The sequence below is a fragment of the Pseudomonas sp. MM211 genome (genome assembly GCF_020386635.1).
Taxonomy (GTDB): domain Bacteria; phylum Pseudomonadota; class Gammaproteobacteria; order Pseudomonadales; family Pseudomonadaceae; genus Aquipseudomonas.
Genome location: NZ_CP081942.1, coordinates 2869011 through 2926681, shown reverse-complemented (window position 1 = coordinate 2926681; position 57671 = coordinate 2869011). Strand labels below are relative to the sequence as shown.

The following is a 57671-nucleotide window of genomic DNA, read 5'->3' as shown; positions in this document are numbered from 1 at the left end:
TCGTGCTCACCCGCAGCATCGTTACTCCGCTGAGCGAAGCGGTGATCGTTGCCGAACGCGTGGCCAGTGGTGATCTGACAAAGGACATTCACGTCAGCGGCCAGGATGAGCCGGCACTGCTGCTCGGCGCGCTGAACAGCATGCAGAACAGCCTGCGCGGCACCATCCAGCAGATCGCCAACTCTTCCGACCAACTGGCCTCGGCGTCCGAGGAGCTGCATGCGGTCACCGAAGACGCCAACCGCGGCCTGCATCAGCAGAGCACCGAGATCGACCAAGCCGCTACCGCCGTCAACGAAATGACCGCAGCGGTCGAAGAAGTGGCGAGAAACGCGGTGAGCACCGCTGCCGCCTCCGAAGCCAGCGACGCTCAGGGTCGCCAGGGACAGAGCCAGGTCAACGAGACGATCAACTCGATCCGCACCCTGGCCGATCAGGTCACCCAAGCGTCCACTCAGGCCGCTGGCCTGGCCAGCCAGACCCAGGACATCAGCAAGGTGCTGGATGTGATCCGTGGCATTGCCGGGCAAACCAACCTGCTGGCACTCAACGCGGCCATCGAAGCGGCCCGTGCGGGTGAGGCTGGGCGCGGTTTCGCGGTGGTTGCCGACGAAGTGCGTTCACTGGCACAGCGCACCCAGAACTCCACCCAGGAGATCGAGGTGATGATCGAGAATATCCAGACCGGCACCCGCAGCACCGTCGAGGCCCTGCTGACCAGCGCCGAGCAGGCGCAGCACACCCTGCAGTCCGCCGGTAATGCCGGCGCCGCGCTGGAACAGATCACCGCATCGATCACCCAGATCAACGAACGCAACCTGATCATCGCCAGTGCCGCCGAAGAGCAAGCCCAGGTCGCCCGGGAAGTGGATCGCAACCTGGTGAACATCCGTGATCTGTCCATGCAGAGCGCAGCAGGGGCCAACCAAACCAGCGCCTCCAGTCAGGAACTGTCGCGCCTGGCCGTTGAGCTCAATTCGATGGTGTCGCGCTTCCGGGTCTGACCCGCACGTACCTGTCGGTGCAGGATGGATATCACTTGCTGCGCACGAAATCCGATACCGACAGATGACAAGCGTGATGCATTCGACGTGCACGTGACGATATTTCTGAAATCATCGTCGCAAGCGTCTGCCATGCGGTTATCACACGAGCGCAATTAAAGAGTAGGCTGCAGAAACAGTCCGAACTTTTTAGCGTTTCGGCGCCCTGTATGAACACTGCACACGAAGTCTGGAATACCCATGATCAAATCCGCCAAACATCGCGCTACCGTCATCTGCCACCAGCACGGCAAGGTTCTGCTGGTGCGTAAGGCAGAAGCGAAATGGACACTGCCGGGCGGCAAGATCGAAGCCAACGAATACCCGGCGCAAGCAGCGCTTCGCGAACTGTTCGAAGAAACCGGGCTGGATAGCCAGGCGCTGGAGTTCCTCGCCCTGCACGAGTTCGACAGCCGCCCGCATCATGTTTTCCGCGTGACGGTGCCAGAAGCCCTGGACGCCAGACCGCAGAACGAGATCGCTGACTGCCGCTGGTTCTCCTCGGTCGACCTGGGCAAGGACGTCAAGAAGCCCTCGCGCAAGCTGCTCGAACTGTATTTTGCCGAGAGCTACCAGCAATAGGCGTGACAGCCTGCGGCGATCACCTGCCTGCCTGAGACGACTTGAGCTGGGACACACCAAACAGCACCAGCGCCAGCCCCGCCAGTTGGTACAGCGAAATCGCCTCGCTCAACACTGCCCACGACACCAGCACCGTCAGCAACGGCCCCAGATTGCCAATCGCTGCTGTCTGGGTCGCGCCGAGGCGTTGAATGGCCAGTGCCATCCAGTAGATCGGCAATACCGTCGATAGCAACGCCATCAGCGCCGCATAGCCCCAGATCGCCAACGGCAGCTCGGCCAACGAGGACGCGTCGGCACTGATGCTGAAATGCACCAACACCATCACCGCCGAGGTGCTGCCAGCCAGCGCGGCGAGGCGCATGGAACCCAGGCGGCCGACCATCAGGCCGGCGCCCAGATAATACAGCGCATAGGTCACGGCACTGGCGAACACCCAGGCTACGCCCTTGATGACCTCCACGCTGAAGCCAACCGTACCGATGTCATGCACGAACGCAACGCCCAACCCCGCATAGCAAATGGCCGATGCCAGCAGCGTACGGCGGGTCGGCCGCTCGCGCAGGGCGATCATCTGGAACAGCAGAACGAGGGTCGGGTAGGTGAAGAGAATCAGTCGTTCGAGTCCGGCACTGATGTACTCCAGGCCATAGAAGTCGAACAGGCTCGACAAGTAATAGCCGACTAGCCCCAGCCACAGCACCCGCAGTGCATCCTGCACCGTGAGCGCGCTGCGCCCTTCCCGGCGGCTCAACCAGCCGAGCAACAGAAACAGCGGCAGTGCCAGGCCCATGCGCATGGCCAGCAGGCTGAGCGCATCGACATTGCCCGCCGCGTAGGACAGTTTCACGAAGATCGCCTTGAGGCTGAAGCCAGCCGCTGCCAGCACGGCGAACAGGCTGCCGTTGGCCAGGCTGCGGGAATAGAGGCTGTACAGTGGGTTCATCAGTCACTCAATCGGCGGCGAGGCCCTGCAGATGGGCGATACGCGCCCACATCACCTGCGGGTTGGAGTACATCGGGAAGTGCCCGCAATCGGGAATCTGCGCCAGCACCACGCCATGGCGCTGGATATGCGCCAGGTACGACAACGAGGCGTTCTGGTCGCCGTACATGAACATTTTCGGCAGCGGCAAGCCGAGGAATTTATCCATCAGTTTCCCCTGATCAGACAGCTCGACCATCGACTCGAAGATCCCCCGCACCGCCCCGGCCCGCACCTTGTGGCGCAGGCTGGCGGCATACAGCGCGCTGGCGTAGGCAGGGGCACGGCGGGTGCGCTCGATGAAGTCGGTGAAGAAACCCTCGGCATCCTCCTGCGGGTAATCGTGAATCTGCCGGCTGAGAAAGCAGTCCTCCGGTGCGATATTGCCCTCGATATCGACGAAGCTCAGCACGCGCTGCGGATACCGATGCGCCAGCATCAACCCCGTCAGCCCGCCCATGGAATGGCCGACCAGATGAAAGCGCTCGATAGCGAAATGTTCGAGCATCGCCACAGCGGTCTGCACCAGCGACGGAATCGACAGTCGCGACAGATACGAACAGGTACTTTCACCGCAGCCCGGTGCATCGTAGGCGAGCACCGCATGCCCATCGAAACGCGGCTGAAGCAGGATGTCGGCGTAGTCCTCCTTGGTGGAACCGAAGCCGTGCAGAAAGACGATGGGCGCTTTTTCACCGCTGCGGTAAAGAGCAGCAACACCCAGGTCGACGCCGTCGATGCTCAAGGGCACCCGGGCCTGGGTAAAGGGCTGGAACGTGGACAAGACAGAACTCCGCTGATGGACGCAGGCGCCACTGTGTCGCGGCGTCAGCCATCTGTAAATTCCGAAACTGGTAAGCCAGTCATAGCCGCAACCTATGGCTGGATTTGCTCCAGCAAGGCGTCCACCAGCGGGTTTCTGCGCACCGTACTCCACACCACCGCGGTGGTGACCACGCTGAGCTTGGGCGTCAGCGGCTTCAAGACCACGTTGTCGGGCACCAGCTTGCGGGTCGATGCGGGAACCAGCGCCAGCCCCTGACCACAACTGACGAAGGCGATCTGCGAAGCCACCGAACGCACCTCGTGCAACACCCGAGGGTTGAGGCCATTGGCCTTGCAGGCACCGATCAGGTGATCGAAGTAGCTCGGGCTTACCTGCCGGGAAGACATCACCAGCGGCTCATCCGCCAGGCTGGCGAAGCTCAGCCGCTGTCGTGCGGCAAGCGGGTGATCGCGAGGTACGGCAACTGCTAGGCGTTCTTCGGTCAGCGGCAGACAACTGATAGTGGCGCCCAGGTTGCCCTCCAAGCGCGCGAAGGCCAGATCGATATCACCGGCTTCGAGGGCGGTAATGGCTTCGGCGCTGTCGATTTCCCTGACGGCCACGGTGATCTGTGGATGGTCGAGCTTGAAGCGCTCGATCAATGGCGGCAGCACGTCGGTCATCGCCGCGGTGATGGCGCCGATGGTCAGCACCCCAGCCTGGCCGGACACCGCTTCGAGCACCGCCAGTTCGAGGCGTTCGAGCTGATCGGCGAATTTGCGCACGGCCGGCAGAATGGCCGCACCCGCCGGCGTCAGCGTGACACCCCGGCGCGAGCGCTCGAACAGCTTGACCTTCAGTGCGTGTTCGAGCGTCTGGATCTGCTCGGTCAACGGCGGCTGGGACATGCCCAGGCGCTTGGCGGCACGGCTGAAGCTCTGCTCCTCGGCGACCGCCTGGAACAGCCAGAGGTGCCTGATCAGGCGAAAGTTGATCATTGCCCTTCCATAGGTAAAACGTATAGATATCTGGTTATCGGCCAATATACCTATGGAAGGAACGTGCAGGTAGCCTCAGACCAACCTGTCGCTCGCGATCATCTCGTGGATGCGGTTGGCCACTGCCTCCATGGTGAAGGGCTTGGTCAGCAGGCGCATGCCGGGGGCCAAATGGCCGTTGCCGATCACCGAGTTCTCTGCATAGCCGGTGATGAACAGCACCTTGAGCGCCGGCCGCTCGACGCGCGCCAGGTCAGCCAATTGCCGGCCGTTCATGCCACCGGGCAGGCCGACATCCGTCACCAAAAGGTCGATGCGCACATCCGATTGCAGGATCTTCAGCCCCGCTGCCCCGTCCCCGGCTTCGAGCGTTGTGTACCCCAGCTCCTCGAGCACCTCGATGACCAGCATACGGATGGCCGGCTCGTCATCGACCACCATGATGGTTTCCCGCGAGTCGGTGCGCGGGCTGCTCGACTGGCTTGTCGGCTCGGTCTCTTCTTCGTCGCTGTCGTAGTAACGCGGCAGGTACAGGCACATGGTGGTGCCCTGGCCGACTTCGGAATAGATGCACACCTGCCCGCCGGACTGGCGCACGAAACCGTACACCATCGACAGCCCGAGGCCGGTGCCCTCGCCCATCGGCTTGGTGGTGAAGAACGGCTCGAAGGCGCGTTCGATCACCTCCTCGCTCATGCCGGTACCGGTGTCGGTGACGCACAGCGACAGGTACTGGCCAGGCGGCACGTTGCGCCCGCGGGAGGCGTACTCGTCGATCCACTTGTTGCCGGTTTCGATGGTCAGGCGACCGCCGTTGGGCATGGCATCACGGGCATTCAGGCATAGATTGAGCAGCGCGTTTTCCAGCTGCGGGCCGTCGATGAAGCTCGACCACAGGCCGGCAGCCAGCGCCACTTCGGTGGTGATGTGCGGCCCCACGCTGCGCCGTATCAGCTCCTCCATGCCAACCACCAGACGATTGACGTTGGTCGGTTTGGGGTCGAGGGTTTGCCGACGCGAGAAGGCCAGCAGCCGATGGGTCAGCGCCGAGGCGCGCCGTGCGGCACTCTGCGCGGCGCTGACGTAGCGATCGACATCGCTCAGGCGGCCCTGGCTAAGGCGCATCTGCAACAGCTCCAGGGAGCCACTGATACTGGTCAGCAGGTTGTTGAAGTCGTGGGCGATGCCGCCAGTCAACTGGCCGAACGCTTCCATCTTCTGCGACTGACGCAGTGCATCTTCCACCACGCTCAGGCGCTCTTGCTCACGCAGGCGATCGGTGATGTCGTAGACGAACTGGTAGGCGCCGATCTGGCGGCCGTCGGTATCGTTCAGGCGGCTGAAATGCATTTCGTAATGGCGGGTACCCTCTGCGGCCTCGAAAGGCACCACCACATCGAATTCTTCACCGGCCAGTGCACGCTCCCAGGGCGCGAGCACGGCAGCCAAGTTCTCGGGTTGATCGGCGAGGTTGTCCTTCATACTGTCGCCGATCTGCGGGCACACGCCGAAGACCTGCTCGAACTCGCGCATGCCCGAGCCGTTGATGGCGATCCAGCGGTAGTCGAAGCCCATGATGAAGATCAGTGCATCGGAGCTATCCACCACCCCGGCCAGCACCCGGCGCGCCTCGTTGGCATCGCGCACGCGCAGCTCCAGGGTTTCGTTGAGCTGACGCAGCGAGGCCTCGGCGTTCTTGCGTTGGGTGATGTCCTGGAACAGCACCGCTACCTGCTTGCGACTGGCCGGGCCGACACGAAAGGCGCTGACTTCAAGGTGACGGCCGGTAGCGACCAGCTCCTGCTCGAAGCGAATCGACTCGCCGGTGTACAGCACGTGGCCATAGCGCGCCACCCAGCTGTCGGCTTCCTCACCGACCATCTCGCGCAGCTTCTGGCCGACCACGTTGCGGATACCCGCGTGTTCGGCATAGGCCGGGTTGGCCTCGATGTGGATGTAGTCGCTGAGCGGGCCATGGGGGCCGTCGAAGAACTCGATGACGCAGAAGCCTTCGTCCATGGTGCTGAACAGAAATTCGTAGCGCTCGCGCTCCTGAGCGAACGCGTTCTCGACCCGGCGCTGCTCGGCGATGTCGATTTCCTGGACGAAGATGCCGTCGACCTGCCCATGGGCATCGAACTGTGGCAGGTAGAGAAAATCCAGTTGATAGCCGTCTTTACCGGGCATCTGGAAATTACGTGCCCGCACCGGGCGACCGCGTCGGTAGGCCTCTTCCATCAGGTCGATAAAGCGTCGCTCGATGCGCCCGGCCAGCACTTCACGTGCCGATTTTCCCGTCACATCGCCCAGGCCCAGCACGCGCTGATAAGCTGGATTGATGTGTTCGAAGGACAGTTGCTCGCCGCGCAGCACGGCCATCGCCGCAGGCGCCTGCTCGAAGATCTTCTGAAACCGGATCTCGCGATCGACAGCCCAGCTCTGGCCTTCGGATGCAGCCAGCCTGGCTTTCAGTTGGGCGTTTTCGTCTTCGAGTGCTTGCAGCCGCTGCCGAAGCGCTTCGGCGTCATCAGATATCACGATAGGAACCGAGCAGGCAGGGAAATGGGAGCCAAGCGAAGCGCCATTGAATCCTGTCTCGCTACTTTTTGCCACTCCTGCAAGCGGTTTCCCGGGCAGGCGCAACGGCGCGACCTATCGGCAATCCGCTCAACCTGCCGCACGCCCGAAAAAGCCTGCATGCTGGGCGAACTCGACGAAGCGTCGGTTGGCCAGCGACAGGTATTCGTTGGCTCGCCAGCACAACCTGAAACTCATGCTCAGCGCTGGTTCGAAGGGCACACCGACGATACCGGGCTCGCCCTGCTGCACCGAGCGCAACAGGGTGGAAATGCCCAGTCCATCGAAGGTCGCCCGGGTCACCAGGGACACGAAGTTGCTTTGCAGGGCGATGCGGTAGGTCACTCCACCCTCAGCGCAAAATGCATCGAGCAGGTGGCGCTGCAGAAAGCTCTGGTCGAACACCACCATATCCACATCCTGCAGACGCCCTGCCGGCAGTCGTGCCTCACCGGCGAGGGGATGCTGTTCGTTCATGCACAGCACCATTTCGTCAGTGCCGAGCAGCACCGATTCCCAGGCGCTGCTCACCCGCCGTGATTCGAGCAGGGCGAGGTCGATCTGCCGCGCCTCGAGCAGCCGACCGATTTCGTCGGCACTGCCTTCGAACACGCTCATGACGATGCCCGGATACGCCTGACGAAAGGCGCTGAGCAGCTCCGGCATGTAATGGATGCCGAACATGGGTGGCACGCCGAGGCGTATCTCGCCGCGCTGCAGGTCGGCCATGTCACCCAGCTCCTGGCGCGCCATATCCAGCTCCAGCAGCGCCTTGGCGACACGTTCCAGAAACACCTGGCCTTCGGCGGTAACGGTGATCTGCCGCGCGGCGCGGTTGAAGAGCACCACACCCAGCTCTTCTTCGAGGCGGGTCACGGCCATGCTCAGTGCTGGCTGGGCGATATGCATCGCCTCGGCCGCTCTGGTGAAGCTGCCCAGCCTGGCAATTTCCACACAGCACTTCAACGCTCTCAGGTTCACGGCACAGACCCATAACAATTTGTGATGCAAAGCATCATAACAATATATTTCTCATGATGACCCGACCCTCCTAGCATGGCCGCCAGTCCATCGGTCAGGAGCTCCCGCCATGCCTATCGCCTTTATCGGTCTCGGACAGATGGGTCGGCCGATGGCCATCAACCTGCTCCACGATCACCCCGGCCTGCTGGTCAGTTCCGCCAGTGGCCGCGCCTACCCCGAGTTGATCGACCTGGGCGCACAAGCCACCGATGATCGGCGGCGCCTGGCGCAATGCGATCTGGTCTTTCTGTCCCTACCCAATGCAACAGTGATCAGGGAACTGCTGTTCGCGGCAGACGGCCTTGTACAGTGGATGCGCCCGGGAAGCATCGTCGTCGACACCAGCACCGTCGATTACCAGCAAACCCTGGCGATCGAAAGCGAGCTGGCGACGCGTGGCATCCACTTCATGGATGCGCCGGTATCCGGCATGCCGTCACGGGCGGCCGACGGCAGCCTGACAATCATGTGCGGCGGCAGCGAGGCTTTGTTCGCGGATGTGCAGCCGTACCTGCAGAGCATGGCCACGACCATCATGCACATGGGCGTAGCGGGTAGCGGGCAACTGACCAAGCTGATCAACCAATTGCTCTACGACATCAATTGCGCGGCGCTGGCGGAAATTCTGCCCATGGCGGTCAAGCTTGGCCTGGATGCCGAGAAGGTCAGCGCCGTGGTCAACAACGGCACCGGGCGTAGCCATGCGTCCAGCTATTTTCTGCCACACATCCTCGCCGGCCGCTTCGACAGCGCCTACCCGCTCGATCACGCCTACAAGGATCTCACCAGTGCAGCACGCCTCAGCGCGGATCTGGGCATTCCGCTGCCGCTGCTCTCGGCTGCCACAGCGATCTACCAGACGGCTTTGCTGCAGGGCCATGGCAGCGACGACAAGGGCGCCATGATCAAGGTCTACGAACGACTGCTGAACGTGGAATTTCGCGCCGCGCCTGCGACCGCGCACGTAGCGCCCACTCTGCCTCATTGACTTTCATTACCCACCAGGAACCCCCATGCAAAACGATGCATTCGACCCCGTTGCTACCGCTGCACTACTGCTGAAAACCTGGCGCGCCGCAACGCTGCTCGACAGCTTGCCCGCAGCACTGCGCCCGCATACGGTGCAGCAGGGCTACGACGCGCAGGACTGCCTGTTCAAGGCAGCGGGCGGTACCCGAGCCGGCTGGAAGCTGGGCGTCGGCAGCCCCGCAGCCATGCGTGCGGCGCAACTGTCGCGGCCTCTGATAGGCCAGCTGGAAGCGGCTCGCTGCCACCCCAGCGGTGCACGGCTGCATCTGCCCATGAACGGGCCACTGACCATCGAATGCGAGATCGCCTTCGTGCTCGCCCGGGATATCGAACCGCTGCCGGGCCGTGGCGTGCAGCCCGATGACATCAGCCATACCTGCCTGACCTTCGAAGTGGTGCGCTCACGCTTCATCGACCGCAAAAGCGTCGGCTGGCCAAGCTTCACGGCGGACAACGTCGGTTTCGAAGCACTGATCATCGGCCCACCCGCCTGCACAGGCCTCAACCTGCAGGTGCTGCGCGAACTCGCGCAAACGACCGTGGTGCACCTGAACGGCGAGCCCAAAGCTCGGACGCTGCACGGCGATGCCGCCACCGATCCGCTGAACTCACTGGCCGCCCTCTACGCCCACGCCGCCGAACGGGGCGAGACGCTGCGCGCAGGCGACATCGTGTCCACCGGCGCGCTGTGCGAACCCTTCGATATCAGCGGTAGCGGCCATGAACTGGCGGCGCGTTACCTAGGCAACGAACTGACGCTGTCATGCTGATCAGCGTTCGCGGCGAATCAGCGCCACCATCGTTTCGATTCCCAACCTGAGAAACTGCCTTGCGGCCTCATCCTCGAGGCGACCTTCCCTGAGTTTGGCGCCTACGCTGCCGATGACGATCTGCGGATAAGGCACCAACAGCGCCTGCATCGCCCAGAGCGATTCGTTGAGCTGCTGCTGGGCACGTACGCCACCGGTGAACGCCGGCGACGCGGTGAAGCAGAGCACCGGCTTTTCCTTTAGGGAGGAGCGACCGTGGGGGCGGGAGAGCCAGTCCAGGGCGTTATTCATCACCCCCGACATGCCATGGTTGTACTCCGGCGAACCGAGCAACACGCCGTCGGCCTGCCGCGCCGCCTCACGCAGCGCGCGGACGGCATCGGGCGTGGCGTCACCATCATGGTCTTCGTTGTACAGCGGGATGTCGTGCAGCGGATGCAGATGCAGGCGTACATCGGCCGGGAGCAGCTCTTCGGCTGCCGTACGCAGGATGATTTCATGGCTGGAGGCGCGGCGCAGGCTGCCGCACAGCCCCAGCAGATGGATAGTCGTCATGGTCGTTGCTCCTGATCACGTTCTATTGCCAATGCCACGCCCTGGCCGCCACCGATACACAGCGTGGCAAGCCCACGACGCAGGTCACGCCGGTGCATTTCGTGTAACAGGGTGACCAGCACCCGGCAGCCGGATGCACCCAGTGGATGGCCCAGGGCGATGGCACCACCGTTGACGTTGACGCGTTGCAGATCCCAGCCCAACTCACGCTGCAAGGCCAGGGCCTGCACCGCGAAGGCTTCGTTGGCTTCGATCAGATCGAGCTGTTCCAGGCTCCAGCCGGCCTTGTGCAGGCACAGGTCGGTGGCGAACACCGGGCCGATGCCCATCACCGTCGGGTCGACACCGGCGCTGGCGAACGCGACGATGCGCGCCATGATTGGCAGCCCCAGGGCACGGGCCTTTTCCTCGCTCATCAGGATCACCGCTGCAGCGCCATCGTTCAGCGGTGATGCATTGCCGGCGGTCACGCTGCCCTCGGCCTGGAACGTAGGACGCAGGCGAGCCAGACTTTCCAGCGAGGCGGTCGACATCGGTTGCTCGTCACTGTCGACCAGCAACCGCGCGCCACGTTTGCCCTTCACCGGAACCGGAACAATCTCCTGGCGAAAGCGCCCATCGCTCTGCGCACGTACAGCCCGCTGCTGTGACTCGAGCGCATAGGCATCCTGCTGCTCACGGGTAATGCCGTACTGCTCCGCCAGGTTCTCGGCGGTAATGCCCATGTGGTAATCGTTGAAGGCATCCCACAAACCGTCGTGGAGCATGCTGTCACGCAACTGGCCGTGGCCCATGCGCAGCCCGCTGCGGGCGTTTTCCAGCAAGTAAGGCGCGTTACTCATGCTCTCCTGGCCACCGGCAATCACTACCTCGGCATCACCACAACGAATCGCCTGGGCCGCCAGCTGTATGGCCTTCAGACCGGAGCCGCAGACCTTGTTGATGGTCATCGCCGGCACGGTGTAAGGCAGCCCGCCGCGAATCGCGCTCTGCCGCGCCGGGTTCTGCCCGGCGCCGGCGGTCAGTACCTGGCCCATGATCACTTCATTGACCTGATCGGCCGCCAGGCCGCTGCGTTCGAGTACCGCGCGGATGACCAGCGCGCCCAGATCGACGGCCGACTCGCTGGCCAGAATCCCCTGAAAACGTCCGATGGGTGTACGCGCTGCTGCCACGATTACGGCGTTGCTCATAACAAGTCTCACAGGCACGGCGAACCGACATCCGCGAGCGAATGGGTCGGCGTGCCGTTGAAAGGGTTTGGGTCAGCGAGCGGGAGGAACCGCGCCCACCATGAAAAATACCGCTTTGGCGACAGCCTGTGAGCGATTGCGCCAGGCGTGTCGCGTGCCCTGCTGAATAACCACATCACCTGGCCGCAGCAGGCGCTGCTCGCCGTCATCAAGCTCCAGCCACAGCTCGCCTTCGAGCAATATGCCGTAGTCGATTGCTGGCGAACGGTGCATGGCCGGATCGTCAACTTCGAAGAGGTCGATCAACCCTGGTAGGTTCTCGATCATTTCCGCTACGGCGCGCTGCGGATCGATGGGCGCTGCCATAACCGTATCCGGCGGCAGGCTGACGAACAGCAACGAAGTGCCGCCTGGCCCCGGAACCAGCGAGCCACCCGCCAGAGTCAGATCGCGGCCTGCGTCACTGCCCGGCTGGGTCGCCCATAACTGCGCGATACCGTAGCCCGGCATGTCCTGAAAATTCTTGGCGCGTGGCGCTGGCCCATCGGCAAGGAATACGGCCTTACCTTGCTCATCGTGCCCGGTGACGATTCTTCTTACCTGCATGCAAAGCCCCTCCCACATCCAACGCGTGAAGAACCGGGTGCGGCGGCAACGCTACACCCGGTCACCGATTCAAGGACAGATGACGTAGTTACCGAAACCACCGTTGCGGTTTTCGATCCCGCTGATGGCCTGGTTGACTTCATCCAGCGAAAATACGCTGTGCTCGAAGAACGACAGATCCAGCGCACCGGACTCCACCATGTCGGCCATGTCCTGCCCCTGCCCGGTGGTGAACCAGGCGGAGCCGCTGAGCTGAATGTCGTTGTCCATCATCCAGTGCAGATCCAGCGGCACCGGCCCGGACACCGCACCGATGTTGATCAGATGGCCGCCGCGGTGCAGGCCTTTGAACGCATCGATCAGGCTTTCAGCCGGAGCGCCTGGGCCGAGCGCATCGATCACTGCATCGAGGCCCTCACCGTGGGTCACCTCATTCACCCACTGCGCGGTGCTGCCCTTGCCCAGGGTATGAATCTGGATACGGCCAGGGGCGGCCAGATCCTTCACGCGCTGGAACAGCGCCTCGTTGCGGGCGGTACCGAGAATGCGCCGCACGCCCATGGCCAGTGCCAGGGCGACCGCGCCAAGACCGAGAGTGCCGCTGATGCCGTTGATGAGAATGGTGCTGCCGGGCCCGACCTTGGCCTTGAGCAAGGCCCGGTAGGCGGTACCCAGATACCCCAGGCGCGCGGCGGTCTCGAAGGCCATGTTGTCTGGCAGCTTGACCAGGCTGTACTGCGGCGCCGGCATGAACTCGCACAGACCGCCGTAGGGATAGTCCTCGAACATCCGTGGGCTGCGGGCAGTGAAGCCGAAATAGCCATTGAAGGTGTAAGCCGTGCAAGCAGTGGTATTACCAGCGCGACAGGCACGGCAGGAACCGCAGTAGCGCGCCGGGTTCACGTACACGCGGTCACCAGGCTTGAAGTCGTAGACCTGCTCGCCGACCGACTCGATGACGCCGGTCGGATCCAGCCCGAACACCGCCGGCAGCTGCGGCAGCGGCAGGTGCGGGAACCAGCTTTTCCAGTTGGTGAGAATATTGTGCAGATTCGGCACGATGCCGCAGGCTTTGACCCGCACCAGCACCTCGGTAGGACGAATGGAGGGAACCGCAAGCTGCTCGATCTCCATCGGTTTGCCGCCCTCGTACATACGCGCGGCCCGCATCATCTTTGTGGTCATGCTGTTTCTCCAACTCTTGTTCTTGTTATTTGCCGACCGCCCGCACCCTGGCACGGGCGGAGAAACCGTTGAATCAGCGCAGCCCGTCTTCACCCTTGACGTCAGCGGCGGCGAGCCCGCCCAGGCGGGCATGGATACGGCCACCGCTGGCCATGGCCAGCGCGAAGGCGATCTCGTTGCGGCGCGGGCCGTCCCATAGCGTCACCTCGGCCACCCCGAAATGGCTACGCACATAAGCGGCATGAATGTGCCCCAGCGGCATCATCAATCGGCAACCCGGGCCGCCAATGGTCTTGGCCGCCGGGACGATGGCCTTGGGTTCGCCAAGCAGTGCGCGCATGGCCCAGCCACCTGCCTCATGCCACACAGCGCCGTGCTCCAGCTCGCCATCTTCACCAACGATGGCGGCCTTGCCATAGGCCTGCACCTTGTCTGCACCGCCTAGCACATCGACCAGGCGTTGCGAAAGATCCGAGCCCAGTGCCCGCAGCTCCTGCATGAACGGCAGCAGATCCTCTTCGTAACGCCCGGCATAGGGGTTTTCGATCACCGCCGTGGCCACTGCGACCCTCAGCGGTTGAGCAGCCACAGGGCCACGCTCATGAAGGACGTCTTCGATATCCAGCTTGAATTTGCGGACTTTCACCAATGCCATCACTCGTTCTCCTACGCCGGGAATATTTTTATTGGCGTGTTTTCATTATGCATCTTGCACTTTATTGTGCAAGAACTTATGTTTTATGCACAAAACAAAAGAGAGGTCACACCATGAAACTCGTTTCCTTCCACCTCAACGGTCGAGCCGGGTATGGCGCCGTCGTTGGCGAACGGGTCGTCGACCTGGGCGCTCACTTCGCCGATATCCCCGATCTGGCCACCTTGCTCGCCTCCCCGACACAGCTGACCAAGGCTCGCGAGCTGACGGCCACCGCCCAGGGTGAGTACGCACTCACCGACGTCACCCTGGCACCGGTCATCCCGGCACCCGGCAAAGTCATCTGCGTGGGCATCAACTATGTCGCCCATGCTGAAGAGGCCGGTCGCAAGGTCGGCAAGCACCCGGTGATCTTCCAGCGCTTCGCCGAAACCCTGCAGGCCCACGGCGCGCCGCTGGTACGCCCGAAGGTGTCTCAGGAATTCGATTTCGAGGCCGAGCTGGCGGTGGTAATCGGCAAAGGCGGCTCACACATCGCCCCGGAAGACGCCATGGATCACGTGGCTGGCTACACCTGCTTCAACGATGCCAGCGTGCGCGACTGGCAGTTCCACACCCACCAATACGGCATGGGCAAAACCTTCCGCTTCACCGGCGCGCTGGGCCCCTGGCTGGTGACCGCAGACGAGATTGCCGACTATCGCGAACTGCAGGTTCGCGGCATTCTCAATGGCGAGCAGTTGCAGGAGGGCAACCTGTCCGAACTGGCGTTCGACATTCCACAGCTCATTTCATACGTCTCCCAGGCACTGGACTGGAACCCCGGCGACATCCTCGCCACCGGGACACCCAGCGGTATCGGCTTCAAGCGCAACCCGCCGATCTTCCTCAAGCCTGGAGACGTATTCGAAGTGATGATCAGCCAGATCGGCACCTTGAGTAATCCGGTCATCGACGAAGCCTGAGCCACCCATCCTCGAATAAGCACAACATTAGGAATACGCACATGGCCACCCTGCCCCGCATCAACTTCACCCACACCGGCACCTTCTGCAGCGACCTGGACAACATGGTCGAGTTCTACTGCAGCAAACTGGGCTTCGTCATCAGCGACAAGGGAGTGGCCTCTACCGGCCATCGCCTGTTCTTCATGACCCAAAATCCGGAGGTGCACCACCAACTGGTGCTGTTCGACGGCAAGCCGACGGATCTGCCGTTCAACCCGATCAACCAGCTGTCCTTCCTGCTCGATAGCCTGGACGATCTCAGGGCCTACTACGCCTTTGCCAAGGCCAACGGCCTAGGCCCGCTTGATCAGGTTGACCATGGCAACGCCTGGTCGATGTACTTCAAGGATCCGGAAGGCAACCCCATCGAGATGTATGTGGACGCACCCTTCTACACCAACCAGCCATGCCGCGAGCCGCTGGATCTGGAGCAGAGCAGCGAGCAGATTCTCGCCACCACCGAAGCCATGTGTCGACGTCGGCCGGGCTTCCAGACCCGCGAACAATGGATCGAGTCGACCCGCCAGCGCATCGCCGAGCAACGCGTCAGCTGGTGAGCAATCCGGTGCGGCCCACAGGGCCGCACGCCATCTCGGGTAACAGCACATGCACAAGAATTTCATCGACGGGGTCTGGTGCGAAGGCCAGACGGTACGTGAAAACCTCAGCCCTTCGGATCTGACGGATCGAGTCGGCCTGTACGCTCAGGCCGACGCTCAGGACACTCGCAATGCCATCGAAGCGGCTGCGGCCGCACAACCGCTATGGTCGGCCGGTGGCTCCCAGCGCCGTGCCGAGGCACTGGACTTGATCGGCCAGGAGATCCTCGCGCGCCGTGAAGAACTCGGCCGCCTGCTGGCCCGCGAGGAAGGCAAGGTGCTGGCTGAAGCCATCGCCGAAGTCGGCCGGGCCGGGCATATCTTCAAATTCTTCGCCGGAGAAGCCCTGCGGGTGTCCGGCGAACATATCGAATCGGTGCGCCCCGGCATCGACGTCGATGTACTGCGCCAGCCGGTTGGTGTGGTGGGCATCATCACGCCGTGGAATTTCCCCATCGCCATACCCGCCTGGAAGATCGCGCCGGCCCTGGCGTACGGCAATGCCGTGGTGTTCAAGCCGGCCGACCTTGTGCCTGGTAGCGCCTGGGCACTGGCCGAGATCATCAGCCGCGCGGGCTTGCCACCTGGCACCTTCAATCTGGTGATGGGTCGCGGCAGCGTGATCGGTGAAGCACTGGCCGAATCCACCCAGGTACGGGCGATCAGCTTCACCGGATCGACTGCCACCGGCCAACGCCTGATGCGCACGGCCGGGCAGCGTTTCGCCAAACTGCAGCTGGAAATGGGCGGCAAGAATCCGCTGGTGGTATTGGCCGACGCCAACCTCGAGCAGGCGGTGGAATGTGCCGTTCAGGGTGCGTACTTCTCTACCGGACAGCGCTGTACCGCGTCCTCGCGGTTTATCGTCGAAAAGGCCATCCATGGACACTTCGTCGAAGCGGTCAGCGAGCGCCTGGCCGGGCTGCGCGTCGGCCATGCCTTGCAAGTGGACAGCCAGATCGGCCCGGTCGCCGACATGAGCCAGCTCAGCCAGAACCTCGACTACGTCGACATCGGCCAGCGCGAAGGCGCCGTGCTGGTTCAGGGTGGCCAGGCGTTGACGCGTGACACCGAGGGCTACTACATGAGCCCGGCGCTGTTCACCGATACCCAGTCGAACATGCGTATCGCCCAGGAAGAAATATTCGGCCCGGTGGCCTGCGTGATCGCCGTCGACGATTACGAGCACGCCCTGGAAATCGCCAACGACACGCCTTTCGGCTTATCGGCGGGCATCTGTACCACGTCGCTGAAGCACGCCACTCATTACAAGCGCCATGTGCAGAGCGGCATGGTGATGGTCAACACGCCGACTGCCGGCGTCGACTATCACGTGCCCTTCGGCGGTACCAAAGCCTCCAGCCACGGCTCGCGGGAACAGGGGCGACACGCCATCGAATTCTTCACCAGCGTGAAAACCGCCTATACCCAGGCCTGAAGCGACAGCTCGGCCCCATGACAACAACAAGATGGAGAGCATTATGGATTACGACCTGATCATCGTCGGCTTGGGTCCGGTAGGCGTCACCGCTGCCAACCTGGCCGGCCAGTGGGGGCTGCGCACGCTGGTGCTCGACAAGAGCGAAAGCGTCTACCAGAACCCCCGCGCCATGGGCATGGATCACGAAGCCATGCGCACCTTCGACAACCTCGGCCTGGCCGACTCGATTGCCGAACACGTGATGCCCTATCGCGCCTCGCATTACCTGAACGCCGAAGCGCAATTGATCAAACACATCGACGCCTCCAAACCGCCGTTCCTGCTCGGCTGGGCGCCCAACTACGTGTTCTCCCAGCCGCCGCTGGAGCGTGCACTGCGCGCCAATCTGGATAGCCTGGACAAGATCGAAGTGCGTCTGGGCCGCGAGGTCATCCAGGTCGACGATCACGACGGCGCGGTCAGCGTCAGCTTCCGCGACGCCAACGGCAGCGTCGAACAGGCCAGTGCGACCTACCTGCTGGCCTGCGACGGCGGCACCAGCCCGATCCGCACCAATCTGCAACTGAACATGGAAGACCTGGCCTTCGACGAACCCTGGTTGGTCGTCGACGTGATGCTCAAGGAGGGCGCCGGCAGCGCGCTGCCGGAAACCAACGTGCAGTACTGCGAAACCGGGCGGCCGAGCACCTTCGTGGTTGGGCCAGGGCGGCATCGGCGCTGGGAGTTCATGATCAACGATGACGAAACGCCCACCGACATCATACGCCCCGAGTCGATTCAGAGGCTGATTTCGCGCTGGCTGCCCGCCGAGGATTATGACATTTGGCGCGCCTCCACCTACCGCTTCCACGCACTGATTCTGGAACGCTGGCGGGTCGGCAATATCTTCTTTCTCGGCGATGCCGCGCACATGACCCCACCCTTTCTCGCCCAGGGCATGTGCCAGGGGCTGCGCGATGCCATGAACCTGATCTGGAAGCTGGCGCTGGTGGAGCGTGGCGTAGCCTCACCCAAGCTGCTTGACAGCTATCAGGTCGAGCGCGCCCCCCATGTAAAGCGCACCACTGAAGTAGCCAAGGAGTTTGGCCAGACCATCTGCGAACGCGATCCGACCAAAGCCGCCGAGCGTGACCGGCTGCTGCTCGCCGCCGTACAGGAAACGCCTGGCGGCACCATTCGCCAATCACTGATACCTGGGCTGAAGGATGGCTTTATCGACTTCCGCAAACCAGCCGGTGAACTGTTCCCACAACCGCGGGTAAGCGCCCACGATGGCCGGGAAGATCTGCTCGATCGCTTTACCGGGCAAAGCTTGCGGCTGGTGATTGCCGAAGCCTTCGGCGCAACCGATGAACTGCTGGCGGCCCTCGATGACGCATTAGCTGGCGCGCCACTGCCGCTGAGCGTGGTGCAACTGAGCGCCCACCCCGAGGCCCGCAACCAGTACCGCGAACACGATGGGCTGCTGAGTGCCTGGCTGCAGCAGCATGGCTGCCAGGTCGTACTGGTGCGCCCGGATCACTACGTCTACGGCGGTGCTGCCAATCTCGAGGAGGGGGTGCAGTTGATCCGCCAGTGCCTGGGTGAACTGCGCGGCTGAATGACAGGAGGCCGGCATGCCGGCCTTCTCATCGATCGTTTGCGATACGGATGACGGACACGAAAACGCCCGCACCGCCATGACGGCGGTGCGGGCGTTTGCCTGTCACTGCAGCGTCGAGTGCTGCTGGCGCAATACGTCGGTGACGTGAGTCAGGGTACCGCCGATGTGATTGCCGAGCAGGCTGACCGATACGTCGATGTCCCGCGACAATACCGCGTCGATCAACTGCTGGTGCTCGTCGCCCTTGTGTCGCTCGACCTTGCGGTGCAGCGCGGAGAAGCGACGATAGCGCTCTGCCTGGTCGAACAGCGAGTCGATCAGACGCAGCAACATGGTCGACGGGCAGGCGGAAAACAGCGCGAAGTGGAACGCCTTGTGGCGCACGGACCAGTCGTCATCGAGGGCCACAGCAATGCTGCCCAGGCGCTTTTCGATCACGTTGAGACGGTGGAAAGCGCCGAGCACGTCGGCCTCCCAGGCGTCATCGCCATGACGAATGGCTTCGGCCAGCGCTTCGCACTCCAGCAACCGGCGCAGCTGGGTGATCTGCTGGAAGTCTTCGACCGACAATCGCGCAACGCGAAACCCCTTGTTCTCGCTGGCTTCGACGATGCCTTCCTGGGCGAGGCGATTGAGCGCTTCGCGAATCGGCGAACTGCTGAGGCCGTAGTTCTGGGAAAGCTCGGCGACTTTTAGTTTCTCACCCGGTGCCAGTTCGCAGCAGATGATGGATTTCTTCATCTGCTGCAGGGCGACCTCGATGAGGGAACCGCCTTGTTGATTTTGCATATCACGGTTATCCATGGATGTTGCACGCTTCTTGATTTTATGCACAAAGATATCTTTGTGCAATTTATATGCGGCTAGTTCAGCTTGAAGTATCCCAGCGCCTGGCGCAATTGCCCGGCCAATTGTTCCAGCTCCTGACAGGCACCGCGCAACCTGTGGCTACGTGCCTGGCCCTGCAATGCGGCTTCACGCACCTGCACCATGCTCTGGCCGACCTCGCTGGCCATGCGATTCTGCGCTTCGGTGGCACTGGCGATCTGCAGGTTCATCTGATGAATGGTCGACACGTCGGTGCTCACACCACTGAGCACCAGGCTGGCCCGAGAAGAATGCTCGCGGGCACGTACCGACTCCTCACCCGCCCGCTCCACATGGCTGAGCACGTTCTTGCTGTCGCGCTGCAGCGAATCGATCATCGTGGCGATCTCCGCGGCCGAGCCTTGGGTACGATTGGCTAGGCTGCGTACCTCGTCGGCGACCACCGAGAAACCACGGCCCATATCACCCGCCCGCGCCGCTTCGATGGCAGCGTTCAGCGCCAGCAGATTGGTCTGCTCCACCAGCCCCTGAATCACTCCCAGCACCCCGCCGATGCTCGTGCTGCGGGCATCCAGCGCACGCATACCCTGCCCGGCCTCGCGCACCAGTTCATCGAGCTGACTTATCTGCTTCACCGTCGCCTCCACATCACCCCGACTGGCTTCGCTGCCCTTACGCGCTGAGCCGGCGGCGCTGGACGCTTCCCCGGTGAGGCTCACCACCTGCCCCAGGGTGATGCCCATGGCCTGCATGGCGCTGAACACCCGTTCGGTTTCCTGAGCCTGCTGTTCAGCGCCCTGGGCCATTTCCTCGGTCACTTGGGCTAGCTCGCGGGACGCCGCGCTGAGGCCAAGAGCACCTTGTTCGATACGACTGACCACGCCGTGCAGGCTCTCGCCCATCCGTCCCATGGCACGCTGCACCAGACCCAGTTCGTCACTGCGCTCGCTGATGTGCACGCCCAGCCGGCCAGCGGCAAACTGCTCGACCAGCGCAGCCGTGTCGCGCAGCGAGTGGATGATCTGGCGGCGAATGAACCAGGCCGTTGCGGCGCCGAGGATCAACACCAACAGCCCCATCACCACCAGCCACGAATAAGCGCCGCCCTTGAGCTGCTGCTGGCGCTCGGAGACCTGCGCGCGCATCGCACTGGAAACGCCCAGCATCTGCTCGGCGATGCGCTCCATCTCACGCTCCGTTTCGCGGCTTGCGGCGGCACTCGCGTGGTAGGCCTCGAAGGCCGTGCGGTAGCGCTCCAGAGAACCGAGTGCCACATCCAGTGCCTCGCGCTGCTGTGCCTGGGCACCGCCGGCCAGCGCCTGGGTGGAGGAACGCAAATCACTGAGCAGCAATATCCACTGGTCATAGTCGTTTTCCACTTCGTCCTGGCTGTACGCCCACTCGGCAGTGCGCAACGCCAGCAACTTGCGCATCAGCGCCGTGGCACTTTCTGCCAGCACCAGGGCGGCGACCATGTCGCTGTCCTGCTGCATCAGCGACTCGGTCAGATCCTGCTCCACGCTTTCGAAGGAAACGCGCACCTCGTCGGCCTCACGGCTCATCGCCTGGCGGGTTTCGCCCAGGCGTTCACGGGCCTGGGTCAGACGCTCGAACTGCTCGAGGTAGTGCTCGCCAGCCTCGAGCAGTGGGCGCTGCGCCTGCTCGTTGCCATCCAGGTACTGGGCGATTGCCTGTATCCGCGTGCGCACCTGATCGCCACTGGCCTCGCTGGCCTCGCTGGCCTCGCTGGCCTCCAGGCGATAGCTCTTCTCGGCGATGCGGCTGTCGAGAATCCCCGTGTGCACGCTGGCGATGCGCTCCAGTTGCGCCTCCCCCTGGAAAACCGCCTGCAGGTTGAAGGCGATGGCCGCCGCGAGCAGCACGCTGAGGCCACACAGCAGGCTGAAGCCCACAGCTAACAAGGTGCCGATGGAAAGCTGCCGAAGCGCCAGAGACATGGATTTCATCTTGTTGTTGTTCCTATGCCATTCGAGAGAGTGCTGATTCGAACAGAGCCATCGTTTTTCCCTTGACTCCATCCAACAGGCGTCCTATTTTTGTGCACAAAGCACATTAAAAAGCAAAATAAATAGATAATGCATAAAAATAAGAGTGCCCGACATGCATAGCCGACCGAGCCTCGATGCTCAGGAAATCACCGCTCTGCTCGATGCCGCCCTTGTCGAAGCCGGGCGCAACGAGTGGTTGGTGTCGATAGCCGTGGTCGATGACGGCGGCCACCTGCTGGCTTTTCGCCGGTTGCCGGGCGCAACGCCCTCATCGGCACAGATCGCCATCGACAAAGCGCGCAGCGCCGCCCTCACCCGACGCCCCACCCGTTTCTTCGCCGACCTGCTCAGCACCGGGCAACCTGGCGCCGCCTTTCTGCACAACGTGATGCCAATGCCCGGCGGCCTGCCCCTACTGCACGAGGGCCAGTGCCTGGGTGGCATCGCTGCTAGCGGCGTTAGAGCCGATTTCGACGAACAGATTGCGACCGCCGGCATTGCCGCGCTCGCGCTTACCGAGCAACGCCACAACTGAGTCAAGGAGCACCACCAGAACTGCCAACCCGAGCATCCGTAGCTACGGATGGAACCGCCTGTAACAACAACAAGAATGCAGAAGAGGTATCCATGAACATCCAGCAACGCCACTCAGCCGTACCGGCATCCCTGCGCAGCGCCAGCGCCCTTGGTATCGCCATGGCCCTGTGCTCGGCCAATGCCCTGGCTTTCCAGTTCGATACTGGTGTCGAAGGCCTTTCCACCAGTTGGGACAACACCGTCAAGTACAGCAACGCCTGGCGCCTCAATGAGCGGGCGGACAACATCACCGCATCCTCACCCAACCCGAACAGAGACGACGGTGATCGCAACTTCAGCACCGGGCTGATCTCCAACCGCTTCGACGTGCTTTCTCAGTTCGACGTCAAATACCGCGATGTCGGCGCACGGATCAGCGGCTCAGCCTGGTACGACACGGTCTACAACGAGAGCAACGACAACAACTCGCCCGGCACCGCCAACCCGGTGAGCGTCGACTACAACGAGTTCACCGACAAAACCCGCGACCTGCATGGCCGCGACGTGGAACTTCTCGATGCCTTCGTCTACGGCGCGCGCGATATCGGCTCGACTCGCCTTTCTCTGCGCCTCGGCCAGTTCAACCAGACTTACGGCGAGAGCCTGTTCTTCGGCGCCAACGGCATCGCTGCCGCACAAGGGCACGTCGATATCGTCAAGCTACAGTCGGTGCCCGGCTCGCAGTTCAAGGAAATCCTCCTGCCCACCGAGCAGTTCTCCTTCAACTGGCAGCTGACCGACACGATCAGCGTTGGCGCCTACTACCAGTTCGAATGGAACAAGACCCGTCTGCCAAGCTCGGGTAGCTATTTCAGCACTGGCGACTTCATTGGCGAGGGTGCAGAGCGGCTGTTCTTTGCCGGCGGGCCGCTACTGCGCGCTGACGACATCGATGCACGGGATTCCGGCCAATTCGGCGGACAGGTGCGCTTTGCCCTGGATGACTGGGAATTCGGCCTGTACGCGGCGCGCTACCACGAAAAGACCCCTATCTGGTACTTCCGCCCAGGCTTCCTTGGCGGCGACGACAGCTTCATCAACGTCTACCCCGAAGACGTCAAGGTATTCGGCGCCAGCTTCAGCACCACCGTGGGTGAAGCCAACGTAGCCGGCGAACTCTCGATGCGCGTCGACACGCCACTGGCACCGACCGGCGGCGTGGTGGTGACCGGCGACATGACCGGCGACAACAACAGTAACCCGCTCTACCCGGTTGGCGACTCCCTGCATGCACAGGTCTCGATGATCAACGTGTACGGCGGCTCGGCCCTCTGGGACGGCGCCTCGCTGGCGGGTGAGGTGGCCTTCAACCGCCGCCTGAAAATCAAGCAGAACGCCCAGAACCTCGACCCCAACACCACACGCGATGCCTATTCGCTGCGTTTCACCTTCGAGCCGCAGTACTTCCAGGTGATGCCAGGCGTAGACGTGCAGGTGCCGATCACGGTCGGTTACACCCCTTACGGCCGCTCTTCGGTAACCCCGCAGGCATTCGCGCCAGAGCACGGTGGCGATTTCACCGTGGCGCTCAAGGCCGACTACCAGAAGCAGTGGTACGCCTCGCTCAGCTACACCAACTTCTTCGGTGATGGCGGCCCGGTCATCGACGGCAACAACAACTACACCTTCGAGCAATCGTTCAAGGACAGAGACTTCGTCGCCTTCTCTATCCAGCGCACTTTCTGATCCACGGAGAACAACAAGATGAAACGACAAGCTCTGCTACTGACTGCCCTGGCCGCCAGCCTGATCGCTGGCCAGACGCTCGCTGCGGTCTCCCCCCAGGAAGCCGAGGCACTGAAGAGTACCCTCACACCGCTGGGCGCCGAACGCGCCGGCAATGCCGATGGCAGCATCCCCGCTTGGACGGGCGGGCTGACCGGCGAAGTCGCCGGTGCCAAGTTCGGCGATGTGCCGGCTGATCCGTTCCCAGGCGAAAAACCACTGGTACGCATCACGGCCACCAACGCCGCCCAGTACGCCGACAAGCTCAGTGAAGGTACCCAGGCGCTGCTGCAGAAGTACCCAAACAGCTTTCATGTCGATGTCTACCCAACCCACCGCAGCGCCGCGGCAGCGCAATGGGTTTATGACAACACGCAAGCCAACGCCACACGCTGCCAGCTGACCGAGAACGGGCTGTCGGTACAGGGCTGCTACGGCGGTATCCCGTTCCCGATTCCAAAGGACGGCAACGAGCTGATCTGGAACTTCCTGCTGCGGGTCGAGGCCGAGTCCATCGAAATGGGTTACCGCAACACCATCGGCAACGCCGACGGCTCGCGCACCCTGGCCAGCCGCGGCGTGGAGAACTGGCAGTATCCGTACTACTACAAAGATGGCAGCGCCGAGAAATGGCCAGGCCAGTACGTACTGCTGCGCTTCCTCACCAACGAACCGCCGTTCAAGGCCGGTGAGTCACTGGTTACCCACGACAGCATCAACGCCGCCAACCCGCGTGATGCCTGGCAATACCTGGTCGGCCAGCGCCGGGTTCGCAAGGCCCCTACCGTGGGTTACGACACGCCGGACTTCGTCGCCTCGGGGGCCAACTATTTCGACGAAGTGCATGGATTCATCGGCCACCCGGATCGCTACCAGTGGAAGCTGATCGGCAAGAAGGAAATGTACATCCCCTACAACCTCAACAACTTCCATTCGCTCAAGCCGGACGAGGTCAACACCAAGGACGTGCTCAACCCCGAGAAGATGCGCTGGGAGCTGCACCGTGTCTGGGAAGTGGAAGCCACGGTCGCCCCAGGCAAACGCCATGCGGTACCGAAACGCCGCTTCTACATCGACGAGGACAGCTGGACCATCGCCCTGGCTGATGGCTACGACGCCCAGGGCAAGTTGTGGCGAGTCAATCAGGCGCTGCCGTTCGTGGTGCCGAGCATCCCGGCGGTAGTGGTCAAGCCGGTGGTCATCTACAACCTGCAGGCCGGCACCTACAGCGTGGTGCAGGGGCTCAACGGCGAGCGTTACTCGGTAGTACCACGCAAGCCGGAGAACTTCTTCACCGGCAACGCAGTAGCGTCGGACTCCGTGCGCTGATCCAACGCAGCAAGGGCGGGCACGCCATGCCCGCCCCTCTTCGAGGTAACCATCGATGCAACGAATCCTACTTGGCGGGCTCACCCTGGCCTTGTGCCTGAGTGTGGCCAGCGCCAACGCGAATGATCAGGCAGTGCCGACCGAACCGCTGCAGCAACCGGCGTTGCACAGCCAGTTGGCCCAGCGTTCGCTGATGCTCGACGTGACCCATGCCGGCGATGCGCTGGTAGCGGTTGGCGAGCGCGGCTTCATTCTTCGTTCCGAAGATGGCGGGCAATCCTGGCAACAGATGGAAGCACCAGTCAGCGTCACGCTGACCCGCGTCACCTTCCCCACTGCCGAACAGGGCTGGGCAGTGGGCCACGCTGGCGTGGTGCTGCACAGCAGTGATGGCGGACGCAGCTGGCGCCTGCAACTGGATGGTCGGCAGGCCGCGCAATTGATCCAGGCGGCGGCGCAGAAGCGCCTTGCAGCCGAGCCTGGCGCGGCCAGCGAACGCCGCGTGGCAGATGCCCGCAACCTGATCGCGGACGGCCCGGACAAACCCTTCCTGGCCGTGCATTTCTTCGACGACCAGCGCGGCATCGTGCTGGGCGCTTACGGCCTGGCATTCGCCACCAGCGATGGCGGCGCGACCTGGCAGCCTATCGACGAGCACCTGGACAACCCCGGAGCGCTGCACCTTTATGACATCCAGGCCAGCGGCGACAAACTGTTCATTGCCGGCGAGCAAGGCCTGCTGCTGCGCTCCGACGATGGTGGCGCCAGCTTCCAGGCCCTGCAGTCACCAGCCAGTGGCACCCTGTTCGGCCTGGTTACCAGCGGCCAGGGCGACCTGCTCGCCTTCGGCCTGCGCGGCAAGAGCTATCTCTCCAAAGACGCCGGCGAAAGCTGGAAAGCCATCGCCAATGCGCAACCCATCACCCTGACCGCCGGTACGCGACTGAGCGACGGCAGTGTGCTGCTGGTCGATGAATCCGGGCGCCTGCTGGCCAGCCAGAACCCACAAGACGGCTTCGTCACCACCACGCTCGACGAGCCGACCTACCTCACCGGCCTGGTCGAAGTGGCCGGTGGCGGGCTGGTGCTGAGCGGCGCCCGCGGCGCGTCGCGCCTCAACCTCGATGCCCTGAACCGGAGCGACCCTCGTGAACAGTAAAGCCACCGCCCCCCAGAATGGCAGCGAGAACGCCACCAGCCTGTTCGACCCGCACTCGGGCGGCCTGCCTGAGCGGCTGCTGTTCAGGTACCGGCAGATCATCATCGTGGTGTGCCTGCTGTTCAGTGCCGCACTGGCCTGGCAGGCACAGGATCTGCGCCTGAGCGCCGCCTTCGAGAAGATGATCCCGGTCGGTCACCCCTACATCGAAAACTACTTCCAGTACCGCGGCCAACTCGGCGAAGGCGGCAACACCCTGCGCATCGCCGTGCGCAGCAACAACGGCAGCATCTATGACGCGGCTTACCTGGAAACCCTGAAACAGCTCAACGACGAGCTGTTCCTGATAACCGGGGTGGATCGCCCCTATATGAAATCGCTGTGGACGCCGGCCACCCGCTGGATCGGCGTGACCGAAGAGGGCTTCGACGGCGGCCCGGTGATTCCCGAAGACTACGACGGCTCGGCGGCGAGCATCGAGCAGGTACGCCAGAACGTCGAACGCTCCGGGGAGATCGGCCGCCTGGTCGCCCCCAACCTGCGCTCCAGCGTGATCATCCTGCCGCTGCAGGACGCCGCCACGGCCGGTTCCGACAATGCCCTGGACTACCGAACCCTGTCCAAACAGCTGGACGACTTGCGTGCCAAGTACAGCAACGAGCAGACCAGTATCGCCATCACCGGCTTCGCCAAGGTGGTCGGCGACCTGATGGATGGCCTGGCACTGATGCAGCTGTTCTTCGCCGGCACCTTACTGATCTGCGCCCTGGTGCTCTACTGGTACACCCGCTGTGTACGCAGCACCCTGCTGGTACTGCTCTGCTCGGTGATCGCCGTGGTGTGGCTGCTCGGCTTGCTGGCGACACTGGGTTACAACCTCGATCCCTACTCGATCCTGGTGCCGTTTCTGATCTTCGCCATCGGCCTGTCCCATGGCGCGCAGAAGATGAACGGCATCATGCAGGACATCGGCCGTGGCGCCGACAAGCTCACCGCGGCGCGGCTGACCTTTCGGCGCCTGTTCCTGACCGGTGCCATGGCGCTGCTGGCCGATGCCGTGGGCTTCGCCGTGCTGATGATCATCAACATCCCGGTGATTCAGGATCTCGCCGTCACCGCCACCATCGGCGTGCTGGTACTGGTGCTCACCAATCTGGTGCTGCTGCCCGTGCTGCTCTCCTACACCGGCGTCAGCAAGACCGCTGCGCGCCGCGAGGCAGTGGCCGAGCAACGCGCGATCAGCGACGAACTGCAGGGACCGTCAGGCACTGTGGGCCTTTCTCGACCGTTTCACCCGCCCCGGGCGCTGGAGCAACGGTGCTCTGATCGTCGCGGCTGTACTGGCCCTGGGCGGCTTCGCGGTCAGCCTGCACCTCAAGGTTGGCGACCTCGACCCGGGAGCCCCTGAGCTGCGTGCCGACTCGCGCTACAACCAGGACAACGCCTTCATGGTCAGCAACTACGCGGCCAGCAGCGACAAGTACGTGGTGATGGTGAAAACGCCGCAGTACTACTGCGCCAACTACGAAACCCTGGTCAAGGTCGATGCCCTGGAAGCGCGGCTGCAGCAACTGCCCGGGGTGGTCTCCACCACTTCCCTGGCAGCGCTCAGCAAACAGGCCGCCGCCGGCATGAACGAAGGCAGCCTGACCTGGTACGAGATTCCCCGTAACCAGGGCCTGCTCAACGCCATCATCACCCGTGCACCACGGGAGCTGTTCAACCAGAACTGCGACCTGCTGACCATCAACGTGTTTCTCGCCGACCACAAGGCCGACACCCTGACCCGAGTGGTCAATACCGTAGAAGCCTTCGCAGCAGCGAACGACAGCGACAGCCTGCAGTTCATGTCCGCGGCCGGTAACGCCGGTATCGAGGCGGCCACCAATATCGTCGTGAAGAAGGCCAACGTGCAGATGCTGCTGATGGTCTACGCGGCGGTCACCCTGCTCTGCTACATCACCTTCCGCTCCTGGCGTGCGGTGGTCTGCACGGTGCTGCCGCTGATGCTCACCTCGATTCTCTGCGAGGCACTGATGGTGGGCCTGGGCATCGGCCTGAAGGTCGCCACGTTGCCGGTGATCGCGCTCGGGGTGGGGATTGGCGTGGACTACTCGCTGTACATCCTCAGCGTCACGCTGGCCAACCTGCGCCAGGGCATCCCCTTGTCACGGGCGTATTACCTGGCGCTGCTGTCCACCGGCAAGGTGGTGGTACTGACGGGCATAACCCTGGGCATCGCCGTGGCCACCTGGGCGTTCTCGCCGATCAAGTTCCAGGCGGATATGGGTATCCTGCTGGCCTTCATGTTCATCTGGAACATGCTCGGCGCGCTGATCCTCACCCCGGCGCTGGCTAGGTTGCTGCTTTCCCGGCAGGCCGTTAAAGCGGCTTGAGCAATACGAGGCCGAACCCGCTCGCTGGCAGGAGCCAGTGAGCGGGTCAATCATGCTTGCAGGCGGGTGGTCAACTGTCGGGAAGCGAGCGACGCACCTTGTCGAGCAGCTCGCTCATCTTGAACGGCTTCGTCAGCAGCTCCATGCCGCTGTCGAGGAACACCTGGCGATTGATGGCGTTCTCGGCATAGCCGGTCATGAACAGAATCGATAATGCAGGGCGCAGCTTGCGCGCCGCTTCGGCCAGTTCGCGACCGTTCATGCGCGGCAGCCCGACGTCGGTCAGCAGCAGGTCGATGACCGCATCGCTCTGCAAATGGGCCAACGCAGTCTCCACGTCTTCGGCTTGAGTGCAGCGGTAACCGGCCTCCTCCAGCACTTCGCAGACGAAGGCCCGCACCGTGGCCACGTCTTCGACGATCAGTACATGCTCGCCAGCGCCGCGCTGCTCAATCTGTTCAGCATCGTTCTCGATGACGACCGGCTCGCTACTGGCAGGCAGCATGATGGTGACTTCCGTACCACGCCGGGTCGCGCTGCGAATGCTTGCGTTGCCGCCGGACTGGCGAGCGAAACCGTAGATGGTCGACAGCCCAAGGCCAGTGCCCTGCCCCACCGGTTTGGTGGTGAAGAAGGGATCGAAGACCTTGTCGATTAGCGCGTGGTCGATACCACTGCCATCGTCGCGTACCGATAGCGCGATGTAGATGCCGTCAGCCAGGTTTGGATCGCCGCTGGAGTGGGCGGTGTAAGTGCTGACCCAAATATTGCCGCCATGAGGCAGCGCATCCCGGGCGTTGATCACCAGGTTGAGCACGGCGTTTTCCAGCTGGCTGGGGTCGACCAGGGCGATGGCCGGTTTGCCGGTCAGTTCCAGGGTCAAGGTGATCTGTTCGCCGATGGTGCGCACCAGCAGCTCTTCCAGCGAGCGCACACGTTCGTTTACGTCGACGGCGCGGTTGTCGAGGGGCTGCTTGCGGGCGAACGCGAGCAACCGATGAGTCAGCGCAGCCGCACTCATCGCCGAGCTCAGCGCAGCCTCGGTATACAGCTGCACACGGTCGAGACGTTGTTCAGCAACCCTTTTCTGAATCAGCTCCAGGCTGGTGATGATGCCGGTGAGCATGTTGTTGAAGTCGTGGGCGATACCACCGGTGAGGTTGCCCAGCGCTTCCATCTTCTGCACCTGCAGCAACTGTGCTTCGGTGCGGGCGCGTTCGGCAACTTCGCGGGCCAGCCTGCTGGTGGCGTCGTCCAGTTGCGCCAGGTGCAGGCGCTCGCGGCGACGGTGCTCGGTGACGTCTTCGACGAACACCAAACTCAGTTCCGGGGTGCGGTACGGTGACACCTGCCACTCGGTTTCCCGGGTTTCGCCCTTTACTTGCATGTTCAACGAGCCTTTCCAGCGCTCACCGGCTTTCAAGCGCAGGCGCAACTCATCGAGCAGCTCACTCTGGTCAGCGGTAAAGCACTCGCTCAACGCCTGGGTATCGTGGTTATCCTGGGTCAGTTGAGCAAAGGCATGGTTGCACTCGTGGATCTTGAAGCTCGAATCGAGCACGGCAATCGGCGCCGAGACGTTGGCGAAAATCTCTCGAAAACGCGCTTCGCTTTCCCGCAACGCGTGTTCGGTATCACGTACCCGCAACAGCGTGCGCAGGGTCGCCAGCAGTACGTCAGGGTCTACAGGGTGCACCAGATAGGCATCGGCACCGGCCTCGAGGCCGGTGATGATGTCGCCTGTCTGGATCGACGCCGCCGACACGTGGATCACCGGCAGCAGCGCCGTACCTGGTTCGGCGCGCAGAATGCGGACGATATCGAAGCCACTCATGTCCGGCAGGTTGACGTCGAGAATCAGCGCGTCCGGCGACTCGTTGCGGATCAGCTCCAGCCCGTCGCTGCCGGTGCCGGCCTCCAGCACCCGATAACCATGCTGCTCAAGGCGCCTGCGCAAGGCATAGCGGGTAGCAACATTGTCATCGACGATCAGCAAGCGCAGATCAGGCTTCATCGGGGGCTTCCTGGGCAATCGCCAACGGGATGATCACGAAGAACACCGACCCGACGCCCGGCTCGCTTTGCACACCGACCTCACCACCGAGCAATGCCGCAAAGCGTTTGCACAGGGAAAGCCCCAGGCCGGTGCCGCGCAGGCGTTTCTGCAGCGGTGAGTCGACCTGAGAGAAGTCTTCAAACAAGGTGCCGTGCAGCTCGGGCGCGATGCCGATACCGGTGTCGCTGACCGCGAAGCGCACCCGGTCGGTGCCCTCCAGGCGAGCGGATACCCGCACTTCGCCGCGGGTGGTGAACTTCAGTGAATTGGCGATGAAGTTACGCAGAATCTGCGCCAGCTTCTTGTCGTCGGTGAACAGCCGCGGCAAGCCCACCGGCTCCTCGAAAATCAGATCCACGGCGCTGGCATCGACGATTGGCCGGAACATGCCGCGTAGCGCCGAGAACAGGTCGAACATATCGAACCAGGCTGGCGAAATGCTGATGCGCCCGGCCTCGATCTTGGCCAGGTCGAGCAGGTCGTCGACCATGTCGCTGAGCTCGCGCGCCGCCGTGCTGACGAATGCCACCTGGCGGTGCTGCTCAGCGCTCAACGGACCGTCCAGCTCGTCGGTGAGCAAGCTGGTGATGCTCAGGATCGAGCCCAGCGGCGTACGGAATTCGTGGCTCATGTAAGACAGAAAGCGGCTCTTCAAGTCCGATGCCTGGCGCAACTCGTCGGCCTGGTTGTCGAGTTCGGCATACAGAGCGAGCACACCCTGGTTGGTTTCATCGAGCTCTTCGCGCAGCGCAGCGCTTTCGCCTTGCAAGCGGGCAATCAGAGCGGCCTGCTCGGCGTGGGTAAGGTCAGTGGGCTCAACCATGAGCAGCCTCCAGGGCAATGACCACGACGGTGACATCGTCACGGCCGCGGCAGAAATCTCGGTGCAGCACAGCGGCGATCACGGCAGGATGGCAATGCACCAGACCGGGATAGTCTTTCAGGTTCCAGCGCGACTGCAGGCCGTCGCTGTGCAGAATCAATAGCTGGCCGTTGATCTCGTCAAAATCGAAAGGACGGGCCTTGCGGTATTGGCCACCGACGATGCCTGGGTGCGATGCCAGCCCACGGGACTTCTCGATGCTGATCAGCGTGGCGCTGATATTGCCGACACCGACAAAGCGCAAGGTGCCGTTGTCGAGCCGTGCCTGGGCGATGGCCACCGCACCGCCACGTGTGCCGTTCATGGCGTGGTGGAGCTCTTCGAGCAGCATGACCGAATCGCTGAACGGCGCCAGCGCGAAGGCACGCTCTCCAGCCAGCGCGGCGCGCTCGGCTTCTTCACCGTGGCCAAGCCCGTCGATGACCAGGGCGCTGATGGCGCCGTCCTGGGCAGCCAGGTGCCAGACGTCACCGCAGGCCGGGTCGTCGTGGAGCGAATGCTGGCTGACGCCGAAGCGCCAGTCCGGCCGTTTGTCCGTGCGTGAATAGAAGCGTGCCAGCAGCACCGCACCGCGCGCATCGGCGTACACGTCGAACACCTCTGCCTGCCGTGAGACCGCGCCAAGCCCGATGCCTTGGGTGCCGCCGGTGGAATAGCCATCAGCCAGACAGGCGTTCAGGTCGAAGCCCTGGCCACGATCCACGGCGAGCACCTCGATGCCAGCGCCGCTCGGGCGTGGTACCACCCGCAAATGCAGCTCACCGTGTCCGGCATGCTTGAGCAGGTTGCTCGCCAGCTCGGTGGTCACCAGGGCGACACGGCCGGCATCGGTTTCATCGAAGCCCTGCTGCTCGGCCAGTTTCTGCGCGGTGCGCCGGGCATGACCCACCTGGCTGTTGTCGTCGATGGGCAGAACCTGGGTCAGGCTGCCGCTGATAGTCATGTCCATCGGGTGATCGTGATTCGCGTGCCTTCACCGGGTGCGGTGTCCAGTTCGAATTCGTCGACCAGACGCTTGGCGCCGGTCAGGCCGAGACCAAGGCCGTTACCGGACGTCCAGCCATCGGTCATCGCGAGCTTCAGGTCGGGAATGCCGGGGCCTTCGTCGCGAAAGGTCAGGCGCAGGCCAACCCGGGCGCTGTCTTCGAGCACCTGCCAATCCATGTCACCGCCGCCGCCATAGACCATGGTGTTACGCGCCAGCTCGCTGACCGCCGTGACCAGCTTGGTCAGGTCGATCAAGCGCATGCCGCACTCGGTGGCCAGCTTGCGTGCGGTCTGGCGCGCCAATACCACGTCCTGCTCGATGTTGATCGGTTGGGTACCGCTGCTGCGTACGATCATTGTTGAGCTACTCGTTCCCGCAGCAACTTCATCCCACGATCAACGTTCAGCGCGGTGCTCACGCCCGGCAAGGTCATGCCCAGTTCCACCAAGGTGATCGCCACCGCAGGCTGCATGCCGACCAGCATGGTTTCGGCATCCATGATCTTCGACAGCCCGGAGATGGTGCCGATCATTCGACCGATAAACGAATCGACCATGTCCAGCGCGGAGATGTCGATCAGCACGCCACGGGCCGATGTCTTGCTGATCAGTTCGGAGAGATCGTCCTGCAGGGTCAGGGCAAGCTGGTCATGCATGTCGACCTGAATGGTCACCAGCAGGAACTCGCCCATCCGCAAAATCGGAATGCGTTCCATGGCCTCAGACCGCTTTGCTGAGGCTGACGCCCAGGCGGCTCAGGGCCAGCTTCAGCGCATCGGCCAGGTTGGCCTTGGTCACTACGCCCTGTAGGTCGAGGCCCAGGTGCACGATGGTCTGCGCGATCTGCGGACGTACGCCGCTGATGATGCAGTCAGCGCCCATCAGGCGAATCGCGGTGACTGTCTTGAGCAGATGCTGAGCGACCAGGGTATCGACGGTCGGCACGCCGGTGATGTCGATGATGGCGATTTCCGAGCCGGTGTCGACGATACGTTGCAGCAGAGACTCCATCACCACCTGGGTGCGTTGCGAATCCAGGGTGCCGATCATCGGCAGCGCCAGAACGCCATCCCACAGTTTGACCACCGGCGTGGACAGCTCCAGCAACTCTTCCTGCTGACGCTTGATCACCGACTCGCGGGATTTCTGGAAGGTGCGGATGGTATGCAAACCCAGGTTGTCGAACAGCTCGGAGACTTCCCACTGCTGCTGAGCGAGCTCTTCGGGCTGGTCACGGTACTGGCGCTGCAGCAAGGCGAACAGCGGGCCCTTGAGGGCGAAGATGAAGCTGGCGGCCTGGTGGGAGTCATGGCCGAGCAATGCGCGGCTGGACGACAGGCGTTCCAGGAACTGGCGCACGTCTTCCCAGCTGGCGGCGGCGATGTTGGTACCACCAGCGTTTTCGAGCCCGGCGATGGTCAGTTGCAGAAACTCCGCGGTCTGCTGCTGCAGATCCTGCTCCTTGAGGTTGCGAGTCGAACCGCTCGCCTCCAGGCCCCTGGCCCACTCATTGAGCAGTTGTGCCTGATTGTTCTTGATAGCCTCGATGGTGCCGATCTGCAGTGCTGCCATGTGCCATTAACTCCTGAACGAATACGGATCGATGCCGAACTTACCGCTGTTAGACAGTGACAGGAGGGGTTCGGGATAGTTGGAGATAGTTTTACGCCACGCATAGTACGAGCAAATCATCCCCATAAAGAAGGGGTAAATAGGCGCAGAATGACATCATTGCCTGGTGCACTGAGAATCGCTCCGCAATCCTTTTCGAGCAAGGCTACCAAGGCAGTACTGACAGGCTCTGGCTGGGCCATTGCGGGTGTTCGGCGGCCCGCCGAACGGTAGGTATGTCATGGCAGCATGAAATCATTAGTGCCCGTATACTGGCGCCACTCCAATGACATGGAACAACACCCATGCGCCTCGACACACTGACACTCAAAGCCCGCCTGATCATCGCAGTCGCCATTCCCTGCATCGCTCTGATTCTGGTCGCCGTGACCAGCCTCAATAGCATGTCCAACATGCAGAAAGAGGCCAGCGCGCTTTACCTCAATACCTCAGCCCCTATGCGCGCGATGGCCGAAGCCGCCTCGCGGATTCCGCGCATGCGTGTGGGCATCGACATGATGCTGCTGCAGGACACTGCGCTGCGTGACGAGCGTGGGGTCAAGACCCGAGTGCAGGAGGCCCTCAACGAGGACATCCCCGGCATGCGCACGGCTATGCGCAATGCGGTCGAGGCACAGGTGAACCCTGAGCGCAGGGCCCAGGCGCAGCGGCTGCTCGATCAGTTCGAGACCATGCTCAGCGGTGAGCTCACGCCCATGCTGCAAGCCCTTGATGGCGGCGACATGGCCAGGGCCCAGCAGATTTATCGTGACCAATACGCAAAGAGCTACGGCGCCATGCGCCTGGGTGCCAACGAGCTGCTCGATGCCCTGCTGCAGCAGGCCGAACAGCAGAACCAGCGCAGCACCAACAACTATGAGCAAGGCCGCGTCCAGCAGCTGACGATCATCGTGCTCGGCCTGCTGGTGTCGTTCATCGCCTCCTGGCTGATTGTCGCCAACCTGCGCCGCCGGGTGTCCATCCTGCAGAGCAGCCTGGGCAACGCCGCCGACAACCTGGCGCTGAACGCGCGTATCGAGCTGAGTGGCAGCGACGAGCTGAGCGACATCGCGCAGAGCTTCAACCGCTTTCTGGCCAGGGTTCACGGCATCATGCAGCAACTGGCCGGCAACTCGCGGGAGCTGTCCAACATGGCTCGCGAAGTGGCCGAACGCGCGCAACTGACGCAAAGCAACTGCACGGCCCAGAGCGACCGTACGGTGCAGGTGGCCACCGCCATCCACGAGCTGGGTTCGACGGTCAACGAAATCGCCGGCAACGCCGAGAATGCGGCCCGCGTAGCGCGCGAAGCGACCGAGCATGCCAATGGCGGGCGTGAGGTGGTGGATCAGGCCAACCGGCAGATCGATGCACTCAGCGGCGAACTGGAGCAGGCCTCCAAGGTAGTAGGCGCGCTGGCCGGGCAGATAGACGCGATCAGCTCCACCCTGGGCACCATCCGCAGCATTTCCGAGCAAACCAACTTGCTGGCCCTCAACGCCGCCATCGAAGCTGCCCGTGCTGGCGAGCAAGGCCGCGGCTTCGCCGTGGTCGCTGATGAGGTGCGTACCCTGGCCAGCCGCTCGGGTGCCTCCACCGAGGAAATCCAGAAGGTCATCGACCGCTTGCAGAGCGAATCGCGCTCGGCCGTCGAGGCCATGACCAAAGGGCATCAGCAGAGCGAGCGAGTGGTCGAGTACGCCGCCAAGGCGTCCGAAGCTCTTGCGCAGATCAACGGGCATATCAGCCAGATCAGCGATCAGAACATTCAGGTCGCCACCGCCACTGAAGAGCAGTCTTGCGTGGTCGAAGAGATCAACCGCAACGTCGAGCAGATCAACCAGTTCACCCAGGAAACCACGGTGATCGCCGATCAGTTGAATCAGTCCAGCATCAATCTGCAGAGTCTGTCCAAGCAGCTCGACGAGCTGGTGGGCAACTTCAAACTGTAAGTTGCGCCATCAAGAGCCACCGCCAGGCGACTACTGGCGGTGGCTTTTTTTCATCTAGACCCTGTCATCGCCCGCCGTCGACAGCAAGCGCGCGCCCAGCGCCACCGCACCGCCCAAATAAACCACGCCACTCCAGGCGGCCATCAGGATGCCGCCAAAACGCTGATCGTCCAGTTGCTCGAAACCGAACGCGCCCAGGCACAGCTCGGCGGGATAGATCAGTTTGGGCGCCATGATCAGCATTACACCAAGCATGGTCATGTGCGCGAAGGTCAGAAAGAAGCCGAACATCGCCGCGGCCACACCACGCCGCGACTGGCTGGCGAAACCCAATAACCAGACACCCAACCCCACAGCCAGGAAGCTCGCCTGCTGGGCGACGAATGCCCACACATTGAGGGCCGCCGCTTCGTGCAATAGCGGCGCGTGCCAGCCCCACACCACCAGCATCTCGGCGAAGAACACCAGAAAGGTCCAGGTACCGATATGGCGAAGGTTGTCCACGCGCAGCCCCGAGCGCGCCAGGCCGATGGCCAGTAGCGGTGCAGCCAGCGCCACGACCCCGAGGTGCAGCAACATATGGGCGGAAAATGCCGTGCGGCTCATGGCCGGTAGCGGCCCCAGCCAGCAGGCGGCCAGCACCACGAAACCGAGCAGCAGTGGCCAGTTGCGCGTGCGTCGCTTCGCATGCTCATGCATGTTGGCAGCCACTTAGCGCTGGCCGATGGCGCTGGAAATTTCCTGCACCATCACCTCTGTAGGCATTCGCTGGGAGAACAACTCGGCGAGCTCACCGTCCGGCGCCATCAGGTAGATCGAGCCGGTGTGATCGAGCATGTAGGTATCGCCCATCGGCACCTTCTCGAAGTACACGCTGTAGGCATCGGCGACCTGGCGGATCTGCTCGGCACTGCCGGTCAAGCCAAGGATGCGTTCATCGAAGAACGAGGTGTAAGCCGTCAGCACCTCCGGCGTGTCGCGCTCGGGGTCGAGACTGATAAACAGTGGCTGAACCTGATTGGCTTGTTCACCGAGGCCATCGAGCACCCTGGCCATGTGCACCAGGGTGGTCGGGCAGATATCCGCACAACGGGTGAAGCCGAAGAACACCAGCAGCCACTGGCCACTGAAGGTTTGCTCGCTGACAGCCTGGCCGTGCTGATCCTGCAACTGGAAAGGCCCACCAACCCGAGCGCCCTCGCCAATCGCGGCGGCTACCGGAGTGCGGGCTGGCCACAGCTGATACGACAGTGGCAACGCGGCAAGCAGCAGCACGATGGCGACGGCACTGGCGATCCAGGTGCGTTTCACGGTGCGGTGCCCTCCTCCAGTGTCAGCGCACGGCGAGTCCGTGCGCTTTCCTCGAGCTAATGACCGCAAGCCAGCCAGGGGGTGCAGGCAAATGAGTGTTACCGGGCACTGCAAGCCTTCACAGTTTGGCCGTGGACGACAACTGCAGCCACAGCGAGAACAGGCCTAGCGCCGCCCAGAAGACGGTGAACAGCCAGGGTGAACGCAGCGAGAACCTCAGGGATTTGTAGTAACGCTCTTCGCTGGACTCATGTTCACTGAACAGCGGCGACTCGTCGTAGGCATGGCCGAACTTCGGCTCGCTGTGCAACAGCTGCTGTTGTTTGAAATGCCAGTGGCCAATGATCGCCGACGAAGCCCTGATGCCAGGCCAGGCATTCAACGAACTGACGATCCCCAGCAGCGCCAGCATGGTCGGCACCACCAGAGTGAACAGATCGCCCCAAGACGGATTCGAATTGGCCATGGAAGACGCATAGGCGATCACCAGAAAGGATTGCGCAGCCAGGTAGGCGTTGGTTCGATCGGCCAGCAGGTTGGTTTCGTACTGAATTTCCCGGCGGTAGAAGTCCAGACGCTCCTTGGGCGTTCCGAACATCAGGGAATCGGATACTTCGGTTGTTTCGCTTACTTCGGCTTCCGGGGTTGGATCAGCGGAAGAGATGATTCTGGACACAGCGGTTACCACGATATTGCGCATTCAAAAGACGCAAACCCTGGAACGTTTCCAGCGCTTGCGTGAGTTCACTACTGGCCTGCCGAACATCAGCACCAAGACCAAGACCGCGCATATCTGCAGTTGCGCGTGAGATATGGAGACGTTTGTCCAGGGATCGGTTCGAGAATGGGGATGAATGGTCGGCCGGCAGGCCATCAGCGAAGCAATCGCACGATGAAAAGCCACGTGCTTCGGGAGCTATTCAGGCGAACAGTGGCTACATTTGTCGAGCGGTTCACTCCAATAATAAAAGGACTCGCCATGAAACGCTTATTGACCCCACTGGCGGCTGCCTGTCTGCTGGCCGGCGCATCTTCCCTCTCTGCCGCGCCGTATAGCGCTCTGTACGTATTTGGTGACAGCCTTGCCGATGCAGGGTGGTTTGCAGATCCCAATGGCCCGGCAGGCGCGACAACTCGCTTCACCAATCGCACCGGCCCGACCTACCAGGATGGCAGCGGCGAAATCTACGGCCAGGTATCGCCCATGCTACTCGGCGATGCACTTGGCTTGTCAGGCCCCGGCTTGGGCTCGGCCAACACCGTGGACGGTGGCAACAACTGGGCGGTCGGCGGCTACCGGACCGATCAGATCCTCAATGCCATCAGCGGGCCTGGCGGTTATCTGCAGTCCACTGGCGGTCGAGCCGACCCCAACGCGTTGTACTACCTGACGGGCGGCGGCAACGACTTCCTACAGGGCCAGGTAGTCGATGGGGCCAGTGCCCAGGCTGCAGCGGGGCGTCTGGTGGATAGCGCCGAGGCGCTACAACAGGCGGGGGCGCGTTACATCATGGTATGGGTACTGCCGGATCTCGGGCTGACACCGAACTTTTTCGGCACTCCCCTGCAGGGCCAGGTGAGTGCGCTAGGGGGCGCTTTCAACGCTGAGCTGGTCAGTCAACTGGCGACGCTGGATGCCAACGTGATTCCGCTGAATATCCCGCTCAACCTCTCCGAGATCGTCAGCGACCCTGGCCGCTACGGTCTGGTCGCTGATCGCGCCACGGTAATCGGCACCTGCTTCGCCGGTTGCAGCAACCCCAATCCCATTTACGGACTGAATGGCAGTACACCGGATCCGACGAAGTTGTTGTTCAACGACGGCGTTCACCCGACGATTGCTGGTCAGCGCCTGATCGCCGACTACGCCTACTCGCTGCTCTCTGCTCCATCGGAAATCACCTTGTTGCCGGAAATGGCCCTGGGCACGCTGCGCGGCCATCAGGATCAGTTGCGTGCTCAATGGCTGGCTGATTGGGAGGCCTGGCAGGACGTCGGTCAGTGGCGAGTCTTCGTCAACGGAGGCGGCCAACGGCTGGAATATGACCGTCACGATGGTAATTCCGATGGCAATGGTTACAGCCTAAACCTCGGCGCCAGCTATCGCCTCGACGACGCCTGGCGCGTTGGCCTGGCGGCCGGGCTCCACGAACAGAATCTCGAGGCCGGCGCAGCGGATTCCGACTACAACTTGCGTAGCTACATCGGTACGGCCTTCGCTCAGTACCAGAAAAACCGCTGGTGGGGCGACCTTTCCGCCAGCACCGGGCGACTGGAATATGATGACCTGAAGCGCAAGTTTGCCGCTGGCCCGGCCACCAATTCGGAGAAGGGAGATACCGACGGCACACTTTGGGCCGCCAGCGGCCGTTTCGGTTATGACATCGCCCAGCCAGGCAGCCAATGGCACCTGAGCCCCTTCATCAGCGCCGACTACGTACATATCGATGTGGATGGCTATGCCGAGAAAGGCCAGCGCTCGACTGCACTGGGCTTCGACGACCAGACTCGCAAGTCCAAGCGCCTGGGCGCTGGTCTGCAGGGGCTCTACGACTTGAGCCCACAGACTCGCGTGTTCGGCGAGCTGGCGGTGGAACGCGAGTACGAGGATGACGCCACTGATCTGCGCATGTCGCTGAACAGCTTGCCGGGGATCGATTTCCAGTTACCTGGCCATCGCCCGGATGACCGCAGCCTACGTGGCCACTTCGGCCTCAGTCATAGCCTGGGCAACGGTCTGTCGCTACGCGGCAGTTACAGCTACCGACACGCCGACGACGAACTTCAACATGGATTGAATCTGTCGGTATCGCTGGATATCTAACGCCGAATAGGGATTCTCTCAGCCTTTAGACCCGCGACCCCGTGTCGATTGGTGGCCATCACACACAGCGTGCGATGGCCACCACTGCCCCTCCTTCTGATACCCACCTACGGCCGAAGAATGACCTTGCGGCAGTCTTCTTCCTTCTTGTCGAACAACCGGTAACCCTCGGCTGCCTCGGACAGGTTCAGGCGGTGGCTGATGATGATTTCGGGTTTCAGCATGCCACTCTGGATACGCTCCAGCAGATCCGGCAGCAGGCTGTGAACATGGGTCTGGCCCATCTTGAACGTCAGCCCCTTGTCGAACGCGTCACCGAACAGGAAGCCGTGAATAAAGCCGGCATATACGCCCGGCACACTCACCGTACCGCCGCGCCGCACGGCAGCGATGCATTGGCGCAAGGCCTTGCCGCTGCTGCCTTCCAGCTTGAGCTGGGTCAGCAGGGTTTCCGTGGCGCTGCCCTTGGCTTCGAAACCAACCGCGTCGATTGCCGCATCGACGCCGCGATAGCCTTCGGTCTGCTCGATGATGGCCTCGGCCGGATCGTCGATCTTGTCGAAATTGATCGGAATCACCCCATAGGTCGCTTCGGCATAGACCAGACGATAAGCGTGGTGATCGACCATGAAAATCTGCTTGGCACCGAGCATCCGCGCACACGCCGCGGCCATCAGGCCAACCGGCCCGGCCCCATAGATGGCCACGCTACTGCCTTCGCCGATACCGGCATTGATCACCGCCTGGTAGCCGGTCGGCAGGATGTCGGAGAGGAACAGCACGCGCTCGTCATCGAGCTCGTCGGGAATCTTGAACGGCCCGGCATTGGCTTTCGGCACCCGCACCAGCTCGGCCTGCCCGCCGGGGATGCCGCCATACAGATGGCTGAAGCCGAACAGCGCCGCGCCTGACGGGATCTGCTTCTTGTTGATGATCGCGCCACGCCCGGTATTGGTGGTTTCACAGGCGGCCTGCAGGTTCATGTCGCAGAAAAAACAACTGCCACAGGCGATCACGAAAGGCACCACCACCCGGTCGCCCTTGCTCACCGCCGTCACGGCACTGCCGACCTCTTCGACGATGCCCATGAACTCGTGGCCGAATACGTCGCCATGCTTCACCCGAGGAATCTTGCCGCGATACAGGTGCAGATCCGATCCGCAGATGGCCGTGGCGGTGACACGCAGGATGATGTCATCCGGCTCTTGAATGACGGGATCCGCCACGTTGTCGACGCGAACGTCGTTGCTGCCGTGATAGGTCAATGCGCGCATGCTGATCTCCAGAGCGAGTGGGTTGCTGGTGTCTGTTCTAGATACCGAGAAGCCCCCTTGGCCTTAAGTTCATGCATGAGGATAAGTGGGGTTGGCTGGCCCACTTACCGCCTTCAATGGCGGCGCTTGAGCAGCACGATAAAAAACAGCCCACCCAGCGCGGCCGTGGCGATACCGATGGGCAGGTCTTCCGGGGCGATCAGGGTGCGCGCGGCAACGTCCACCCAGACCAGAAACAACGCGCCCAGCAAGCCGCTGACCGGAATCAGCCGGCGATGCTCGGCGCCGACCAGCGCACGGGCCATGTGCGGCACCATCAGGCCGACGAAACCGATGGCGCCGGACAGCGAAACCAGCACGCCGGTCAGCAGCGAGGTGCAGACGAATACCTGCAAGCGCAGCCGCTTGCCGCTGAAGCCCAAACTCACCGCGGTCTGTTCGCCGCTCATCAATGCATTCAGCCCGCGCGACAGCACCAGCAGCGCGACGAAACCGATCGTCACGCAAACTGCCGGCAGCCAGATCACCTCCCAGCGCGCGGCGCCCAGACCGCCGAGCATCCAGAACACCACCGACGCCGCCGCGTGGTGGTCGCCGGTGTACAGCAGCAGATTGACCAGCGCCATCAGCACGAACGACACCGCCACACCGGCCAGCAGCAGCCGATCGCTTTCCAGCCGACCACTGCGCCGCGCCACCGCCAAGACCAGCAGCATGCTGCCCGCAGCGCCAATAAAGGCGGCCAACGGCAAGCTGAACACCCCGAGGAACTCGCCCAGATACAGCACCACCAGCACCGCGCCGAGTGCTGCGCCGGAACTGACGCCGAGTAGATGCGGGTCGGCCAGCGGGTTGCGAGTCACTGCCTGCAGCGCAGTGCCAACCAGGGCCAGCCCGGCGCCGACCAGCGCGCCGAGCAATACCCGCGGCGCGCGGATCAGCCAGACGATAGGCTCCTGGCTGCGGCTCCATTCAGCGCCCAGATCCAGGCCCAGTTGCTTACCGAGGATTCCCCAGACATTGGCCAACGGCACCGCCGCCGGGCCGAAGCCCAGCGCCATCACGCAAGAGAATGCCAGGGCGCTGCACAGGCCGATGATCAGCGCCCGATAAGCCGCTGCGCTGCGGATCGGCATCAGTTTTTCCCCGCCTGCTGATGCAAGCCGGCGGCAATCTTCTCGATAGCCGTGGCGTTCTCTACCGACGGCGTGACCTCCAGATAGGACAGCACCACGAAACGCTGCTCGCGGATCGCCGTCACCGCCTGCAATGCCGGGTTACCGAGCAGGAAGTCACGCTTCTGCTGCCAGGAGCGCGGGCCGTAGTCGACGATCACGATCACCTCGGGGTCGCGCTCCACCACGCTCTCCCAGTTCACCTGGGTCCAGCTGGCCGTGACATCGTCCATCACGTTGTGCCCGCCTGCCGTTTCGATCAGTGCCTGGGGCATGCCCATGCGCCCCGAGGTGGTCGGACGGTCTTCGCCGCTGTCGTAGAGGAACACCCGCGGCGCGCTGCCGGTTTGTTTGACAGTGGTGCGCACCGCCTCGATGCGCTCGCGCAGCTGCCCGACCAGTGCCTCGGCCCGTGGCTGAACCGCGAAGATTCGCCCAAGGTTGAGCAGGTCGCGGTACAGGTCATCGAGGCTGGCGCCCTGCTGTTTCATCACCCAGGAACAGGACTCGCTGAGCTCATAGACGGCGATTCCGAAGGGCTGCAGGGTCGTTGGGGTGACCGCGCCACCGACCCGCATGCCGTAGTTCCAGCCGGCGAAGAACAGATCCGCATCGGCCTCCAGCAAGGTCTCTACGGAGGGATAGCGGCTGGCCAGTTCGGGCACATCGCCGAGCGAATCCTTGAAGGCAGGATCCAGGGTTTTCCAGCCGCTGATGCCGGTGTAGCCGACCATACGCTCGCGCAGGCCGAGGGTGATCAGCATGCTGGTCATGTTGATGTCGTGGCTGACCACGCGCTGCGGTGCCTGCTCGAAAGTCACGTCACGGTCACAGCTGCGCACCGTGAGTGGATAGTCGCTGGCAACTGCCGGCAGCGCGAGCAGCGCCAGCGACAAGCTGCAAAGGTATCTGAAGGTCTTCATTGGGTAATCCAGGTGATCCGTGGGTAGGCATGCAGCGGATGGCTGTCGACCAACGCCTGCACACCGAATACGCGCTGCAACAGCTCGGCGCTCAGCACCTCGCCAGGTGTGCCGCTGGCGACCAGACGGCCAGCGGCCATGACATAGAGGCGGTCGCAGAAAGCCGCCGCCAAGTTCAGGTCATGAAAGCTGGCCAGGGTACTCAGGCCAAGGCTGCGCAGATGCTGCAGCAACTCCAGTTGGTAACGCGGGTCGAGGTGGTTGGTCGGCTCGTCGAGAATCAGCAAGCCGGGTTGCTGAACCAGCGCCCGGGCCAGCAACACCCGTTGTTTCTCGCCGCCGGAAAGGTTGGCGAACGCCTGACTGGCCTGCTCAGTCAGGCCAACCTGCTGCAGCGCCTGGGCGACCAGCGTGGCGTCCTCGGCGCTGTCGCCAGCGAACAGGCCCTGGTGCGGCGTGCGTCCCATGGCGACCACATCGGCGACGCTGAGGCCGAACTCCTGGGGAAACTCCTGCAGCACCACGGCGATGCGTTGCGCACTCCAGCGCGGGGTCTGCCGCCAGAGGTTCTCGCCGTCGAGATGCAGGCTGCCGCTCGCCGGCTCGCTGGAGCGGTAGGCGCAGCGCAACAGGCTGGTCTTGCCACTGCCGTTGGGGCCGATGAGGCCGACGAACTCGCCCTCGCCAATATGCAGATCGATATCCTGCAACAGCCAGCGTGGCGCACTGCGCCGACTCTCGACGGCCCATGACAGCTTTTCGATGCTTAGCCTCGACATGCCCGACTCCTGCTTGTGGCGCACCGGCAAGCTACCCGGTGCGCCGGTGTTTAGAAGCTGTAGTCAGCCGTGACAAAGAACGAGCGCGGCTCGCCCAGGTACCATTGTTCGCCGTCACTGCTACTGGTGGTGGCGTACTGGCGGTCGAACAGGTTGTTCAACTCCAACCCCAGACGCACCTCCGGCAACACCTGCCAGGCGACGTTGGCGTCTACCACGGTATAAGCAGGAACCTCTACGGTATTGGCCGTATTGGCGTAGCGCGTGTCGACATAGCGGGCACCGATACCGGCCTCCACCTGCTCGTTCAACGCCTTGCTCAACCAGAGGTTGGCGGTACGGCGTGGCACATCGGTCGGGCGATTGCCACTGCGATCACCACCGGCTTCGATGAAGTCGTCGTACTCGGCACGCACCAGTGCGGCGTTGGCAGAGACCTGCCACCCGTGACCCAGTGCCAGCTCCAGCGTGGCTTCCAGCCCATCGGAAGATTGCTGGCCGATCTGCTCGGTAGGTGCCGCTGGCGTGGCACGGCTGAGCAGTTTCTCCTTGACGATGTGATAGGCCGCCAGCGTCCACTCGCCACGCCCCTCCCAGAATGCGTGCTTGAGGCCGAACTCGGTCTGGCGCGCTTCGCTCAGGTCGAACTGCTGCTGGGTCGGGCTCAGCGTGAGCAGATTGCTCACACCCTCGGTGCTGGTGGCGTACTGCCCGTAGAGCGACAGTTCCGGGGTCAGCTCGAAGACCAGCCCGGCGCGCCAGTTATCACCGCTCAAGCTGCGATCGACACGCGCACCATCGTCCAACGCGGTGCGATCGATATGCACCTGATCACGGCGCACACCGGTGACCAGAGAAAGGCGCTCGGTGAGCTGGGTACGGTTCTCGGCGAACAGCGAGAACTGCCTGGCCTGGTTGAGCTCGCGCGGGCGGTAGCGATCATCACTCAGATACGAGCCGCCGTAGGACTGTGCCAGCGGCACGACATCACCAAGGCTGTTGTCGAAATCGTGGTGGCGGGCGAAGCGGATGCGGTTGTAATCGACACCGACGACGGTGCGGCTGTCGAGCCCGAACAGTGGATGGTCGAGGGTGAAGCTCTGACGATCACCCACCTGTTCCTGAGTGTGCTTGATGCGCCAAAAGTCACCACGCTCGACCAGATCCCCCGGCTGCCAGCGATAGGCCTCGGCGTTGCGCCAGTAGCGCTGGGTCTTGATGTAGTAGAGCTGGTTGCTGGCACTGAGGGTGTCGCTGATCTGCCAGTCGGTGACCAGACGGGTGATCTGGTCGTGGTACTGAATATCGGCGTCAGCGACGTTGTAGTTGCGCTCACGCAGGCTCTCGCGAAAACGGCCATCGACCAGCGGCGTGCCCAGGTAGCGCATCGGCTGCTGATCGGCATGATCGTGGGACAGGGTGAAGCTCAGGTCGTCACTGGCATCCCAGCGCAACGCCGCGCTGAGCGCCAGGCTCTCGGAATCGCCACGGTCGACCCAGCCGTTGCTGGCCTGCTGGTTGAGGGTGAAACGGTAACTCAAGGCGTCGTTCAGCGAGCCACCGCTGTCCAGCGCAGCCTGGCGACGATCATCGCTGCCATACCCCAAGCGCAGTTGATTGCGGACCTCACCAGCAAAGGGCTTCTTCGGGATGACGTTGATCACCGCACCGGTCGCGCCCTCGCCATAGAGCACCGAAGCCGGGCCACGCAGCACGTCGAGACGCTCTACCGACCAGGTATCCACCGGGAAGGTCACGGTGCCGGCGCCGATGTACTGGCGGGTACCGTCATACAGCTGCATGGTCGAGGCATGCCCGGAAAAGCCGCGCGCCGACAGCGCGGTGCCACCATTGCCTGGGGTACCAATGGTGGTGATACCCGGTGTGCGGGTCACGGCATCCTGCACGGTGAGGTTATTGCGGCCGCGCACTTGCGCACCGCTGAGGCTGCTGGTGCTCGCTGGCGTTTTCAGCGGGGTGAGCCCCAGGCGCGAACCGGAAGTGGTAGGCGTATGCAGATCAGGCGGCGACGATTCATCGGCAGTGCCGGTGATCGCCGTCGAGGGCAAGGCCATCGGCTCGTCTGGTTCTGCAGCCTGAGCCGGCAAGGCGAGAAGCGCACAGGGCAACAGCCCAACGCGCAGGGATTTGCCCGACAGGGCATCGAACAGGGAATATCGGGACATGTCGTTCCACTCGAAACAGGAATGAATGAATCCCGGAGGGAACAACGCATAGGGAATCGCAGGCGCACGAAGCCCACGGAAACCGGCCTGCGCCCGCCCACCGCGGGTTTGCCAAACAGAAGTTTCGGGCCGGTCTCCGGGCTCACGAGGGTCATGAAGCATTCACCTTCCCATGCCGTGGCACAGTGGTTAATCGAATGCTTCGCTCGCATACCGTTGCGGGGGCAGCGCCGGACTGATCATTTTGGAGGTGACCTCTCAATGACGAACCGGCTTCCCGTTTCACCCCATGCACGGCGGCATGGGACACCTGAAACTGGCGCGCATCTGACCATCGAAGCGTCGAGCCGTCAATCATCGCCATGCAGCTGCCTCGATCCATACAGCATGGCATCGCCTGCTGGGATAACATCGCCCGACCCCGGATTGGCCAGGAAACACAGGATGCAGCGAGACGATGATCGAGCGCCCGCCAGGCGCTCCTCTACCGCCCCAGGCAAGCCGCCGACGCTGGCGGACGTGGCCAAGGTCGCCGGAGTTTCGCCGATCACCGTGTCGCGCACCCTCAACCAGCCGGAGATCGTCCGCCCGGAACTACGCGAAAAGGTCTTTCGTGCCGTGCACAAGACCGGCTACGTGCCAGCCATGCTCACCGGCGTGGCCGAGCAGCGCAGCCGGCTGATTTCCCTGCTGGTGCCGACGGTTGCCAATTCGATCTTCTCGGACACGGTGCAGGCGCTGATCGACACCCTCACCGAAGCCGGCCACGAGACGCTGATCGGCCTGACCAATTACAGCGCCGAGCGCGAAGAACAGCTGCTCGACGCCATCCTGCGGCGGCGCCCCGATGGCATCGTGCTGACCGGCACCCTGCACACCAAGGCCAGCCGCACGCGCCTGTCGCGCTCGGGCATTCCGATCGTCGAGTCCTGGGATCTCGCGCCGCGGCCGCTGGACATGCTGGTGGGGTTTTCCCACGAGGCGGTCGGGGTGGCCACCGCGCTCTACCTGATGGGCAAGGGCTACCGCCGTTTCGCCGTGGTGACGCTGGATGACCCGCGCGGCCACCGCCGCTGCGAGAGTCTGATCCGCGAACTGGCAAGCCAGGGGATTGCCCAGGTGCCTCGCGTGGTACTGCCGCCGCCGGCGACGGTAAACCTTGGCCGCGAGGGCCTGCAGCGCCTGCTGGCAGGCGGCGAACGCCCCGATGTGGTGGTATGCAGTTCCGACACCCTGGCCCACGGCATTCTCGAGGAAGCCACCGAGCTGGGCATTCGCGTGCCGCAGGATCTGGCCGTGATGGGCTTTGGTGATCTGAGCAGCGCCGCTCACCTGCACCCCGCCCTCTCCACCGTGCGCATCAACGGCGCGGACATCGGCGTGCAGGCCGCCCGTGCGCTGGTGCAACGCCTCGATCACCCCCATGAAGAGCCGGTGAAAGTACGCATCGATACCGGCTTTAGCATTGTTGAACGGCAAAGTGCGTGAGAGTCGACTCACATATCCAGCACCTACTTCATTCGGCTTTGGCTGTTTAGGGGCGGAAGCGGACATAGAGCGCTGCTGCTTTTGTGGGAGAGGCTTTAGCCGCGAGCTCTTTGTTTGCCTTGATAAAAAGCTCGCGGCTAAAGCGGATCGCCGCCCGGCCCCTCCTACAAGTTACGCGACCGGCCGCTTCCGCCTCGAAGCAGCCCTGAAGCTCTGCCCATTCCCTTGAATGATTACCTAATCAGCTTAACGTCCGGATTCACGTCAGTGATTTGAACCACCTGGCGGCACCAACAAAAACGTCAAGCGAGGTAATCAACGTGAGCGAACAACCCCTTTCCCAAGGCTGTGCAGACCAGGATCAGATCGCCTGGATTCGTATCGCCTCGGTGTTCCTGCCCCTGGCCAACCCGATCAGCGATGCCAAGGTGCTCACCGGACGGCAGAAGCCGATGACCGAAATCGCCATGCTGTTCGTGGAGATCGAAAGCAAGGACGGCCATCGCGGCCTTGGCTTCAGTTATTCGAAACGCGCGGGCGGCCCCGGCCAGTTCGCCCATGCCAAAGAAATCGCCCCGGCACTGCTCGGCGAGAACCCCAGCGATATCCAGAAGCTGTGGGCCAAGCTGTGCTGGGCCGGCGCCTCGGTCGGTCGCAGCGGCCTGTCGACCCAGGCCATCGGGGCCTTCGACGTCGCCCTGTGGGACATGAAGGCCAAGCGCGCCGGCCTGTCCCTGGCACGCCTGCTGGGCGCTCAGCGCGACTCGGTGCGCTGCTACAACACCTCGGGCGGCTTCCTGCACACGCCGCTCGATCAGTTGATGAAGAACACGGATCTGTCCCGTGAAAAAGGTATCGGCGGCATCAAGCTCAAGGTCGGCCAACCCAACTCGGCTATCGACATCGAACGCGTCAGCACCGTACGCCGCCACCTGGGCGACGACTTCCCGCTGATGGTCGACGCCAACCAGCAATGGGATCGCCCGACCGCCCAGCGCATGTGCCGCAAGTTCGAAGAATACAACCTGGTGTGGATCGAAGAACCGCTGGACTGCTATGACGCCGAAGGTCACGCAGCCCTGGCGGCAGCCTTCGATACGCCGATCGCCACCGGGGAAATGCTCACCAGCGTTGCCGAGCACGCCGAGTTCATCAAGACCCGTGGCGCCGACTACCTGATGCCGGATGCGCCTCGCGTTGGCGGTATCAGTCCGTTCCTGAAAATCGCCTCGATGGCCGAACAGGCGGGCTTGATGCTGGCCCCGCATTTCGCCATGGAACTGCACGTGCACCTTGCCGCGACGTACCCCACCGAGCCCTGGGTCGAGCACTTCGAGTGGCTGGAGCCGCTGTTCAACGAGCGCCTGGAAACCCGTGACGGGCGCATGCTGGTACCGACGCGACCGGGTCTCGGTCTGTCCCTCAGCGACCGTGTTGCAGGTTGGACCGCCCAGGAAGTGGAGATCGGCCTGCGCGGCTAACCCACCCGGCGACGTCACAGCCATGCAGGGTGGATCGGGCCGCGCAGGCAAGCGTCCTCCACCCTGCTCGATGCAATCGGCAATGCCGCCAGCGGATCGGTGACGCGACACTGGCACCAAGGCAGCGAATGCAACTCACGACGATACCGGTCCTGGCGCCGGTATCGGTCGTCAATAACCTTACTTTCCTAATGATGGCGCTTTAATTGCGTGAATCGACGCACTAAACTGCGCGTCGTTCGCGCGGACAACTACCTTGGATAAAGCGCGTAACGTCGCCGAAAGCTGCGCTGGCCATTAAAGCTTCTGCACTGCTGGTCGAATAAATAGAAACCCACGGATGTTTTCTTTGCCAGGAGCTGCGGCATGCAGTCGTTGAAGTCGCTTTACGATTCAATCGAGATGCACTTTTTCGATACCCTGACCAAGAAGTTATCCAGCCTTTTCCTGCTGGTGGTGGTCAGTGGTCTGCTGTTCTGGGTCGCTACCAGCCTGCGTGCCGACATCCTCCAGCAACTGCAAGCCGCGCAGATCGATGCCGCCCTGCTGAGCCGCATCGAAGCCAAGCTCGACACCCTCGGCAACGCGCTGCTGCTCAGTGCGCTGTTCACCCTGGGCATGGTCAGCTTCATGGTCTGGTACTTCCGCCATCTGATCGTGCGGCCGGTCGATAACATGACCCGCGCCCTGGAAGAAATCGCCAACGGCGAAGGCGACCTGTCCCGCGATCTGCCGCTGCTGACCCACGACGAAATCCGCACCCTGGCCAGCACCTGCAACCGCTTCCTGGCCAAGCAACGCGAGATCATCAGTAATGTGCAGGCACTCACCGTGCAGATCGCCGTGGAGTCCGCCCGCTCGCTGAAGAACATCAGCGACTCCAGCGAAAGTGCCACCCACCAGGCACGCTTCGCCAATGAAGTGATGAGCGAAAGCAACAGCGCCGTTGGCCGCATCGCAGAAGTGTCGCAGCAGACTCAGGCGATCTCCGGCACCACCGCACAGAACCTCAGCATGGCGCGCGACTCCTACGCCGAACTGTTGGAAGTGACCGGCAATATCGGCGCCATCTCCAATAGCCTCAACGAGTTTGGCGTGCTGGTGTCCGCACTCAACGAGCGCTCCTCGAACATCAAGTCGGTGGTCGGGCTGATCCAGCAGATATCCTCGCAGACCAACCTGCTGGCTCTCAACGCGGCCATCGAAGCCGCCCGCGCCGGCGAAAGCGGCCGTGGCTTCGCCGTGGTCGCCGACGAAGTACGCACCCTGGCGCAGAACGTCAGCCGCGCTACTGGCGACATCTCGCAGAACATCGACGCCATGCTCAAGGAAGTGGGCTCGACTCACGAGCAGACCGCACTGATCAGCACCAGCGCGCGGGAAACCCAAGTGGTGGTCGAACGCGCCACTGGCCATTTCGAAAGCATGATCGTCGACTTCGAATCCACCAACGGCAAGCTCGCGGAAATCGCCGAGCACATCCAGCAGGTGGCCGATGCCAACACCGGCATCAACGAGCGGGTCACGCAGATCCACGCCGACAGCCAGGCCATCGACGAGCGCATGCAGCGCTCCGCCACCGCCACCCGCGATCTCTCTGGCGTAGCCGAAAAAGTGCAGACGCTGCTCGGCCGCTTCGTGCTCGGCCAAGGCGAACTGGATGCCGCCATCACCCGCGCCAGCCAGTGCCGCGACATCCTGCAGGTTCGCCTGGCCGCGTTGCAGCGCGAGGGCGTGAACTTGTTCGACCAGAACTACCGGCTGATTCCCAACACCGATCCCAAGCAGTACATGACCGGCTACACCGAGCGCTTCGCGCAGATCTGCCAGGAAGAGATCGACAAGCTGACCAAGGGCACGTCGGGCGGCATCGTCACCTTTATCGTCGACAACAAAGGCTACTGCCCGGTGAACAACAGCTGGGTGTCGAAAGCGCCCACCGGCAATCGCGCCGTCGACCTGCCGGTGTGCCGCAACAAGCGCATGTTCTCCGACCCGGTCGGCCTGCGCGCAGCAACCAACACCCAACGCTTCCTGCTGCAGACCTACCTGCGCGACACCGGCGAGATCATGACCGAGATCGACGTACCGTTCATTTTCGACGGTCGCCACTGGGGCAACATGCGCATGGGCTTCGACGCCTCACGGCTGCTCGCCAAACCCTGAAGGTTAATGGTGCGCAACAAAGGTTGCTGCCGGGATCAGCCGTGCGGGGGCGATCCCTACAGTAGGGATCGGTGCCGGAAACGAGGGCGCTGCCCAGTGCTGGTGTGGTAGGACATGACCGGGCTGCGCAACGGCCGCACGCCGCGCCTCGTCAAACAATACGCGGACATGCATGGGTTACTGCGGCGAGCGGCCAAGAACTTTGCCGATGAGGCGAAAACCCGCGTTTTCCCTGGCCCTGAGCATGCCTTTGACGATCAAAAGCGCTGAATACCAGCGCCACCTCCGACCTAGCCCCCTCTCCCACACAACCAGCACTGATAAGGCCTGAAGAACAGGCGACATCTGCCTGGCCTGCAGCGTCAATGATGAGCCCAAGGTGGGGGAGACACTAAAGCCTGCCGCCTTCCCAGAGAAGGCCGTTGAAGGGATCTGCAAGCAGCAGACCTGCTCGCGCGACTACAGCCGAACACCACGCACTCAAACCCCGCTCAAGCAGGTTTGATTACTCACTCGTCGCCGGCGGTGCCAATGTGGCGAGTATCCGGGCGCGGCATACATCTAGAATTTCCTGGGCCAGCGGGCTGTCGTCTGGGCAGGCTCGCGACAACACAATGGCGCCAACCGCATGAGCAATCGTGTTGATGCTTTTGGCTCGTGCTTCGGCTGCCGAGCCTCCATCAAGCTCGGTCGCGGCCAGCTGACGCTCGATACCGGCAGCAAATGTCTCGCGGACAAAGTCCGGCTGACGAGACGCATCGCCACAGAGCGCGGCCATGGTGCAGCCCTCGCCCGGCTCATCGCGATGGCTGCGAGACAGGTATTGCCCCACGAACTCGGATAAATCGGCACCAGCCGTTTGTGCTGCCGATTGCTCAAGCCCATAAACCGCCGCTTCAGCCATCAGATCCGCTTTCGAACCGAAGTGCTTGTAGAAGCCGCCATGGGTAAAGCCCGCAGCAGCCATCAGGTCGGCAATGCCGATCCCATCGTAACCACGCTCACGAAACAGCCTGGATGCCGTCTCGACGATGTGCGCACGGTTTGCTTGCACCTGGGCTTTGCTGACTTTCACGTGTTTGGCCTCGCTTGTATGGCGGCAATCTAGAGCGCGATCTTACATTGATGTCGATCTAAATCAAAATTCTTGACACTTATGATTACAAACATAATCATTAAAGCCACTTCACTGAAGCCCACCCGGCTCCCCACATCACGTAGAGGCATGGCATGACCGACAAGACGATCTTCGACCCCTTCACCCTTGGTGCACTGACGCTCAACAATCGCATTGTCATGGCCCCATTGACCCGCAACCGGGCGGGCGATGGCCTGGTACCCACTGACCTGACTGCCACCTACTATGCCCAGCGCGCCTCGGCGGGCCTGATCATCACGGAAGCCACTCAGGTCTCCCCGCAAGCTCAGGGTTATCAAAACACCCCCGGTCTCTATACCCCTGAACAGATCGATGCCTGGCGCAAGGTGACCGATGCGGTGCATGCCAAAGGCGGCCGCATCTTCGTTCAGTTGTGGCACGTGGGCCGGGTATCGCACGTTGACCTTCAGCCAGGGGGCAAAGCGCCGGTCGCGCCTTCGGCAATCCGCGCTGAAACCAAGACCTTCGTTAACAACGGTTTTCACGACGTGTCCGAACCGCGTGCACTAGAGCTGGAGGAGCTGCCAGGCATCATCGAGGACTTCCGCCAAGCCGCCGCCAATGCGATCGCCGCCGGTTTCGACGGCGTCGAAGTCCACGGTGCCAACGGCTACCTGCTCGAGCAGTTCATCAAGGATGGCGCCAACCAGCGCACCGACCGTTACGGCGGCTCCATCGAAAACCGGGCACGCCTGCTGCTGGAAGTGACGGCGGCAGTGGTCAAGGAAATCGGCGCACAGCGCACGGGCGTGCGCATCTCGCCTGTTTCACCGGCCTCGGGCATCAGCTGCAGCCAGCCACAGCCCCAATACGATTACATCGCGGAACAACTCAGCGCCCTCGGCGTGGCGTACCTGCACGTGGTCGAAGGCGCCACAGGCGGCCCACGCGATAACGCGCCGTTCGACTATGACTCGCTGCGTAGCCGCTTCAAGCAGGTTTATCTGGCCAACAACGGCTACGACCTGGATTTGGCCACGACCCGACTCGCGCAGAGCAAGGCCGATCTGATCGCCTTCGGTCGCCCCTTCATCAGCAATCCGGATCTGGTCGAGCGCCTCAGCACCAATGCACCGCTCGCCCAGCTGGATCCGACCACGCTCTACGGCGGTGGCGCCAAGGGTTACACCGATTACCCAACGCTGGGCTGAACCGAGTCTCTTCAAACACAGGAGCCGCCCTCTTTCTGGCCGGCCGATTCACACCTTATCCAGGCACCGCACATGACCACTATCTCTACTGTTCTTATCACCGGCGCCTCCTCCGGCATCGGCGCTGTTTATGCCGAACGCTTCGCACGTCGCGGCCATAACCTAGTCCTGGTCGCACGTGACCAGGCTCGTCTTGAAGCCCTGGCTGCGCGCCTGCACGAGGAAACCAAGGTTGCCATCGACGTGCTGCGCGCTGACCTCACCCAACCCAGCGATCTGGCTGTGGTCGAGGCCCGCCTGCGCGAAGACGCCAGCATCGGCATTCTGATCAACAATGCCGGCCTGGCTCAGTCCGGTGGTTTCGTGGCACAGGACGCACAGTCCATCGACCGCCTGATCGCCCTCAACATTACCGCCCTAACGCGGCTAGCCAACGCCATTGCACCGCGCCTGGCGCAGGCCGGCGAAGGTTCGATCGTCAACCTGGGTTCGGTTGTCGGGCTGTCGCCAGAATTCGGTATGACCATCTACGGAGCGACCAAGGCCTACGTACTGTTCCTGTCCCAGGGGCTGAGCCTGGAACTAGCGCCCAAGGGCGTCTACGTACAAGCGGTTTTACCGGCGGGCACCCACACTGAGATCTGGGAACGCGCCGGCATCGACATCAACACGCTCCCTGAATTGATGAAGGTGGATGAACTGGTCGACGCGGCACTGGCCGGTTTCGACAGCCGCGAGCTGGTCACCATCCCGCCGCTGCATGTGGCCGAACGCTGGGATGCCCTGGACGCATCACGCCAGCTGCTGCTATCCGATATACGCATGGCCAGCGCGGCAGAGCGCTATCGCACGAAGGGCTGATAAGCCCGCGGTCACCATGAGCAACCGCCAACCCGCGCTTCGGTTCTACCACTAAGCACCGAAGCGCAGATTGGCAGATGCCACTCCCCCTTCCCGACCAGCACTGGCCAGCGCTCTACACCCTCACAGCTCAACGCCATGGTTCGCGGCATCCGGCTCACTTATCGAATTGGACGCTGACAGCATCGAGTTCCTCAACGACCTTGTCCGGCTCCTGGCTCAGCGGCAGGTTGTCCTGATCCCGTATGGCGTCATAGCCCTCTGCGGGGTCTGCCGGCAGCGCCGAGAACAGTGGTTCGAGATCCGTTTGAGCAGCGCCACGTTCCGCGACCAGTTCGAAGGTTTTGCGGTTCGCGCTGGGTGAAGTCAGGGACGCGACCAGCACCTCGGCGATCTGCGCACGAGCCACCACACCGTCGGACGGCGAACTCGCCCAGTGCGTGTCGCCCTGGCGCATTACCAGGCGCTGTTGGTCGGCGGCGTTGTAGTCGAACCAGCCGGGCCGCACGATGGTGTAAGGCAGCCCGCTGGCACGCACGAGGCGTTCTCCGCGACGTTTCCAGTCATGCCCGACTGTGGGTTTGGTGACACCGACAGTGGTCATCAGAGCGATCCGTGCCGGCGCCTGCAACACGCCAAGAACATTGCGCACCGCCCCATAGTTCACCGCCTCCGCGCCACTGGGATCGTTGCCACTGATGCCATGAGTGAAGATGACTGCGCTGACGCCTGCCACAGCCTCTGGCAGGGTTTCGGCGCGAGTCAGGTCACCAACCACCACCTTCACTCCTGCAGGAAACAGCGATACCTGGGCGGGATCACGCACCAAAGCGCGCGTCTCGTAGCCACGCCTGAATGCCTCTGCCACCGCCAATCGGCCGATGCTTCCGCTGGCACCCACGACCAGCACCACAGGCTTTTCCGCCCCAGTGGCAAGCCCTTCTTCGGATTCCCGCTCAGTGGCGGCACGGCTTTCACTGGCCTTCGAGATGGCCTGTGGTGGTGTCGCTCCGGCCATGACGATTTCGGCGAACATCGCCAGCAAAAGCGTCATGCCGTACTGGATGGTGAGTCGATTCATCATGCGTACCCGTATGAGCGAAAGGCAGGATGCACAGCACTCAGCGGCAGGCCAGTGACTGCAATGCAGATGAGGGACGTTAAGCGAAGGAGTGAGCCCGGACTAGCCAGGTAAACCGGCAAGGGCCTATGAGCAGAACTAATCAATGGGCCATAGCGCCGCCTGCGGGGAGGTTAGAGCGCATGAAGAAATGAGCCATCCAGTACATCGTTGCCGACAATCAGGCACTGCAAACAGCCACCGATGATAGTCGTGTTATGTACGAGGATCAGGGCGCAGAAAGCCCTAGTCTGCGTGGCTCCAGGTTCACGCGGGCAATGTGTTTTACCTGCTCAACTCTTGCAGGCGCGAATTTGAAATCCCCGAATTTCCTAGCTTCATCCATCGCATTCTGCTCAGGACGAATCCGGATGAACTTTCAAAACCGCTCTGACCTCCCATCTTCAACGCGTCGGAAGAATCATCAGCCGCACGCTTCCTTTTTACCTTGATGAGAGGACTGAGTGACCACCATGAGTAATCAACTGGCAGGCAAAAAAGTACTGTTCATCACCTCGAATACGGGGATCGAGCGGGATGAGCTGATCAAACCGCTTGAAGCGCTCAAGGCACAGGGTGCTTCGGTCACCCATGGCTCAAGTGACGGCGGAACGACCCAGACGTTCGTTCAGGACACTGAGAAAGATCGCACGGTCGAATCTCAGGTTGCGCTGGCCGGCCTCAAGGCGTCGGATTTTGATGCGCTGGTAATCCCAGGCGGTACGGTCAATGCCGACACGCTGCGATTGGATGAAAACGCCCAGCGCCTGGCAAAGGAGTTCGCCGATGCGGGCAAAGTAATCGCTGCGATTTGCCATGGGCCGTGGCTGCTAATCAACGCTGGCGTTATCAATGGTAAGACGCTCACCTCTTATCCCAGCGTCAGGCTCGATCTGGAAAATGCCGGTGCTGCGGGTTGGGTAGATGTTGAGGTCAAGCAATGCCAAGCCAATGGATGGCCTTGATTACTTCGCGTACCCCCAAGGACATCCCGGCGTTCAACGAAGCTATCGTTACAGCGCTTGAGGTGGCGTGAGGCGCAGATGAGTCAAAGGCCCTATCCGACTGGCCACTGGATCAGTGACTGAGGTCTCCAAATAAGTTTGGGCTTCAGGCCAACAGCAGTCCTTGGTCACGCCCAGTGGCTGGGCTGATCTTGGGGCACTAACCAGGGTAAACGGCAGCCCCACTGGGCTGCCGTTTACCGCTAAATAACCCGCTTGATCGATATGTAATCGCAGTTGGCGCGCAGGGGCACTGTCACAGGCTTCGATGTCCGGTTACGGCCTTTTGAAGCCATTTAAGATAAAAACGAATCTGCCCTTTTTCTGGTTCCAAGTCATAAATAACACTTCAGCCATGCCCCTCGAGGTGCCTTATGAGTTTGATTCCCGAACTGAACAGCGAAGCTGATGTGCTCATATGTGGAGCCAGCCGAGGTATTGGCTTGGCACTGTGCGCAGCTTTGCTTGCTCGCGATGATGTGGCCCGGGTATGGGCAGTAGCGCGAAAAGCCAGCACCTCCCCAGAGCTGGCAAAGCTTACAGAACAGTATGGCCAACGCCTGAAACGAGTCGACTGCGACGCGCGCGATGAGCAATCCCTCGAAACGCTTGCGAGCGAGACGCGTGAAGAATGTGATCAT

At 62.5% G+C, this 57671-nt stretch carries 50 protein-coding genes, 3 pseudogenes and 1 riboswitch (2 of these 54 cut by a window edge); of the genes and pseudogenes, 25 read left to right on the top strand and 28 right to left on the bottom strand.

Translation table 11 applies throughout. The features are described 5' to 3' along the window. Both K5Q02_RS13360 and K5Q02_RS13355 read left to right on the top strand, forming a co-directional pair. Positions 1-1004: the 3' portion of a methyl-accepting chemotaxis protein gene (locus tag K5Q02_RS13360; RefSeq protein WP_225831239.1), read on the top strand. It extends 622 nt beyond the left edge of the window; the window shows 1004 of its 1626 coding nt (coding positions 623-1626); its start codon lies off the left edge, out of view; its stop codon occupies positions 1002-1004. 240 nt (positions 1005-1244) lie between these two features. Next, on the top strand, positions 1245-1625 hold the full coding sequence (locus K5Q02_RS13355) for an NUDIX hydrolase (RefSeq protein ID WP_225831237.1): 381 nt from the start codon (positions 1245-1247) through the stop codon (positions 1623-1625). A 19-nt stretch (positions 1626-1644) separates the two neighbouring features. Here K5Q02_RS13355 and K5Q02_RS13350 read toward each other — a convergent pair whose 3' ends face one another. The 5 genes from K5Q02_RS13350 to K5Q02_RS13330 all read right to left on the bottom strand — a co-directional run bounded on the left by K5Q02_RS13350 (position 1645) and on the right by K5Q02_RS13330 (position 7932). Then, a complete protein-coding gene (locus K5Q02_RS13350) occupies positions 1645-2571 on the bottom strand; it encodes a DMT family transporter (RefSeq protein ID WP_225831235.1) in 927 nt (308 codons plus the stop codon). 7 nt (positions 2572-2578) lie between these two features. Beyond that, positions 2579-3394, bottom strand: coding sequence for an alpha/beta fold hydrolase (locus K5Q02_RS13345; protein WP_225831234.1), 816 nt, complete (start codon positions 3392-3394; stop codon positions 2579-2581). Positions 3395-3486: 92 nt separating this feature from the next. After that, positions 3487-4374, bottom strand: a complete 888-nt coding sequence (locus K5Q02_RS13340) for a LysR family transcriptional regulator (RefSeq protein ID WP_225831232.1) — start codon at positions 4372-4374, stop codon at positions 3487-3489. A gap of 75 nt (positions 4375-4449) precedes the next feature. Continuing rightward, positions 4450-6912, bottom strand: coding sequence for a PAS domain-containing protein (locus tag K5Q02_RS13335; protein WP_225831230.1), 2463 nt, complete (start codon positions 6910-6912; stop codon positions 4450-4452). A gap of 129 nt (positions 6913-7041) precedes the next feature. Further along, complete coding sequence (locus K5Q02_RS13330) at positions 7042-7932, bottom strand: LysR family transcriptional regulator (protein ID WP_225831228.1); 891 nt, start codon at positions 7930-7932, stop codon at positions 7042-7044. 109 nt (positions 7933-8041) lie between these two features. On the opposite strand from K5Q02_RS13330, the gene K5Q02_RS13325 reads away from it, so the two are divergent. Then, on the top strand, positions 8042-8962 hold the full coding sequence (locus K5Q02_RS13325) for an NAD(P)-dependent oxidoreductase (RefSeq protein ID WP_225831227.1): 921 nt from the start codon (positions 8042-8044) through the stop codon (positions 8960-8962). 25 nt (positions 8963-8987) lie between these two features. Next, a complete protein-coding gene (locus tag K5Q02_RS13320; RefSeq protein ID WP_225831225.1) occupies positions 8988-9773 on the top strand; it encodes a 2-keto-4-pentenoate hydratase in 786 nt (261 codons plus the stop codon). Here the strand turns inward: K5Q02_RS13320 and K5Q02_RS13315 are convergent, their stop codons facing one another. The 5 genes from K5Q02_RS13315 to K5Q02_RS13295 form a co-directional block, all read right to left on the bottom strand. Next, the gene (locus tag K5Q02_RS13315) at positions 9774-10328 is read right to left on the bottom strand and encodes an NADPH-dependent FMN reductase (protein WP_225831222.1); all 555 of its coding nucleotides are present in this window, start codon (positions 10326-10328) and stop codon (positions 9774-9776) included. Next, the gene (locus K5Q02_RS13310) at positions 10325-11521 is read right to left on the bottom strand and encodes an acetyl-CoA C-acetyltransferase (RefSeq protein ID WP_225831220.1); all 1197 of its coding nucleotides are present in this window, start codon (positions 11519-11521) and stop codon (positions 10325-10327) included. Before K5Q02_RS13310 ends, K5Q02_RS13315 begins: the two co-directional genes overlap by 4 nt. Before the next feature lie 72 nt (positions 11522-11593). Next, a complete protein-coding gene (locus K5Q02_RS13305) occupies positions 11594-12127 on the bottom strand; it encodes a cupin domain-containing protein (protein WP_092369903.1) in 534 nt (177 codons plus the stop codon). Between the two features lie 69 nt (positions 12128-12196). Beyond that, entirely contained in the window at positions 12197-13312 is a 1116-nt protein-coding gene (locus K5Q02_RS13300) for an alcohol dehydrogenase catalytic domain-containing protein (protein WP_092369906.1), read from the bottom strand. Positions 13313-13385: 73 nt separating this feature from the next. After that, complete coding sequence (locus tag K5Q02_RS13295; RefSeq protein WP_225831218.1) at positions 13386-13967, bottom strand: amino acid synthesis family protein; 582 nt, start codon at positions 13965-13967, stop codon at positions 13386-13388. A gap of 113 nt (positions 13968-14080) precedes the next feature. Here K5Q02_RS13295 and K5Q02_RS13290 point away from each other — a divergent pair, with 113 nt between their 5' ends. Genes K5Q02_RS13290 through K5Q02_RS13275 form a run of 4 tightly spaced genes read left to right on the top strand, consistent with a single transcriptional unit; the run spans position 14081 to position 18614 of the window. After that, positions 14081-14932: a fumarylacetoacetate hydrolase family protein gene (locus K5Q02_RS13290; protein ID WP_225831216.1), complete on the top strand. Its 852-nt coding sequence runs from the start codon at positions 14081-14083 to the stop codon at positions 14930-14932. 41 nt (positions 14933-14973) lie between these two features. Further along, positions 14974-15531, top strand: coding sequence for a VOC family protein (locus K5Q02_RS13285; RefSeq protein WP_092369915.1), 558 nt, complete (start codon positions 14974-14976; stop codon positions 15529-15531). A 49-nt stretch (positions 15532-15580) separates the two neighbouring features. After that, positions 15581-17011 (top strand): aldehyde dehydrogenase family protein, encoded by a 1431-nt coding sequence (locus K5Q02_RS13280; RefSeq protein ID WP_225831213.1) that lies wholly within the window; start codon positions 15581-15583, stop codon positions 17009-17011. Positions 17012-17054: 43 nt separating this feature from the next. Continuing rightward, a complete protein-coding gene (locus K5Q02_RS13275; protein ID WP_230411024.1) occupies positions 17055-18614 on the top strand; it encodes a bifunctional 3-(3-hydroxy-phenyl)propionate/3-hydroxycinnamic acid hydroxylase in 1560 nt (519 codons plus the stop codon). A 105-nt stretch (positions 18615-18719) separates the two neighbouring features. Here the strand turns inward: K5Q02_RS13275 and K5Q02_RS13270 are convergent, their stop codons facing one another. Both K5Q02_RS13270 and K5Q02_RS13265 read right to left on the bottom strand, forming a co-directional pair. Beyond that, positions 18720-19406: a GntR family transcriptional regulator gene (locus K5Q02_RS13270; protein ID WP_208597310.1), complete on the bottom strand. Its 687-nt coding sequence runs from the start codon at positions 19404-19406 to the stop codon at positions 18720-18722. A gap of 74 nt (positions 19407-19480) precedes the next feature. Next, positions 19481-21412, bottom strand: a complete 1932-nt coding sequence (locus tag K5Q02_RS13265) for a methyl-accepting chemotaxis protein (RefSeq protein ID WP_225831209.1) — start codon at positions 21410-21412, stop codon at positions 19481-19483. A gap of 154 nt (positions 21413-21566) precedes the next feature. Between K5Q02_RS13265 and K5Q02_RS13260 the strand changes: the two genes are divergently transcribed. The 5 genes and pseudogenes from K5Q02_RS13260 to K5Q02_RS13240 all read left to right on the top strand — a co-directional run bounded on the left by K5Q02_RS13260 (position 21567) and on the right by K5Q02_RS13240 (position 28639). Beyond that, positions 21567-21989: a GlcG/HbpS family heme-binding protein gene (locus K5Q02_RS13260; protein WP_225831207.1), complete on the top strand. Its 423-nt coding sequence runs from the start codon at positions 21567-21569 to the stop codon at positions 21987-21989. A gap of 92 nt (positions 21990-22081) precedes the next feature. Then, positions 22082-23716, top strand: a complete 1635-nt coding sequence (locus K5Q02_RS13255; protein WP_225831206.1) for a DUF1302 domain-containing protein — start codon at positions 22082-22084, stop codon at positions 23714-23716. An 18-nt stretch (positions 23717-23734) separates the two neighbouring features. Next, on the top strand, positions 23735-25084 hold the full coding sequence (locus K5Q02_RS13250; RefSeq protein ID WP_225831204.1) for a DUF1329 domain-containing protein: 1350 nt from the start codon (positions 23735-23737) through the stop codon (positions 25082-25084). Positions 25085-25139: 55 nt separating this feature from the next. Then, positions 25140-26243 (top strand): WD40/YVTN/BNR-like repeat-containing protein, encoded by a 1104-nt coding sequence (locus tag K5Q02_RS13245; protein WP_225831202.1) that lies wholly within the window; start codon positions 25140-25142, stop codon positions 26241-26243. Beyond that, positions 26233-28639 (top strand): annotated as a pseudogene (locus tag K5Q02_RS13240) (efflux RND transporter permease subunit). The gene K5Q02_RS13245 and the pseudogene K5Q02_RS13240 overlap by 11 nt, the downstream one beginning before the upstream one ends. Before the next feature lie 70 nt (positions 28640-28709). Here the strand turns inward: K5Q02_RS13240 and K5Q02_RS13235 are convergent. Genes K5Q02_RS13235 through K5Q02_RS13210 form a run of 6 tightly spaced genes read right to left on the bottom strand, consistent with a single transcriptional unit; the run spans position 28710 to position 34137 of the window. Beyond that, positions 28710-30653: a response regulator gene (locus tag K5Q02_RS13235; RefSeq protein WP_225831200.1), complete on the bottom strand. Its 1944-nt coding sequence runs from the start codon at positions 30651-30653 to the stop codon at positions 28710-28712. Next, positions 30643-31518 (bottom strand): sensor histidine kinase, encoded by an 876-nt coding sequence (locus K5Q02_RS13230; RefSeq protein ID WP_225831198.1) that lies wholly within the window; start codon positions 31516-31518, stop codon positions 30643-30645. The genes K5Q02_RS13235 and K5Q02_RS13230 overlap by 11 nt, the downstream gene beginning before the upstream one ends. Next, positions 31511-32521, bottom strand: a complete 1011-nt coding sequence (locus tag K5Q02_RS13225; protein WP_225839680.1) for an ATP-binding protein — start codon at positions 32519-32521, stop codon at positions 31511-31513. The genes K5Q02_RS13230 and K5Q02_RS13225 overlap by 8 nt, the downstream gene beginning before the upstream one ends. Next, positions 32518-32922 (bottom strand): anti-sigma regulatory factor, encoded by a 405-nt coding sequence (locus K5Q02_RS13220; protein WP_225831196.1) that lies wholly within the window; start codon positions 32920-32922, stop codon positions 32518-32520. Before K5Q02_RS13220 ends, K5Q02_RS13225 begins: the two co-directional genes overlap by 4 nt. Further along, positions 32919-33281, bottom strand: coding sequence for an STAS domain-containing protein (locus K5Q02_RS13215; protein ID WP_225831194.1), 363 nt, complete (start codon positions 33279-33281; stop codon positions 32919-32921). Before K5Q02_RS13215 ends, K5Q02_RS13220 begins: the two co-directional genes overlap by 4 nt. Positions 33282-33285: 4 nt before the next feature. Further along, positions 33286-34137: an STAS domain-containing protein gene (locus K5Q02_RS13210; protein ID WP_225831192.1), complete on the bottom strand. Its 852-nt coding sequence runs from the start codon at positions 34135-34137 to the stop codon at positions 33286-33288. Positions 34138-34481: 344 nt separating this feature from the next. On the opposite strand from K5Q02_RS13210, the pseudogene K5Q02_RS24600 reads away from it, so the two are divergent. Together K5Q02_RS24600 and K5Q02_RS24595 are read left to right on the top strand one after the other, a co-directional pair. Next, positions 34482-35234 (top strand): annotated as a pseudogene (locus K5Q02_RS24600) (MCP four helix bundle domain-containing protein); the annotation flags it as partial. Positions 35235-35288: 54 nt separating this feature from the next. Continuing rightward, positions 35289-36128 carry a methyl-accepting chemotaxis protein gene (locus K5Q02_RS24595; protein WP_442964003.1) on the top strand — a complete coding sequence of 280 codons (840 nt, stop codon included), beginning with the start codon at positions 35289-35291 and terminating at the stop codon, positions 36126-36128. A gap of 54 nt (positions 36129-36182) precedes the next feature. Here the strand turns inward: K5Q02_RS24595 and K5Q02_RS13200 are convergent, their stop codons facing one another. The 3 genes from K5Q02_RS13200 to K5Q02_RS13190 form a co-directional block, all read right to left on the bottom strand. Then, positions 36183-36827, bottom strand: a complete 645-nt coding sequence (locus K5Q02_RS13200; RefSeq protein ID WP_225831188.1) for a cytochrome c oxidase assembly protein — start codon at positions 36825-36827, stop codon at positions 36183-36185. A gap of 12 nt (positions 36828-36839) precedes the next feature. Further along, on the bottom strand, positions 36840-37439 hold the full coding sequence (locus K5Q02_RS13195) for an SCO family protein (protein ID WP_225831167.1): 600 nt from the start codon (positions 37437-37439) through the stop codon (positions 36840-36842). A gap of 118 nt (positions 37440-37557) precedes the next feature. Further along, positions 37558-38115 carry a RipA family octameric membrane protein gene (locus K5Q02_RS13190; protein WP_225831165.1) on the bottom strand — a complete coding sequence of 186 codons (558 nt, stop codon included), beginning with the start codon at positions 38113-38115 and terminating at the stop codon, positions 37558-37560. On the opposite strand from K5Q02_RS13190, the gene K5Q02_RS13185 reads away from it, so the two are divergent. Both K5Q02_RS13185 and estP read left to right on the top strand, forming a co-directional pair. Next, the gene (locus tag K5Q02_RS13185; protein ID WP_225831163.1) at positions 38102-38248 is read left to right on the top strand and encodes a hypothetical protein; all 147 of its coding nucleotides are present in this window, start codon (positions 38102-38104) and stop codon (positions 38246-38248) included. The two genes, K5Q02_RS13190 and K5Q02_RS13185, sit on opposite strands and share 14 nt — an antisense overlap. Before the next feature lie 170 nt (positions 38249-38418). After that, positions 38419-40263 (top strand): esterase EstP, encoded by a 1845-nt coding sequence (gene estP / locus K5Q02_RS13180; protein ID WP_225831162.1) that lies wholly within the window; start codon positions 38419-38421, stop codon positions 40261-40263. A gap of 107 nt (positions 40264-40370) precedes the next feature. On the opposite strand, the gene K5Q02_RS13175 is transcribed toward estP, so the two are convergent. The 5 genes from K5Q02_RS13175 to K5Q02_RS13155 all read right to left on the bottom strand — a co-directional run bounded on the left by K5Q02_RS13175 (position 40371) and on the right by K5Q02_RS13155 (position 46600). Next, a complete protein-coding gene (locus K5Q02_RS13175; protein ID WP_225831159.1) occupies positions 40371-41537 on the bottom strand; it encodes a zinc-dependent alcohol dehydrogenase in 1167 nt (388 codons plus the stop codon). 113 nt (positions 41538-41650) lie between these two features. Continuing rightward, positions 41651-42673 (bottom strand): FecCD family ABC transporter permease, encoded by a 1023-nt coding sequence (locus K5Q02_RS13170; protein ID WP_225831157.1) that lies wholly within the window; start codon positions 42671-42673, stop codon positions 41651-41653. After that, a complete protein-coding gene (locus K5Q02_RS13165) occupies positions 42673-43635 on the bottom strand; it encodes an ABC transporter substrate-binding protein (protein WP_225831154.1) in 963 nt (320 codons plus the stop codon). The genes K5Q02_RS13170 and K5Q02_RS13165 overlap by 1 nt, the downstream gene beginning before the upstream one ends. Beyond that, positions 43632-44414, bottom strand: coding sequence for an ABC transporter ATP-binding protein (locus tag K5Q02_RS13160; protein ID WP_225831152.1), 783 nt, complete (start codon positions 44412-44414; stop codon positions 43632-43634). Before K5Q02_RS13160 ends, K5Q02_RS13165 begins: the two co-directional genes overlap by 4 nt. A gap of 50 nt (positions 44415-44464) precedes the next feature. Continuing rightward, a complete protein-coding gene (locus K5Q02_RS13155) occupies positions 44465-46600 on the bottom strand; it encodes a TonB-dependent receptor (protein WP_225831150.1) in 2136 nt (711 codons plus the stop codon). Positions 46601-46710: 110 nt separating this feature from the next. Continuing rightward, positions 46711-46929: riboswitch (cobalamin riboswitch) on the bottom strand. Between the two features lie 115 nt (positions 46930-47044). Here K5Q02_RS13155 and K5Q02_RS13150 point away from each other — a divergent pair. The 4 genes from K5Q02_RS13150 to K5Q02_RS24590 all read left to right on the top strand — a co-directional run bounded on the left by K5Q02_RS13150 (position 47045) and on the right by K5Q02_RS24590 (position 52005). Further along, positions 47045-48088 carry a LacI family DNA-binding transcriptional regulator gene (locus tag K5Q02_RS13150; RefSeq protein ID WP_225831148.1) on the top strand — a complete coding sequence of 348 codons (1044 nt, stop codon included), beginning with the start codon at positions 47045-47047 and terminating at the stop codon, positions 48086-48088. 320 nt (positions 48089-48408) lie between these two features. Beyond that, the gene (locus tag K5Q02_RS13145; protein WP_225831146.1) at positions 48409-49569 is read left to right on the top strand and encodes an L-talarate/galactarate dehydratase; all 1161 of its coding nucleotides are present in this window, start codon (positions 48409-48411) and stop codon (positions 49567-49569) included. Between the two features lie 366 nt (positions 49570-49935). Beyond that, on the top strand, positions 49936-51735 hold the full coding sequence (locus K5Q02_RS13140) for a methyl-accepting chemotaxis protein (protein WP_225831143.1): 1800 nt from the start codon (positions 49936-49938) through the stop codon (positions 51733-51735). A 114-nt stretch (positions 51736-51849) separates the two neighbouring features. Continuing rightward, positions 51850-52005 carry a hypothetical protein gene (locus tag K5Q02_RS24590; protein WP_442963924.1) on the top strand — a complete coding sequence of 52 codons (156 nt, stop codon included), beginning with the start codon at positions 51850-51852 and terminating at the stop codon, positions 52003-52005. A 235-nt stretch (positions 52006-52240) separates the two neighbouring features. Here the strand turns inward: K5Q02_RS24590 and K5Q02_RS13130 are convergent, their stop codons facing one another. After that, entirely contained in the window at positions 52241-52810 is a 570-nt protein-coding gene (locus tag K5Q02_RS13130) for a TetR/AcrR family transcriptional regulator (protein WP_225831140.1), read from the bottom strand. Positions 52811-52965: 155 nt separating this feature from the next. On the opposite strand from K5Q02_RS13130, the gene K5Q02_RS13125 reads away from it, so the two are divergent. Both K5Q02_RS13125 and K5Q02_RS13120 read left to right on the top strand, forming a co-directional pair. Beyond that, positions 52966-54045: an alkene reductase gene (locus tag K5Q02_RS13125; protein ID WP_225831138.1), complete on the top strand. Its 1080-nt coding sequence runs from the start codon at positions 52966-52968 to the stop codon at positions 54043-54045. A gap of 72 nt (positions 54046-54117) precedes the next feature. After that, complete coding sequence (locus K5Q02_RS13120) at positions 54118-54906, top strand: SDR family NAD(P)-dependent oxidoreductase (protein ID WP_225831136.1); 789 nt, start codon at positions 54118-54120, stop codon at positions 54904-54906. A gap of 157 nt (positions 54907-55063) precedes the next feature. On the opposite strand, the gene K5Q02_RS13115 is transcribed toward K5Q02_RS13120, so the two are convergent. After that, positions 55064-55987 (bottom strand): SDR family oxidoreductase, encoded by a 924-nt coding sequence (locus K5Q02_RS13115; protein ID WP_225831134.1) that lies wholly within the window; start codon positions 55985-55987, stop codon positions 55064-55066. Between the two features lie 512 nt (positions 55988-56499). Between K5Q02_RS13115 and K5Q02_RS13110 the strand changes: the two are divergent. Continuing rightward, positions 56500-57062, top strand: a pseudogene (locus K5Q02_RS13110) (type 1 glutamine amidotransferase domain-containing protein). Between the two features lie 342 nt (positions 57063-57404). Further along, positions 57405-57671, top strand: the beginning of a protein-coding gene (locus K5Q02_RS13105; RefSeq protein ID WP_225831133.1) for an SDR family NAD(P)-dependent oxidoreductase. 504 nt of this gene lie beyond the right edge of the window; only the first 267 of its 771 coding nucleotides appear in the window; it begins with the start codon at positions 57405-57407; its stop codon lies beyond the right edge, outside the window.

Bases quoted from the DNA above. Each gene is read 5' to 3' on its own strand.
- K5Q02_RS13270 (WP_208597310.1), bottom strand. From the start codon at position 19,406: ATGCAAAATCAACAAGGCGGTTCCCTCATCGAGGTCGCCCTGCAGCAG.
- K5Q02_RS13325 (WP_225831227.1), top strand. From the start codon at position 8,042: ATGCCTATCGCCTTTATCGGTCTCGGACAGATGGGTCGGCCGATGGCC.
- K5Q02_RS13160 (WP_225831152.1), bottom strand. From the start codon at position 44,414: ATGTCGAGGCTAAGCATCGAAAAGCTGTCATGGGCCGTCGAGAGTCGG.
- K5Q02_RS13220 (WP_225831196.1), bottom strand. From the start codon at position 32,922: ATGATCGTACGCAGCAGCGGTACCCAACCGATCAACATCGAGCAGGAC.
- K5Q02_RS13125 (WP_225831138.1), top strand. From the start codon at position 52,966: ATGACCGACAAGACGATCTTCGACCCCTTCACCCTTGGTGCACTGACG.
- K5Q02_RS13210 (WP_225831192.1), bottom strand. From the start codon at position 34,137: ATGGCAGCACTGCAGATCGGCACCATCGAGGCTATCAAGAACAATCAG.
- K5Q02_RS13255 (WP_225831206.1), top strand. From the start codon at position 22,082: ATGAACATCCAGCAACGCCACTCAGCCGTACCGGCATCCCTGCGCAGC.
- K5Q02_RS13235 (WP_225831200.1), bottom strand. From the start codon at position 30,653: ATGAAGCCTGATCTGCGCTTGCTGATCGTCGATGACAATGTTGCTACC.
- K5Q02_RS13155 (WP_225831150.1), bottom strand. From the start codon at position 46,600: ATGTCCCGATATTCCCTGTTCGATGCCCTGTCGGGCAAATCCCTGCGC.
- K5Q02_RS13265 (WP_225831209.1), bottom strand. From the start codon at position 21,412: ATGAAATCCATGTCTCTGGCGCTTCGGCAGCTTTCCATCGGCACCTTG.
- estP (WP_225831162.1), top strand. From the start codon at position 38,419: ATGAAACGCTTATTGACCCCACTGGCGGCTGCCTGTCTGCTGGCCGGC.
- K5Q02_RS13305 (WP_092369903.1), bottom strand. From the start codon at position 12,127: ATGCAGGTAAGAAGAATCGTCACCGGGCACGATGAGCAAGGTAAGGCC.
- K5Q02_RS13175 (WP_225831159.1), bottom strand. From the start codon at position 41,537: ATGCGCGCATTGACCTATCACGGCAGCAACGACGTTCGCGTCGACAAC.
- K5Q02_RS13225 (WP_225839680.1), bottom strand. From the start codon at position 32,521: ATGACTATCAGCGGCAGCCTGACCCAGGTTCTGCCCATCGACGACAAC.
- K5Q02_RS13150 (WP_225831148.1), top strand. From the start codon at position 47,045: ATGCAGCGAGACGATGATCGAGCGCCCGCCAGGCGCTCCTCTACCGCC.
- K5Q02_RS13300 (WP_092369906.1), bottom strand. From the start codon at position 13,312: ATGACCACAAAGATGATGCGGGCCGCGCGTATGTACGAGGGCGGCAAA.
- K5Q02_RS13165 (WP_225831154.1), bottom strand. From the start codon at position 43,635: ATGAAGACCTTCAGATACCTTTGCAGCTTGTCGCTGGCGCTGCTCGCG.
- K5Q02_RS13120 (WP_225831136.1), top strand. From the start codon at position 54,118: ATGACCACTATCTCTACTGTTCTTATCACCGGCGCCTCCTCCGGCATC.
- K5Q02_RS13355 (WP_225831237.1), top strand. From the start codon at position 1,245: ATGATCAAATCCGCCAAACATCGCGCTACCGTCATCTGCCACCAGCAC.
- K5Q02_RS13140 (WP_225831143.1), top strand. From the start codon at position 49,936: ATGCAGTCGTTGAAGTCGCTTTACGATTCAATCGAGATGCACTTTTTC.
- K5Q02_RS13285 (WP_092369915.1), top strand. From the start codon at position 14,974: ATGGCCACCCTGCCCCGCATCAACTTCACCCACACCGGCACCTTCTGC.
- K5Q02_RS13200 (WP_225831188.1), bottom strand. From the start codon at position 36,827: ATGCATGAGCATGCGAAGCGACGCACGCGCAACTGGCCACTGCTGCTC.
- K5Q02_RS13280 (WP_225831213.1), top strand. From the start codon at position 15,581: ATGCACAAGAATTTCATCGACGGGGTCTGGTGCGAAGGCCAGACGGTA.
- K5Q02_RS13185 (WP_225831163.1), top strand. From the start codon at position 38,102: ATGATTCTGGACACAGCGGTTACCACGATATTGCGCATTCAAAAGACG.
- K5Q02_RS13340 (WP_225831232.1), bottom strand. From the start codon at position 4,374: ATGATCAACTTTCGCCTGATCAGGCACCTCTGGCTGTTCCAGGCGGTC.
- K5Q02_RS13215 (WP_225831194.1), bottom strand. From the start codon at position 33,281: ATGGAACGCATTCCGATTTTGCGGATGGGCGAGTTCCTGCTGGTGACC.
- K5Q02_RS24595 (WP_442964003.1), top strand. From the start codon at position 35,289: ATGCAGCAACTGGCCGGCAACTCGCGGGAGCTGTCCAACATGGCTCGC.
- K5Q02_RS13290 (WP_225831216.1), top strand. From the start codon at position 14,081: ATGAAACTCGTTTCCTTCCACCTCAACGGTCGAGCCGGGTATGGCGCC.
- K5Q02_RS13350 (WP_225831235.1), bottom strand. From the start codon at position 2,571: ATGAACCCACTGTACAGCCTCTATTCCCGCAGCCTGGCCAACGGCAGC.
- K5Q02_RS13315 (WP_225831222.1), bottom strand. From the start codon at position 10,328: ATGACGACTATCCATCTGCTGGGGCTGTGCGGCAGCCTGCGCCGCGCC.
- K5Q02_RS13275 (WP_230411024.1), top strand. From the start codon at position 17,055: ATGGATTACGACCTGATCATCGTCGGCTTGGGTCCGGTAGGCGTCACC.
- K5Q02_RS13115 (WP_225831134.1), bottom strand. From the start codon at position 55,987: ATGAATCGACTCACCATCCAGTACGGCATGACGCTTTTGCTGGCGATG.
- K5Q02_RS13170 (WP_225831157.1), bottom strand. From the start codon at position 42,673: ATGCCGATCCGCAGCGCAGCGGCTTATCGGGCGCTGATCATCGGCCTG.
- K5Q02_RS13310 (WP_225831220.1), bottom strand. From the start codon at position 11,521: ATGAGCAACGCCGTAATCGTGGCAGCAGCGCGTACACCCATCGGACGT.
- K5Q02_RS13260 (WP_225831207.1), top strand. From the start codon at position 21,567: ATGCATAGCCGACCGAGCCTCGATGCTCAGGAAATCACCGCTCTGCTC.
- K5Q02_RS13295 (WP_225831218.1), bottom strand. From the start codon at position 13,967: ATGGCATTGGTGAAAGTCCGCAAATTCAAGCTGGATATCGAAGACGTC.
- K5Q02_RS13245 (WP_225831202.1), top strand. From the start codon at position 25,140: ATGCAACGAATCCTACTTGGCGGGCTCACCCTGGCCTTGTGCCTGAGT.
- K5Q02_RS13230 (WP_225831198.1), bottom strand. From the start codon at position 31,518: ATGGTTGAGCCCACTGACCTTACCCACGCCGAGCAGGCCGCTCTGATT.
- K5Q02_RS13320 (WP_225831225.1), top strand. From the start codon at position 8,988: ATGCAAAACGATGCATTCGACCCCGTTGCTACCGCTGCACTACTGCTG.
- K5Q02_RS24590 (WP_442963924.1), top strand. From the start codon at position 51,850: ATGACCGGGCTGCGCAACGGCCGCACGCCGCGCCTCGTCAAACAATAC.
- K5Q02_RS13250 (WP_225831204.1), top strand. From the start codon at position 23,735: ATGAAACGACAAGCTCTGCTACTGACTGCCCTGGCCGCCAGCCTGATC.